Origin of the sequence: Dokdonella sp., from assembly GCF_035703485.1 — a bacterium.
GTDB lineage: Bacteria > Pseudomonadota > Gammaproteobacteria > Xanthomonadales > Rhodanobacteraceae > Dokdonella.
The window spans coordinates 1-57,671 of record NZ_DASSYD010000033.1; the positions used below are offsets into that span (position 1 = coordinate 1).

42 protein-coding genes, 1 pseudogene and 1 riboswitch (1 of these 44 running past the window's edge) are annotated in these 57,671 nt (G+C 60.1%); of the genes and pseudogenes, 23 read left to right on the forward strand and 20 right to left on the reverse strand.

All coding sequences use genetic code 11. The features are described from left to right. On the forward strand, positions 1–734 hold a 734-nt coding region (locus VFN25_RS02625; protein WP_325138519.1), incomplete at its 5' end, for a hypothetical protein. Between the two features lie 342 nt (positions 735–1,076). Further along, on the forward strand, positions 1,077–2,201 hold the full coding sequence (locus VFN25_RS02630; protein ID WP_325138521.1) for a tetratricopeptide repeat protein: 1,125 nt from the start codon (positions 1,077–1,079) through the stop codon (positions 2,199–2,201). An 86-nt stretch (positions 2,202–2,287) separates the two neighbouring features. On the opposite strand, the gene VFN25_RS02635 is transcribed toward VFN25_RS02630, so the two are convergent. After that, complete coding sequence (locus tag VFN25_RS02635; protein ID WP_325138523.1) at positions 2,288–3,673, reverse strand: chloride channel protein; 1,386 nt, start codon at positions 3,671–3,673, stop codon at positions 2,288–2,290. Between the two features lie 382 nt (positions 3,674–4,055). Between VFN25_RS02635 and VFN25_RS02640 the strand changes: the two genes are divergently transcribed. After that, positions 4,056–4,673 (forward strand): c-type heme family protein, encoded by a 618-nt coding sequence (locus VFN25_RS02640; protein WP_325138525.1) that lies wholly within the window; start codon positions 4,056–4,058, stop codon positions 4,671–4,673. Between the two features lie 109 nt (positions 4,674–4,782). Here VFN25_RS02640 and VFN25_RS02645 read toward each other — a convergent pair whose 3' ends face one another. The 3 genes from VFN25_RS02645 to msrB all read right to left on the reverse strand — a co-directional run bounded on the left by VFN25_RS02645 (position 4,783) and on the right by msrB (position 6,775). Next, positions 4,783–5,508, reverse strand: a complete 726-nt coding sequence (locus VFN25_RS02645) for a DUF1499 domain-containing protein (RefSeq protein ID WP_325138527.1) — start codon at positions 5,506–5,508, stop codon at positions 4,783–4,785. An 80-nt stretch (positions 5,509–5,588) separates the two neighbouring features. Beyond that, complete coding sequence (msrA, locus tag VFN25_RS02650; protein ID WP_325138529.1) at positions 5,589–6,245, reverse strand: peptide-methionine (S)-S-oxide reductase MsrA; 657 nt, start codon at positions 6,243–6,245, stop codon at positions 5,589–5,591. 2 nt (positions 6,246–6,247) lie between these two features. Next, complete coding sequence (gene msrB / locus VFN25_RS02655; protein WP_325138531.1) at positions 6,248–6,775, reverse strand: peptide-methionine (R)-S-oxide reductase MsrB; 528 nt, start codon at positions 6,773–6,775, stop codon at positions 6,248–6,250. A gap of 421 nt (positions 6,776–7,196) precedes the next feature. On the opposite strand from msrB, the gene VFN25_RS02660 reads away from it, so the two are divergent. Beyond that, positions 7,197–8,543 (forward strand): M28 family metallopeptidase, encoded by a 1,347-nt coding sequence (locus tag VFN25_RS02660; protein WP_325138533.1) that lies wholly within the window; start codon positions 7,197–7,199, stop codon positions 8,541–8,543. Positions 8,544–8,912: 369 nt separating this feature from the next. Here the strand turns inward: VFN25_RS02660 and VFN25_RS02665 are convergent, their stop codons facing one another. Together VFN25_RS02665 and VFN25_RS02670 are read right to left on the reverse strand one after the other, a co-directional pair. Continuing rightward, positions 8,913–10,379 carry a wax ester/triacylglycerol synthase family O-acyltransferase gene (locus tag VFN25_RS02665; RefSeq protein WP_325138535.1) on the reverse strand — a complete coding sequence of 489 codons (1,467 nt, stop codon included), beginning with the start codon at positions 10,377–10,379 and terminating at the stop codon, positions 8,913–8,915. Between the two features lie 115 nt (positions 10,380–10,494). Continuing rightward, positions 10,495–11,925, reverse strand: coding sequence for a deoxyribodipyrimidine photo-lyase (locus VFN25_RS02670; RefSeq protein WP_325138537.1), 1,431 nt, complete (start codon positions 11,923–11,925; stop codon positions 10,495–10,497). A gap of 229 nt (positions 11,926–12,154) precedes the next feature. Here VFN25_RS02670 and VFN25_RS02675 point away from each other — a divergent pair, with 229 nt between their 5' ends. Further along, positions 12,155–17,137: an alpha-2-macroglobulin gene (locus tag VFN25_RS02675; protein WP_325138540.1), complete on the forward strand. Its 4,983-nt coding sequence runs from the start codon at positions 12,155–12,157 to the stop codon at positions 17,135–17,137. A gap of 205 nt (positions 17,138–17,342) precedes the next feature. Here the strand turns inward: VFN25_RS02675 and VFN25_RS02680 are convergent, their stop codons facing one another. Together VFN25_RS02680 and recQ are read right to left on the reverse strand one after the other, a co-directional pair. After that, entirely contained in the window at positions 17,343–18,938 is a 1,596-nt protein-coding gene (locus tag VFN25_RS02680; protein WP_325138542.1) for an oligopeptide:H+ symporter, read from the reverse strand. Between the two features lie 112 nt (positions 18,939–19,050). Continuing rightward, complete coding sequence (gene recQ, locus VFN25_RS02685; RefSeq protein WP_325138544.1) at positions 19,051–20,865, reverse strand: DNA helicase RecQ; 1,815 nt, start codon at positions 20,863–20,865, stop codon at positions 19,051–19,053. A gap of 133 nt (positions 20,866–20,998) precedes the next feature. Here recQ and VFN25_RS02690 point away from each other — a divergent pair, with 133 nt between their 5' ends. The 9 genes from VFN25_RS02690 (at position 20,999) to VFN25_RS02730 (ending at position 28,920) form a co-directional block, all read left to right on the forward strand. Further along, a complete protein-coding gene (locus tag VFN25_RS02690; protein ID WP_325138546.1) occupies positions 20,999–22,099 on the forward strand; it encodes a hypothetical protein in 1,101 nt (366 codons plus the stop codon). A gap of 69 nt (positions 22,100–22,168) precedes the next feature. Beyond that, positions 22,169–23,059, forward strand: a complete 891-nt coding sequence (locus VFN25_RS02695) for a DUF1684 domain-containing protein (RefSeq protein WP_325138548.1) — start codon at positions 22,169–22,171, stop codon at positions 23,057–23,059. A gap of 142 nt (positions 23,060–23,201) precedes the next feature. Then, positions 23,202–24,023: a molybdate ABC transporter substrate-binding protein gene (gene modA, locus VFN25_RS02700; protein ID WP_325138551.1), complete on the forward strand. Its 822-nt coding sequence runs from the start codon at positions 23,202–23,204 to the stop codon at positions 24,021–24,023. Further along, the gene (gene modB, locus VFN25_RS02705) at positions 24,020–24,712 is read left to right on the forward strand and encodes a molybdate ABC transporter permease subunit (RefSeq protein ID WP_325138554.1); all 693 of its coding nucleotides are present in this window, start codon (positions 24,020–24,022) and stop codon (positions 24,710–24,712) included. The genes modA and modB overlap by 4 nt, the downstream gene beginning before the upstream one ends. Then, on the forward strand, positions 24,705–25,373 hold the full coding sequence (locus VFN25_RS02710; RefSeq protein ID WP_325138556.1) for an ATP-binding cassette domain-containing protein: 669 nt from the start codon (positions 24,705–24,707) through the stop codon (positions 25,371–25,373). The genes modB and VFN25_RS02710 overlap by 8 nt, the downstream gene beginning before the upstream one ends. 66 nt (positions 25,374–25,439) lie before the next feature. Next, entirely contained in the window at positions 25,440–25,883 is a 444-nt protein-coding gene (locus VFN25_RS02715) for a hypothetical protein (RefSeq protein WP_325138559.1), read from the forward strand. A 28-nt stretch (positions 25,884–25,911) separates the two neighbouring features. Further along, positions 25,912–27,702, forward strand: coding sequence for an acyl-CoA dehydrogenase C-terminal domain-containing protein (locus VFN25_RS02720; protein WP_325138561.1), 1,791 nt, complete (start codon positions 25,912–25,914; stop codon positions 27,700–27,702). A 12-nt stretch (positions 27,703–27,714) separates the two neighbouring features. Continuing rightward, positions 27,715–28,200, forward strand: a complete 486-nt coding sequence (locus VFN25_RS02725) for a GNAT family N-acetyltransferase (protein ID WP_325138563.1) — start codon at positions 27,715–27,717, stop codon at positions 28,198–28,200. A 126-nt stretch (positions 28,201–28,326) separates the two neighbouring features. Further along, positions 28,327–28,920, forward strand: coding sequence for an HNH endonuclease (locus VFN25_RS02730; protein WP_325138565.1), 594 nt, complete (start codon positions 28,327–28,329; stop codon positions 28,918–28,920). 1,155 nt (positions 28,921–30,075) lie between these two features. On the opposite strand, the gene VFN25_RS02735 is transcribed toward VFN25_RS02730, so the two are convergent. After that, the gene (locus VFN25_RS02735) at positions 30,076–31,644 is read right to left on the reverse strand and encodes a GNAT family N-acetyltransferase (RefSeq protein ID WP_325138567.1); all 1,569 of its coding nucleotides are present in this window, start codon (positions 31,642–31,644) and stop codon (positions 30,076–30,078) included. A gap of 342 nt (positions 31,645–31,986) precedes the next feature. On the opposite strand from VFN25_RS02735, the gene dxs reads away from it, so the two are divergent. Beyond that, positions 31,987–33,879, forward strand: a complete 1,893-nt coding sequence (gene dxs / locus VFN25_RS02740) for a 1-deoxy-D-xylulose-5-phosphate synthase (protein ID WP_325138569.1) — start codon at positions 31,987–31,989, stop codon at positions 33,877–33,879. 27 nt (positions 33,880–33,906) lie between these two features. Here dxs and prmC read toward each other — a convergent pair whose 3' ends face one another. The 6 genes from prmC to VFN25_RS02770 form a co-directional block, all read right to left on the reverse strand. After that, a complete protein-coding gene (gene prmC / locus VFN25_RS02745; protein WP_325138570.1) occupies positions 33,907–34,758 on the reverse strand; it encodes a peptide chain release factor N(5)-glutamine methyltransferase in 852 nt (283 codons plus the stop codon). Continuing rightward, the gene (locus VFN25_RS02750; RefSeq protein ID WP_325138572.1) at positions 34,755–38,867 is read right to left on the reverse strand and encodes a hypothetical protein; all 4,113 of its coding nucleotides are present in this window, start codon (positions 38,865–38,867) and stop codon (positions 34,755–34,757) included. The genes prmC and VFN25_RS02750 overlap by 4 nt, the downstream gene beginning before the upstream one ends. 92 nt (positions 38,868–38,959) lie before the next feature. Next, positions 38,960–39,511 (reverse strand): Pycsar system effector family protein, encoded by a 552-nt coding sequence (locus VFN25_RS02755; protein ID WP_325138575.1) that lies wholly within the window; start codon positions 39,509–39,511, stop codon positions 38,960–38,962. A gap of 161 nt (positions 39,512–39,672) precedes the next feature. Further along, on the reverse strand, positions 39,673–42,669 hold the full coding sequence (locus VFN25_RS02760; RefSeq protein ID WP_325138577.1) for a VIT domain-containing protein: 2,997 nt from the start codon (positions 42,667–42,669) through the stop codon (positions 39,673–39,675). A 159-nt stretch (positions 42,670–42,828) separates the two neighbouring features. After that, on the reverse strand, positions 42,829–43,368 hold the full coding sequence (locus VFN25_RS02765) for a carboxymuconolactone decarboxylase family protein (protein ID WP_325138579.1): 540 nt from the start codon (positions 43,366–43,368) through the stop codon (positions 42,829–42,831). Positions 43,369–43,654: 286 nt separating this feature from the next. Then, complete coding sequence (locus VFN25_RS02770) at positions 43,655–44,197, reverse strand: peroxiredoxin (protein ID WP_325138581.1); 543 nt, start codon at positions 44,195–44,197, stop codon at positions 43,655–43,657. Between the two features lie 138 nt (positions 44,198–44,335). Between VFN25_RS02770 and VFN25_RS02775 the strand changes: the two genes are divergently transcribed. Both VFN25_RS02775 and rnk read left to right on the forward strand, forming a co-directional pair. Beyond that, positions 44,336–45,262, forward strand: a complete 927-nt coding sequence (locus VFN25_RS02775; protein ID WP_325138583.1) for a LysR substrate-binding domain-containing protein — start codon at positions 44,336–44,338, stop codon at positions 45,260–45,262. 102 nt (positions 45,263–45,364) lie between these two features. Next, positions 45,365–45,781 carry a nucleoside diphosphate kinase regulator gene (rnk, locus tag VFN25_RS02780; RefSeq protein WP_325138585.1) on the forward strand — a complete coding sequence of 139 codons (417 nt, stop codon included), beginning with the start codon at positions 45,365–45,367 and terminating at the stop codon, positions 45,779–45,781. Positions 45,782–45,889: 108 nt separating this feature from the next. Here rnk and metB read toward each other — a convergent pair whose 3' ends face one another. The 4 genes and pseudogenes from metB to VFN25_RS02800 all read right to left on the reverse strand — a co-directional run bounded on the left by metB (position 45,890) and on the right by VFN25_RS02800 (position 49,153). Next, entirely contained in the window at positions 45,890–47,077 is a 1,188-nt protein-coding gene (gene metB, locus VFN25_RS02785; protein ID WP_325138587.1) for a cystathionine gamma-synthase, read from the reverse strand. Then, positions 47,074–48,063: an alpha/beta fold hydrolase gene (locus VFN25_RS02790; protein WP_325138589.1), complete on the reverse strand. Its 990-nt coding sequence runs from the start codon at positions 48,061–48,063 to the stop codon at positions 47,074–47,076. Before VFN25_RS02790 ends, metB begins: the two co-directional genes overlap by 4 nt. Before the next feature lie 55 nt (positions 48,064–48,118). After that, positions 48,119–48,222: riboswitch (SAM riboswitch) on the reverse strand. 110 nt (positions 48,223–48,332) lie between these two features. Next, positions 48,333–48,846, reverse strand: a pseudogene (locus VFN25_RS02795) (adenine phosphoribosyltransferase). A 34-nt stretch (positions 48,847–48,880) separates the two neighbouring features. Then, positions 48,881–49,153: a DUF2007 domain-containing protein gene (locus VFN25_RS02800; RefSeq protein WP_325138591.1), complete on the reverse strand. Its 273-nt coding sequence runs from the start codon at positions 49,151–49,153 to the stop codon at positions 48,881–48,883. A 139-nt stretch (positions 49,154–49,292) separates the two neighbouring features. Here VFN25_RS02800 and VFN25_RS02805 point away from each other — a divergent pair, with 139 nt between their 5' ends. From VFN25_RS02805 to VFN25_RS02830, 6 genes are all read left to right on the forward strand, one after another. After that, positions 49,293–49,622: a DUF3253 domain-containing protein gene (locus tag VFN25_RS02805; RefSeq protein ID WP_325138593.1), complete on the forward strand. Its 330-nt coding sequence runs from the start codon at positions 49,293–49,295 to the stop codon at positions 49,620–49,622. Between the two features lie 292 nt (positions 49,623–49,914). Continuing rightward, entirely contained in the window at positions 49,915–51,642 is a 1,728-nt protein-coding gene (locus VFN25_RS02810; RefSeq protein ID WP_325138596.1) for a glutamine--tRNA ligase/YqeY domain fusion protein, read from the forward strand. After that, entirely contained in the window at positions 51,639–52,202 is a 564-nt protein-coding gene (locus VFN25_RS02815) for a nucleoside deaminase (protein WP_414648836.1), read from the forward strand. The genes VFN25_RS02810 and VFN25_RS02815 overlap by 4 nt, the downstream gene beginning before the upstream one ends. Before the next feature lie 37 nt (positions 52,203–52,239). Then, the gene (gene rlmM / locus VFN25_RS02820; protein ID WP_325138597.1) at positions 52,240–53,307 is read left to right on the forward strand and encodes a 23S rRNA (cytidine(2498)-2'-O)-methyltransferase RlmM; all 1,068 of its coding nucleotides are present in this window, start codon (positions 52,240–52,242) and stop codon (positions 53,305–53,307) included. Positions 53,308–53,415: 108 nt separating this feature from the next. Next, positions 53,416–56,202 (forward strand): lamin tail domain-containing protein, encoded by a 2,787-nt coding sequence (locus VFN25_RS02825; protein WP_325138599.1) that lies wholly within the window; start codon positions 53,416–53,418, stop codon positions 56,200–56,202. 118 nt (positions 56,203–56,320) lie between these two features. Continuing rightward, positions 56,321–57,391, forward strand: coding sequence for a tellurite resistance/C4-dicarboxylate transporter family protein (locus tag VFN25_RS02830; RefSeq protein WP_325138601.1), 1,071 nt, complete (start codon positions 56,321–56,323; stop codon positions 57,389–57,391). A 19-nt stretch (positions 57,392–57,410) separates the two neighbouring features. On the opposite strand, the gene rsmI is transcribed toward VFN25_RS02830, so the two are convergent. After that, a protein-coding gene (gene rsmI / locus VFN25_RS02835) for a 16S rRNA (cytidine(1402)-2'-O)-methyltransferase (RefSeq protein ID WP_325138603.1) crosses the window boundary here: on the reverse strand, positions 57,411–57,671 show its end. 576 nt of this gene lie beyond the right edge of the window; 261 of the gene's 837 nt are visible here — the last part of the coding sequence; the start codon falls outside the window, past its right edge; the stop codon is at positions 57,411–57,413.

The following is a 57,671-nucleotide window of genomic DNA, read 5'->3' on the forward strand; positions in this document are numbered from 1 at the left end:
ACTGGCACGTGTATGAGCCCAATGGCAATCAAGCCTGGGTAACCGCAATCGGACCGGTGGAAGGCAACGGAACCGGTGAACTCGACGCATTCATCACATCCAACGGAGCATTTCCACCTCTGTTCGGAGCCGGACAACCCACTCGGCAACCTTGGGGCAAGCTCAAGTTCAATTTCTCGAGTTGTGCTCAAGGCACTATGAACTACAACGCGTCTGCAGCAGGTTGGGGTTCTGGAACGATACCTTTGACCCGCCTGACCGCGATTGAAGGCGCCGACTGCCGTCTTTTGTCAGCTGGCCAGATCGACCGTATGGGACGTCCGGGCATCAATACCGTCCTCATCAATCTACTGCCGCCGCACAATGATGCATTGAAGGATCAGTACAACCAGGCTGAGTCGATTGCGTCGTGGACACAGTTCAGCAACGAGATCGAAGCCAATCTCACCGCCATCGACACGCTCGACGGAGTAACCGGAAACACGGTATTGCCGCCGGCCAGTCTGGCACCGGTGCTGGCTGATGATCGCCTGATTGTCGATGTCTCCAAGCCGATGTGCGATGCCTATCTCGCCGTGGAACTCGGAGTCACCAATCAATGCGGCGGACGAACGCTGTCACGTGATGTGATCGATGACACGCTCGGCGCAATCGTTGGACCTGGCGTAAGTGACAACGTCTCCTCCAACAACACGTTGCGCACTGATTTCCCGTTCATCGGTGTTGCGAACTGACGGAAGCGTCATTGGCACCAGGCGCGACTCCCTCGGAGTCGTGCCTGGTTCATTCGCAAACTCCAACGACTTTCCGCCCGCGCGCCGGACACTTCTGCGCGGCCCATTGGCATACGGGGATCCATCACAATGCACTCTTTCCGTTTGACTGCAGCAACGCTGCTTCTATTTCTCGTCGCATGCTCCACGAATCCACATCAGGATCAAGCAGCGAGTGTGTCTGCACAGGCTGACACTCGCATCTCCCACCCTGCGCTCGCAGCATCCGCACCAGCGGCGGACCTTGCCGCAACTGCCGACCCGGAGCTGGATGCGGTTGCACTTGGGATTTATCCCAGATCCATGACTCAGTATCGAACCACATCCGGTTCGATCTATATCCAAAACCTCAATGCGACAATCAACTCACTGCTGCAAGTGGGGGCGGACAAGCCAGGCTCGGCGCGCGCCGGCGCCCTTGCTGGAAGTCTTTATCATCGCTTCCAGATTCTTGGCAGGATCAGTGATGGCGAGCAGGCACTGGCACTCCTGGATCGTATTCCCGATGATGTAATCGACATCCGCACTCAACGTCAGCGTGCCATCCTTCGAACCGGATACCACCGCTTCGACGAAGCACTTACGGATCTCAACGCTGCGAGTTCCAAAGGTCGACCACTGAATTCGGATGATCCCTCATTGCGCGGTATCGCGCTGGCAAGGGGCGACTACGCAAGCATCCGTGACGATTTCGCCAAGGCTGGCGAGCCGTCGGAAAAGTTCGCCGAGCTCGTGCTGCGCGGCAACCTGGCTGCCTTGGAAGGGGACCTCAGCATCGCGAGTCTACAGTTCTACCGCGCTCAGTCGGTTTATTCGGATAGTAGTCCCTACCAACTCGCCTGGCTCTATGCCCAGCAAGGTATTGCGCTCGAACGCTTCGGCTTTTGCGACAAAGCCCGCGTATTCTTTGATGCTGCAATTGAACGGCTACCGGGATATGCACTGGCACTGGATCATCTCGGCGAATGCCTGCTCTGGGAAGGACAGCTCGACGCGGCACGGCCCATCTATGCACAGCTCATCGAACAAACCGGAAATCCGGAATACCTCGGTGCCATGGCTGTACTCGAAGTTGAAGCCGGGAATGCAGGGCGTGGCGAGGACTACCGGAAGCGCGCGATCGCTGGCTACCAGCACATTCTTGATCTCGAGTCGGTAACCTGGTCGCAACATGCTGCGGAGTTTTACCTTGCCATTGACGATCCGAAGCAGGCCCTGGTTCAGGCACGCAACAATCTCGATAATCGCAATGACGTGTTGAGCCTGATGCTGTTTGCGCGCGTAGCGCATGCAAACGATATGGATCGGGAAGCATGTGATGCCTTGCGCAAGATTCAGGCGAGTGGCTTGAGACCACCAGAAATTGAACGCTGGAAGGGCCAATTACCGCGCTCCTGTGCGAGCACCCTGCCCGCCACCTCAGGATAATTGCTGCGCTTTTGCAATCCTGCTGACAGGTTCCTGAGACTCTACTTGGGCGGCACAATACGGCGGCAACAAGTACCTCAAAATGCTCATTTACCGGGTGGGACTTCCCGGCGCGAGCCCTTGCCGCGGGCCTTCGCGCGTCTGTGTCGACTCCACCAGCGCAGCAAGCCATAGGACAGTCGCACTTTCTCCTGGCCAACCGGGAGATCAGCACGCGCGAAAATCCATGAGGATTTACTGAAGGCAATCTGCTGCGACGGATACACGCTGCGATGGCCGATGATGAGAAATGCCGCCACACAGGCGCCGGCCACGTAAAGTGTCGAGTCGGCGCCGAACAACTCCACGCCCATGAAAATGGCCGCGATGGGTGCGTTGGAGGCGGAGGCGACCACGGCCGCCATACCAACCGCCGCACCCATTGCAGGATCGAGCCCAAGCAGATGTGCGAAGGCGCTGCCAAGCACTGCCCCGATCACGAATTGAGGTGTCACGATGCCGCCATAAAATCCGGATCCGAGGGTAATCGCAACCAGCAGGATCTTCCATGCAAAGCCAAGATACGGAACTGTTTCCCCGTGCAGGGCACCCTCCATCACCGGCAGGCTCAAGCCGATGTAGTCGGTTGGGATGAACAGGAGCAGCAAGGCCATCACCAGACCACCCAACACCGGCATCAACGGTGGCCAAAGCGAAAGCGCATCGCGCAATTTCGCGAACAGCCGGGTCATCAGTTGCAGCAACTCGACGAAGCACCATGCGCAAGCACCACACAGAATCCCGATCAACACGGTCTTCAGGAACAGCAATTCAGTGAAATTGCTGGCAAAGACAATGTGGTACTCCGGATACGGCACGCCCAGATACCTGGAAACCTGTAATGCGGTGACACCGGCGACAATGCCGGGGAACAGGAAGTCATGCCGGATGCGCCCGATCGCCAGCATCTCCACACCATAGATCGCTCCGGCAATTGGCGTGCCAAACACACTTGCGAAGCCGGCGCTGACTCCGCAGGCGAGAAGACGTTTGCGCAATTCCGGATTGAGATGGAGGATCCGACCGATACCAGCAGCGAAGCTTGCGCCGATGTGCGAGCAAGGCCCTTCCTTGCCGGCCGATCCGCCACAGCCGAGCGTAAACAGCGCCGCCAGCGGCTTGATCCACAAGGTGCGAAACGGCATCCGACCGTGCTGCTCGTTGACCGCGACGATCGGTGAATCCTTGTAGCCGCTGCGACTGATTCGGTAGCCGTAGTGCAACAGAAGACCGTTGGCAAAACCGCCGGCGATCAAGAGACCCGCCAGCAGCCCCCACGAGGCGCCATACAAATGTCCTTCACTGGCGAACAGCGCGCGCAGGAAAATCGTGCAACCCACGCCAACCACTGCACCGGTAAACGTCGCCAGCACCAGCCATTGCACCACCGTTGCCAGCATGACAAGGGGTTCGGCAAGACGGGAACGCGGCATGCAGGAAACCAGAGGGCCTGAGACAAGCGCCCAGTATGAACTGCGCAAGAGATCTCCGGTAGAGCGCTAGCCCGATTTGCCTGCGACTCTTTCAAATGGCAACAAGGCTGTTGCGGGAAGGCTACTTTTTCTTTGCCAACAAAAAGCGCTGCGTGCTGGCGAGATCGCAGACCGTCGAAGTCAGGCGCCAGTCCGGGCCAGATCAAAAATTCAAGTTCCGCCCCTCAAGCTCGGTTCTCAGGTGCCCACGACCAGCGCGAACAAAAGTTGAAAGAGGTCAAACATGCCCACGATGACTGCCATCACGAATACCGCTGAACCGAGCGCGGACTAGCTCCTGCTACCATGATCCAAGCAAATTCTCTTGCCATGGAGAAGACCAATGAAAACCATCTTCTGTTTCATCATCGCGTTGTTCGGTTGCGCAGCCACGAATGCAATTGCCTCGTCATCGGAGCAAACCGAACCAGCGCCTCGGGCAGTCGAATGGACACAACTGCAGGCGCTTGGCGACAACCATCAGAGTCAGCGACGCATTGCCGACAAGGCCCGAACCGAGCTGGCAACGCGACTGATGAAACGGCTTGGCGACAGCATCGCCGTCGGCGGACCTGCAGCGGGTATCGAGGTGTGCTCCAACGAGGCCGCCGGCATTGCCGCGACGGTTGCCGAGGCCAACAACGTGCGCATCGGGCGGACGTCACACAAGTTGCGCAACCCCGACAATGGCGGGCCTGCCTGGATTGCTCAAGTCGTCAGCGACAGGTCGACGACGACGCGCTATTTCAGCAGGCCTGACGGTGCCCTGGCTGTCGCCACGCCGATTCCACTCGGCCAGATGTGCAGCCAATGCCACGGCCCTGTCGCCGACATCGTGCCCGAGATAAAGAAGGCGCTGGTCAGTCGCTATCCGCAGGACATGGCGACCGGCTTCGAAGTCGGCGAAATACGCGGTTGGTTCTGGGTCGAAGTTCCGGCGCAAGCCAATACGGATAGCTGATTTCGGTTGGCATCGGCGCGAACGGTTGCGCGATCCGATCGAGACGAGCGATCGTTAGCATCAAGACAGGGAGCTGTCTTCAGCTTTTGAAACCTGGCCCCGCTGTGACTCAACTCTGGATCGGGTGACTGCCGAGCGCTTTGACGAACGCACGGATGCGCGACGCATTCTTGCCAACATCGCTTTTGCCAACACGCGAGACGGAGCGGATATCGATGCGACTGGCCTCGCCTTCGGCTTCGATGCGGATGACGATATCGTCCTTGAAGCCAAACCAGAATGTGGTGTCGGTTGCTTCGATGCGACCCGCCTCGGGAACGGCAGCGACGATCTCCCAACCCATGTCGCGCGCGACTTTTTCCGCGTGAGCGAATGCGTCAGCGGGGGCCTGATCGAGAATCTGGGTGGCGAGGTCCGGATAGCCCGCCTTCTGTGCCGCAGCGACTTCCGCGCCGCCATAAGTTGCCGGGTTAGGGGCATCGTCGCGGAGCGGCAGAATTGCCACGAACTCGGGCGGACGCATCGTGTCGGTCGAGATGTCGTGGATGAATGGAACGGTCTTGGCCGTGTAGTAGCCGAGAAGCGGCATCACCGTTGCCGCGAATCCCATCAGCATTCCGAAAACCAGAGTCTTCGCATGGCCGCGACGGGCTCGCGGAATCAGTAGCAACAGGATCGCCAATGCAGCCGCAGCGAGTCCGAGATACGTGGCCCAGGTCATCAGCGAGAAACCGGTTCGGAAGGTCCAGAGATCCATTCGCGTTCCGGGACCAGAAACCAGCAAAAGTACGAGCGCCAGGATCGCAACAAGAACGGGAAGTCGAGCAAGTCTCATTTCTGAAAATCCTGTTGCCGAAGTGGCTCAATATTACCTGCAAGTTTGATTCTGCGGACAGAGCGTGAGCCGGCTCGCTCTCAGTGACCCGAACTGCCCCAGATCTGCTCCAGTCTCGCGTCACGTCCACAGTTGTACCGGTAGAACTTGTAGCGCACCGGGTTTTTCTTGTAGTAGTCCTGGTGATAGTCCTCGGCGGGGTAGAAGGTCGAGGCGGGGACGATCTGGGTGGCAATTGGCTTGTTGAATTTTCCGGGGCCTTCCAGTGCCTTTTTGCTCTCTTCAGCGAGACGCATCTGCTCGGCGCCCTGAGTGAAGATGGCCGTACGGTATTGATCGCCGTGATCGCAGAACTGCTGGTCGATGGCGAACGGGTCGACGTTGTGCCAGAAGACATCAAGCAACTTCTGGTAGCTGACCCTGGCCGGATCGTAGATCACCTTGACCGCTTCGGCATGTCCGCTGCGCCCCGCCGAGACCTGTTCGTAGCTGGGATTGGGCAGCTTGCCGCCGGTGTATCCCGAGGTCGTCGAAATCACGCCATCCAGTTTGTCGAATGGGGGCTCCATGCACCAGAAGCAGCCACCGGCGAAGATCGCCGATTGCGTGCCTGCGCTGGCAGCCACCGGCGCGCTCGTATCCTCAGCCGGGCCCGCGCAGGCATTCATCGCAAACAGCGACAGCAGCAGGCCCATCGAAGCCGCATGACGCAGCAACCGAATTCTCGAAAACATCATCCTCAACTCCTGAGCTCGGGCAGCGGCTGGTCGACTGGAATGAATTCCAGGGCCAGCCCGTTGTTGCACCAGCGCTCGCCGCGCGGTTTCGGGCCGTCGTCGAAAACGTGACCTTGATGCCCTCCACAACGGGCGCAGTGATATTCGGTCCGTGGCCAGATCAACTTGAAATCGCGCTTTTTCCTGATATGGCCGGCGATTGGCTGGGTGAAGCTCGGCCAGCCGGTTCCACTCTCGAACTTGTCGGCGCTGTTGAAGATCGGCAGGCGGCAAGCCGCGCATACGAAAGTACCCTCGCGGTGCTCGTTGTTCAACGGGCTGCTTCCCGACGGCTCGGTATCTTCCTCGAACAGAACCGCATAGGCTGCGGCACTGACCACGCCACGCCACTCCGCGTGCGGCTTGTCGAGGGCGATCACCGCGTCTCCCTTTGCTTCTGCTTGCGAATCGGTGGCGCGAGAAAGCGCCGGCAGCAACGGTAATACCGCCAGCGCTCCCAAGTGTTGCAACATCTTTCGACGGTTCATCATTTGATTTCCTGCCTCTGTGGCGTTTCCTGTCTCATCGCGAAGAATCGCGGTTCACGAGCAATGCAGTCTCCGATAACTACGAAAATCGGACGGGAATGGATGCAGCTTGCGATTGGTGAGGGAACCACATCATCTCGACGCCCGCGATATCGTCTCCAGATGCAGACCGGCAATTGACCGGATCCCTTTCATGTGGTCGATTCTGAAGCTGCGTTTACAATGTCTGCGGAGCAGACGCCGACAACACTGTTGAAATTCCATTCAAGCGGCATGATCAGGAAAAAAGCGGACTTCAAACCACTTGTTTGCCGCACCTCAGCTGCTCTTTTTCGATCCGTTTCGTTTTGTCTCGTACCCGCTTGAGCAGATTTCAACCGCCCGCCAAGCCGCCATGACGTCCGATTTGTCGACAGGATTCGCCGTGCCCATCATCGATTCTCCGCCTACGCCTCCAATTCTTGCCCAGCAAAGCGCCATCGTCATCGATATTGGCGATGCTGACACGGCGCAGATATCCGCGCGCAAGCAGGATGCGCACGTGCGCTGGTGGCTTGAACTCGGCGACCAGTTGCTCCTGGTTGGTGATCGCGGCGAAGTCCGCAAAGCTGCTCCGGATCGGGAAGTGCTGGGCGAAATGGTCGATTTCGACCGTGATCGCTTGCGCCTGCACGCACTCGGATGCGTGCGTGAATCGGGCGCGCCGGGGCGCTTGATCGCGCAGGGCGGTCGTTGGGAATTGCGCGAATTGTCCGCAAGTGAACTCGCGAAGCCGCTGCCCAGCACTCACGACGGGCACTCCGATGAGTGGCGTGAAGTTCAGCCAGATACCGTCATCGCCGAACGCTACCGACCTGAATCCGCGCCGGCCGCCGCCGATCCGGCAATTCAGTCCGTCGTCGATTCAATCGACACGGTGCGCTGGTTTGCCGACCTGACCACGCTGACCGGCTGGGATCGCTCAAGTTACGGCTCGGAACTGGCTCTCTCACGTGCCTGGATCGAAACGCAATTCAATGGTCTGGGTCTCACCGTCAGCGCTCCGGCGTTCACCATGCCCGGAAACAGCGGAGGCCAGATCAGCGTCAACAACGTGATTGGCAAGTGGACTGGCACGGAATTCCCGGACGAATGGATCATCGTCGGTGGCCACTACGATTCACGCAATGGAAACATCCATTCCACGGTGAACGCACCCGGCGCAGAAGACAATGCCTCAGGCTGCGCGAGTGTCATCGAACTCGCACGCGTACTGGTCGACTTTGAGCCGAAACGCAGCATTCTTTTCATGTGCTATGCCGGCGAGGAGCAAGGACTGTATGGCAGCTATGCGCATGTCAGTTCATTGCAGAATTCGGGTGATCTCGGCAAGGTGCAGGCCGTGGTCACGATGGACATGATCGGCTACAGCGCCGACTCGACGCTTGATGTCCTGTTTGAAAGCAGCTCGACGTGGAGCACCTACCTCAACCAGTTCGCCACCGCAGCAGCGACCTATGTTCCGCAACTCCGCGTAACCTTGAGCAGCAACCCGTTCGGATCCGATCATGTCCCCTACCTGCAGGCCGGCAAGAAGACCCTGCTCGCGATCGAGAATGACTGGGACGCCTATCCCGACTATCACAGCAGCAACGACACCCCGGATCGCATCGGGCCGAATGCCCAGGCCATGGGCGGTGCGATCCTCAAAACCAGCGTTGCGGTGATTGCCGATATCGCCGGTATCCGGGACCGGATCTTCGTCAAGGGCTTCGAAGCAACAGCGCCGTAGGCGCTTCAGGCAAACAACAACCTCGCAATCGCTGATTTGCTCATTCGCGCAGACGGCAACCGGGCATGTCGTGATCACGGTGAAGCTCTCGAAAATCGCGACCTCTTCGCAATCCACAGAGGCACCTGTCGCGACTACAAGATGTGCGTACCGATATGGCTTCCGATTCTTACGAGCAAGCATCTGCCGGCTGCAATCCATGTTGCCGAGAAGCATCGCGACCAACGGAAGTCCCTTTTTCGCGACCGCTGAAGGGAGCTCGTGCAGATTTGCGGGAAACCGCTTTTCCCGCTAACCGCTAACGGCTCACCGCTCTCGGCCAATTGTTTCCACAGATCCTGCCGAAGCGAACAAACAACCGAACTATTATTATTTCATATATCTTTTAAGCGTGGCGTCGGCATCGGCGGCGACGATTTCCTCTTCCCAGTCTTCCATCAGCGCGATCAGCATGAGCTTTTCAAACTCTTCGGCGAAGCGCCTGGTCACGGCGTCGGGATCGCGTACGCGCTTGGCATCGCCGATCAGGCCGAAATGGACGCTTCCGTTGTAGCTGAGAATCGACAGGCCGACACCGATCGATCCGGATTGCGGCACCCAGAACATCAGCTCGGTGGCTTCGACGCCGGTCATGTAGAGCGGTTGCTGCGGGCCGGGCACGTTGGTCGCGACCATCGTCGCCTTGCGACTGAACAATTCGAGTGCGGGTGCCTGCAAGGCCTGCGGACCCATACCGAGTGCGCCGAGCAGACCCAGCGTGATGATGGCCTGACGTGAGCGCTTGAGTTCGCGCATGCAGGCGGCGACGCGTTCCAGTCGGCGCAGCGGATTGGCCTCTCCGACCGGGAGTTCGAGAAACACCAATCCGAAATGATTGCCGAGTTTCTTTGCGTGCTCGAGCGGGCGCAGATTGACCGGCACGGTGGCACGAATGGTCAGGCCATCGACCTCGCCGCCTTCATCGAGCAGATAGCCGCGCAGAGCACCACTGGCGCAGGCAAGCAGGACATCGTTGACCGTGCAGCCGAGCGCCTTGCCCAGAGTTTTCACTTCTTCCAACGGCAGCGGATCGGCCCAGGCAACGCGCTTGACGACGCCGAGCGGGCCCTTGAGCAAGGTCGGCGGATCATCGGAAAGCAGCAGGGCGTTGGCCAATTCACGGGTAATCTCGCCGCCCTCTCTGGCAACATCGGCAGCGACCGAGGGGTCGTTGATCATCTCGGTCATCTTGCCGTAGACCTTGTTGCCCACCTTGAGCGCCTTGCCGAGCCCGGCCTGGGCCGGTTCGAGCATGCGTTGCCAGACATTCGCGCCATCACGCTTGAGCCAGGTCTTGGTCAACTCGGCGCGCTGTTCGGGATCCGGCGCGGTGTCGGTCAGCGACAACATGACCTGGACCAGGGCCAGGCCATCGGCGTAGCAATGGTGGATGCGCGCAACCAGTACGCTGCCACCGCGATAGTTCTCGACGACATGGAATTGCCAGAGCGGCTTGGAATGATCGAGTGGCGTCGAGGCCAGCTCGCCGACAAAGTTCTCCAGCTCGATCTTGTCCGCCGCGCCGGGCAAGGCGGCAACTCGGACATGCCAATCGAGGTTGAAATCAGCATCAACCTCCCAGTACGCGCCCGATGGCGTATTCACCGCCTTCTGCCGGAAGCGTCGATAGGCCAGGAATCGTTCGCCAAGCAGTTGCTTGATGTCGGCGTGATCCAGCGGCCCGGCAAACATCAGCACGCCGGTGATCATCATCAGGTTGGTCGGCCGTTCCATGCGCAACCAGGCCGTATCGACCTTGGACATCGCTTCACGCTTGTCGCCTGTTGACTCGAACATACCTGCCCTCTCCGGATTCGCGCGCCGAGCAGGATCGATCAGAACCCGACACTCGGCTAGCATCCGGGTAGATTCGCGAAAACGCAACGATTGTGGCCGGTTTTGGCCCTCAATCTCAGGTCTCGTCGGCCTTGGGCAGATCCTGATACGCCTGCAGCGCGGTCGTACGCGAGGCGGACAGATCGACCATCGGTGCCGGGTAGCCGGTTGCCTGGAGCACATCCGGATCCGTCCACGGATGATGGATCAGCGCCGTCGAAACGGTATCAAGCTCAGCCACCCAGCGGCGCACATAGTTGCCAAGCGGATCAAATTTCTCGCCCTGAGTAACCGGATTGAAAATGCGAAAGTACGGTGATGCATCGACCCCGCAACCGGCCGTCCACTGCCAGCCTTGCGCGTTGTTGGCGAGATCCGCATCAACCAGGGTGTCCCAGAACCAGCGTTGACCATGATGCCAGTGCTGGCGCAGGTTCTTGGTCAGAAACGAAGCGGCGAGCATGCGTACGCGATTGTGCAGGGTGCCGGTGGCCCAGAGTTCACGCATGCCGGCATCGATGATTGGTATGCCCGTGCGTCCTTGCTGCCAGCGACGGATCGCAGCTCGGTCTTCAGCAGCCCAATGAAACTCGTCGAAGCGCGGATTGAGGTTCCGTTCGGGCATGTGCGGAAAATTGAACAGCAGATGCTGCGAGAACTCGCGCCAGCCGATCTCGCGCAGGAAGCTCTCGGCGCCGGCAGTCCGTGCCGAATCACCGGCCTGTTGCACGCGCTCCTCCAGCGCCCAGGCGATCTGCATCGGCGAGATTTCGCCGAAATGCAGATGCGCTGACAACCGCGAGGTACCCTGACGATCAGGACGGTCACGATCACTGGCGTATTCGGGCAATCCCGATTCGATGAAATCCTCGAACGCCTCGCTGGCGCCACCCTCACCCGGTTTCCAGACGTCGTGGAACTGGCTGTCCCAGCCAATGCTCGGCAGCAGTTCAAGGTCATCGACGCTGAGCCCCTGGTCATTGCCGGGCGAATCCAGCGTGTCAGGAGCTGGCAATGGTGGGCGAACCTGCAACTGCGAACGCGCCTTGCGCCAGAACGGTGTGAACACGCGATACGGCCGCTCCTGCCCGCTGCGAATTTCCCACGGCTCGAACAGCAGGTTTGCCTTGAAGCTTCGTGCGTCGATGCCCGTGTCGATCAGGGATTGCTTGATTTGCTTGTCGCGCGCGGTGATCGTCGGTTCGTAGAGGCGATTCCAGTAGACCGCGGTGGCAGCCGATTCCTTGACCAGTCGTTGCAGGGTCTGCAACGTCGGCCCACACGCAATGCGCAGTTGCGATCCGCGTTTGCACAGATCGGCATCGAGCGCCTTCAGTGAATGATGCAACCACCAACGGCTCGCCGCGCCAGGTACCCACGGCGATTCCTCGTCGGCAGCATGAATGTAAACCGGCACGACGCGATCATGCGACTCAAGTGCCGCTGTGAGTGCGGGGTTGTCGGCAAGGCGAAGATCGCGACGGAACCAGATTAGGGCGGATGTCATCTGCAAAGCTTAGCAATCAATGCAGCAGCCGGGCGGACCTTGGCCGTCCGCGCTGCCAGGCACTTCTTTCTCCCGAGGAGAGAAGGCAGTGTCCAGCCGAATTCTCTCCTCTATTGGCAAAGCCCGATAGCCGGCAAGGCATTGAGCTGGCAATCGCCCGAGGTTTGCCCGAAATTCGCCACAACAGCGCAGCTATACTGCCTGCGCAAACCATTCCAGGGAGTTGAAGATGTCGACGTTGCCGACCGTATCGAAGTTGCGCGCCTTTGCAGGTGCCGTACTAGGTCTCAGCCTTCTTGTGCTGACAGCCTGCGGACAGCGGCCGTCCTCGGTTCCGGAGGTTCAGGGCGAAAAGCCGATCGCCGCCGAGCCCGCCAAAGACACCAGGAGCGATGCGTTCACGGTGATTTCGGCACGCGCCGAGCAGTTCGAAGGTCAGCTTGCCGTCGTCCTCGAGTTTCCGCAGCAGCTGACTGGCACGCAGGATTTCGACAGCCTGATCGTTGTCACCGACAGCAAGGGCGCGACGATCAGCGGCAGTTGGGCGCTGGATGAAAACGGCAAGATTCTGCGCTTCCCCTACGTGCAGGCCAACGCCAGCTATTCGGTTCGCATCAAGGGCGAGTTGTCGGCCGCCGACGGCAAGACTCTCGGCAGTGAGATCAGCAAGGATGTCTTCACCGGCCCGCTGCAGCCGGCGGTCGGCTTTGCCGCGCAGGGCAGCGTGCTGCCGGCGCGCGAGACGCGTGGTTTGCCGGTAGTTTCGGTCAACGTCAGGGAAGTCGATGTCGAGTTCCTGCGTGTGCGTGATTCCGAGGTCGCCAACTTCTTCGCTGCCTACCAGAAGAACGGCAAACGGGGATCGTGGGATCTCGATCCGCAGTATGGCTGGTACGGGCGCAAGGGCAAGCCGGTCGCGCAGATTGCCGAATCGGTCTATGCCAATCGCTTCGTTCTTTCCGGCGAGGAAAACGAGCGCACGCTGAACTACCTGCCGATCCAGAACATCCCCGAACTGGAGAAGCCCGGTCTCTATTTTGCCGTGATGAAGCAGCCTGGCAGCTTCCGCGACGAGATGGATACGAGTTTCTATTTCGTCAGCGACGTTGGCGTGCACACGCGCATGTACAAGGACAAGATGTTCGTGCACACGGCATCGCTGAAAACTGGTGATCCGATCGGAGGCGTAGAAATCAATGTGCTCGACAACGCCGGCAACACCGTAGTCAGTGGCGTCGCTGACGGCAGCGGCAATGCGATGCTGGCTTACCAGCTCAAGGCCGATCAGGTGCTGGTGGCGCGCTCCGGGCGCAACGTATCGATGGTGCCGTTCAACCAGCCCGCGCTGGATCTGTCCGACTTTGCCGTCTCGGGTCGGCATGAAGCATGGTTCGATGTGTTTGCCTGGAGTGGTCGCGATCTCTACCGCCCCGGTGAGACCGTGCGCCTGTCCGCGCTGCTGCGCGACAACGATGGCAAATCAATCAAGCCGCAACCATTGTTCATTTCGCTCAAGCAACCCGATGGACGTCTTTACGCCCAGGCCCAGCTGGAGCCGAAGGAGCTTGGCTATTTCGAGTGGTCGCGCGAGATTCCGACCGATGCGCCAACTGGTCGCTGGCAGGTCGAGTTTCGTCTTGATCCGGCCAGCAAGGTAGCCACCCAGAGCATGACCTTGCGCATCGAGGAATTCCTGCCCGAGCGCATGAAACTCGACCTGAGTACCACCCAAGATCAACTCAAGCCTGACGAGCTGCTCAAACTTGATGTCCAGGGTGACTATTTGTATGGCGCGCCGGCGGCCGACAACCGCTTCACCGCGAGACTGACCCTGAGCCCCGACGTGCACCCGGTTGAGACGCGCAAGGATTACTACTTCGGCGATCCATTGATCGAATTGCCGAGGGAAGCGAAGGATGTTGTCGACGCCAAGCTCGATGCAAAAGGCCATCTGAGCGAAGAAATCAAATTGCTTGATGAGAAAAAGCAGGCGCCCGTTTCAGCGGTGCTTTCCGGCAGTCTCTACGAATCCGGCGGACGCACGGTCACGCGTACGCTCAAGCGCACGATCTGGCCCGCCGATGCGCTGGTCGGCATCCGCCCGCTGTTCGATGTCGACGATGGTGCCAGTGCCAACGGCAACGCCAGCTTCGAAGTGATTCGCAGCAATGCCGCTGGCGACATGCTGGCCGCAGCGGATCTCAAGCTGACCCTGGTTCGCGAACTCCGCGACTATCACTGGATCTGGGACAAGGAGAGCGGTTGGCATTTCAACTACACCGAGCGCTTCGAGAACGCCGAGAGTCGTGACATCACGATCGAAGCTGGCAAGGCGACCAAGATTGATGTGCCGGTCGAATGGGGCGGCTATCGCATCGAAGTGCTGGACCCGGCAACCGGCCTGACGATGCGCTTTCCATTTACCGCCGGCTGGAGCTGGAACGATGACAACCGCGGCGGCGAAGCGCGCCCGGACAAGGTCAAGCTGTCGCTCGACAAAGAAAGCTACAAGGCTGGTGACACGCTCAAGGTCACCCTGACCGCGCCGCATTTCGGACCGGGCGTGCTTATCGTCGAATCCGACCACATGCTCTACACGCGCAATATCGAGGCGCGTGCCGGCAGCACCTTCGAGATCCCGGTCACCGAGGATTGGGAGCGTCATGATGTCTATCTGACCGCCCTGGTTTTCCGTGGCGGATCCGCGGTCGAACGCATCACCCCGGCACGCGCTGTCGGCGAAGCGTTCATTCCGATGGATCGCAGCGCACGCAAGGTCGCCGTGCAACTCGAAGCGACCAAGCTGATGAAGCCGGAGAACGATCTGGCGGTGACGGTCAAGGTGCCGGCGCTGGCCGGCAAGAAGGCGCAGGTGACAATTTCCGCGGTCGATGTCGGCATTCTCAACATCACCCGCTTTGGCGTGCCCGATGCCAACGACTGGTTCTTTGCCCAGCGTCGACTCGGTGTCGATGCCTACGATCTGTACGGTCGCGTCATCGAAAGCTTCAACGGCGGTACGGCCAAGTTGCGCTACGGCGGCGACATGGGCCTCGCTGCCCTGCCCCAGGCAAAACGACCTACGGCCAAGGTGCAGACCGTCGATCTGTTCGCCGGCCCGGTCAGTCTCGATGCGCAAGGCAATGCCACGGTCAAACTCAACGTGCCCGACTTCAACGGAACCTTGCGCGTCAGTGCGCTGGTCTTCAGCGATGAGCAATATGGCAACAGCGATGCCGAAACGGTCGTGCGCGCCGATCTGGTTGCCGAAATCAGCACACCGCGGGTCATGGCCCCGGGCGACCAGGCCAAGGTGTCACTCGATCTGCAGAACTTCTCGGGTGCCGAGCGGGCATTCAATATCAAGGTCGAAGCTGACAAGCCACTCGCGATCAGCAAGGGCGAGCGCAAAGTCACCCTGGCCGACAAGGCCAAGACCACGCTTGAATTCAATCTCGATGCACTCGAAGGTTACGGCGTCGGCAAGATTCGTGTCAGTGCCGAATCGTCCGACAAGGCGGGTGATCCGATCCGGATACAGCGCGAGTTCGAGATGGTTGTGCGTGCGGCCTGGCCTAGCGTGCTGCGCTCGACGCCGCAATCGCTCGATACGCTGGACCCGATCAATCTCGGCGCGAGTTCTCTCAGCGGCCTGATCGACGATTCGGTAACCGCCAGGCTGACCTTGAGCAGCCTGCCGCCACTGCCGTTCTCGGCCGCTCTCGCCGACCTGCTTAAATATCCCTACGGCTGCGTCGAGCAAACCACGAGCAAGGGCTTTGCCGCCTTGCTGCTCGATCAGAAAACTGCCGACACCTTGCATGTCGAAGGTCTCGATGCCGCGGCACGCAAGCAGCGCGTCGAGAGCGCCATTGGCCGCGTCGCTTCGATGCAGGTCGGCTCCGGGCACTTCTCGATGTGGGGTGGCGAGAGCAGCGTCAACACCTTCATCACGCCGTACGTGGTCGAGTTCCTGCTCGATGCACGCGAGGAAGGTTTCGTGGTTCCCGATGCGGTGTTGCAGAAGGCATTGCAGCGCCTCAGTGATGATCTGCTTTCAGGTGGCCATCCCTACTACAGCTACGAACATTCCGATCATCTGCGTTTCGCCGATGAAGCCTGGTCGGCCTTCGTGCTCGCTCGGGTCAACCGGGCTCCGCTCGGTACCTTGCGCGCGCTGTTCGACAACGAGCGCACGAAATCAATCACCGCGCTGCCGCTGGTTCATCTTGGCATTGCACTGAAACTCATGGGCGATGAGCCGCGCGCCGAAAAAGCGCTGGCCGAAGCCTTCGCGATGAAGGTCAAACGGCCGAGCTGGCTCGGTGACTACGGCTCCGATCTGCGCGATACCGCGCTGATGGTTTCGCTGGCCCAGCGTTTCGGCATGGGCAAACCCGAGTACGGCGCACGCGTGTTTGAACTGGCGCGTTCGCTGAAAGTTGATCAGCGTCAGGCCGAGCAATCGCAATCACGCTGGGGTGGCAGCGGGCGCATCTATCTGAGCACCCAGGAGCAGGTCGCGATCGGTCGACTCGGCAAGAATCTGATCAAGGATGGTGATGCGGTGGTCTCCGGCACGCTGGCCATCGGCGACAAGACGACCACGCTGTCACCGGATCGCCTGTGGAGCCGCAGTTTCGACGCCAGCGAGCTGCACGCCGGTGTGCGCCTGACGCCAAAGGGCAATCCGCCCTTGTACCTGAGCACCGACATCGCGGGCATTCCAACTAGCGCACCGCCGGTCGATGACAGCAAGGTTTTCATCCAGCGCACTTACTACACGCTCGATGGCAAACCCTGGGCGGTGGCACCACTCAAGGAAGGCGATGCGTTGATTGTCGGCCTGCGGATCGAAGCGCGCGAGGCGATGCCCGATGCACTGCTCGTCGACCTGCTCCCTGGTGGCCTCGAAATCGAGAACTTCAATCTGACCGATTCCAAACAATGGGCTGATGTCGTCGTCGGCGGCATCACCCTGAGCGATCGCAGCAGCGCTGCCGATGTGCAACACGAGGAATTCCGCGACGACCGTTACGTCGCCGCGCTCAAGCTCGACAAGGGCCAGCAGGCAAATGTGTTCTATCTGGTTCGCGCGGTCTCGCCAGGCACCTACCTCGTACCAGCAACCACGGTCGAAGACATGTACCGCCCCGAAATCCGCGGCATCGGTCGCAATCCGGTCAAGACGATTGAGGTGGTGCAGCCTTGAGGGGCGGGAGTGGGGAGTGGGGAGTAGGAAATGGGAAGAGCTTCCCGGTCGCTAATCGTTCTTGGCATTGGCCGCGTTGTTCGCGCACCGCTACTTGCGGAACTTCCCTCTCTGCATGATCGCGCCTGAAGGCGCTCCTGCGGGTATGCGGCGAAACTGCGTTTCGCTTTTTCCCATTTCCCATTCCCAACTTCCCACTCCCGCTTCACCGCACCCCATGCATCAAGCGCTTGATAAACGGCGTCAGAATCAACACGAGGATACCGCTACCGATGCCGATCTTGGCTGAGAACAGGAACATGTCCTCGTATTTGGACAATGCCTCGGCGACATTGAGTACGGCACCTTCCGGAATATCCAGGGACGAGAGTTTGCCGAGTTCGGCGGCGAGGATTTCCGAGTACGAGGTGCCGAGGAACCAGCCGCCCATCATCAGGCCGACGACGCGCGGTACCGACAATTGGGTGACCGCGGAAAGTCCGATTGGCGACAACAGCATCTCGCCGATTTCGAGGACGAAATAGGCCAGTACGAACCACCAGATATTGGTCAGACCATTGGCCTGCGGGTTGCGTGCGCTCCATACCAGCACAAGAAACGAGACACCGGCGAAAATCAGGCCGTACGCCGATTTGGCCGGTTTGCTTGGATTCCAGCCGCGCTGTTCGAGGCGTGGCCACAGCCAGGCAAAGATCGGAGCCAGCACGAGAATGAAGAACGCACCGAGGAAGGTCAGCTGGCTGGCCGACCATTCGATGCCGAGTGCCTGATGGTTCATGGCGCGATCCGAGAACAACACCCACGAGCCATAGGTCTGCTCGTACAGGGTGAAGAACACGAGACAAAAGCCAATGAAGGCGAGCACGGCAAACATCTGATCGCGCTCGATCTTGCTGCAATGCTTGAACATGAACCAGAAGATGCCGCCGAACAGGCAGATCGAAACCAGATGCATCGACAACACCACCGGAGTCGGCTCGAAGAAACCCGGGATGATCGAAAGAATCAGCGAATGCGCCTGGATCAGCAGCCAGACCACAAACAAGCCGCCAATTGCGCAGAGATAGATCAGATGTTCGCGCGACAACGGACCCAGCAGACGCTCACGCAGTTTTTCCGGATCACGCGGCTCGGCATAACCCATCAAGTGCTTCTGGCCATAAAGGAAATTGGCCAGACCAGCGAGCATGCCGATACCGGCCGCACCAAAGCCCCAACCCCAGCCATAGGTCTCGCCGAGCCAGCCGCAAAGCAGCGCTGATACGGTCGCGCCGATATTGATACCGGCATAGAAAATGCTGAAACCCGAGTCACGCCGCGGATCGTTCGGCGGATAGAGCTTGCCGACAATGGTCGAGATGTTCGGCTTGAGGAAACCGACACCCATAATGATCAGCGCCAGCGAAAAATAGAAAATCTGCAAGGCGCCGGTATCGCGCACGACAACGCCATCGACTACGGTTGCCTGATTGCCCTCAAAGGCCATGCCGAGATGACCGAGCACGAGCAGGATGCCGCCGAAAACAACCGCCTTGCGCATACCGAGCCAGCGGTCGGCAACCAGGCCGCCGATCACCGGCATCGCATAAACCAGTCCACCATAGGCACCGATCAGGTTGTAGCCGAAGTCGTCCGTGAACAAGTGGTACTTGACCAGATACAGCAGCAACAGGGCCTTCATTCCATAGAATGAAAATCGCTCCCACATCTCGGTGAAAAAGCAGATGTAGAGGCCCTTGGGATGACCGAGGAATTGCTCTGGCTGTGGCAGGATTTGATCGGCGGACAACTCGGACGACATTCGATTTCCCGGTTAAGAGCGAGGGCGGAGTATAACGAGCTGCCCATCAGGCGCAGTTCCGGCGTAGCAGCGACCTGCGCCTGGAACCGCTCCGGCGACGAAGTTGCCGACCTCAGAATGCGGTCAACACGCCAAGAAATTCCTCGCCGTAACGGGTCAGCTTCATCTCGCCGACGCCGCTGATCGAGGCGAACTCGCTGAGCGATTGCGGCTGTTCGCGCAGCATCTGCAACAGGGTCGCATCGCTGAAGATCCGGTAAGCAGGAACGCCCTGTTCCTTGGCCAGTGCCGCGCGCTTGTTGCGCAGGGATTCCCACAACACTGATTCGTGTGGCGCGATATCGATCGTCTGTCTTGCCCGTTCGCTACGCGAGGACTTCTGCTTGGCCTTGCGTTCGACCTTGTCAGCGACATGGCGCATGTGCACTTCGGATTCGCCACGCAACACCGCGCGGCTGGCATCGACGAGGCGCAAGGTGCCATAGCCCTCGTCATCCGGGACCAGCAGGCCCGCAGCAACCAGTTGGCGGAAGATCGCGCTCCATTGGCGATCATCGAACTCCGCACCAATACCGAATGTGCTGAGCTTGTCGTGACCAAACTTGTTTACTTTCTCGCCATCGATGCCACGCAACACATCGTTCAGGTGCTTGACGCCAAAGCGCTGACCGGTTCGGTAGACACACGAAAGTGCCTTCTGCGCGGCGACCGTCGCATCCCAGGTGCGTGGCGGATCCAGACAGTTGTCGCAGTTGCCGCAGCTCGCCGATGGCGTCTCCCCGAAGTAGCTCAACAGCTGACGGCGGCGACAACCGGTGCTTTCGGCGAAACCGATCAAGGCATTGAGCTTGGCTCGCTCAACACGTTTGCGCTCCTCGCCGGCATCGGATTTCGAAATGAACTGGGACAAGGTGACGACATCGGCAAGGCCATAGGTCATCCATGCCTCCGAAGGCAGACCATCGCGACCGGCACGACCGGTTTCCTGGTAATAGCCTTCGAGGCTTTTCGGCAGATCGAGGTGGGCGACGAAACGCACATCGGGCTTGTCGATGCCCATGCCGAAGGCGATCGTCGCCACCATGATGATGCCGTCTTCGCGCAGAAATCGCTTCTGGTTGGCTGCGCGCATCTCAGCGCTCATACCTGCGTGGTAGGGCAACGCGTGGAAGCCGTCGTCAACCAGGGCCGCAGCGGTGGTATCGACCTTGTTGCGTGACAGGCAATAGACGATGCCCGATTCATCGCGATGTCTGGCGAGGAAATCCTTTAGCTGGCGCCGCGGATTGTCCTTCTCGACCACGCTGTAGCGGATATTCGGCCGATCGAAGCTGGCGACAAAACTCTGCGCCGATTCGAGGCTGAGGCGTTCAATGATCTCGCGTCGCGTGGGTGCATCGGCGGTCGCGGTCAGGGCAATGCGCGGAATCTGCGGGAAACGCTCATGCAGAATCGTCAACTGCCGGTACTCGGGGCGGAAATCATGGCCCCACTGCGACACACAATGCGCCTCGTCGATTGCGAACAGACTGACTTCGACCTGATCAAGCAGGTCGAGAAAGCGCCCGGTCAGCAGGCGTTCGGGCGCGACATAGAGCATCTTCAGCTCACCATTGCGCAAGCGTTGCTCGACCTCGCGCTGGGCGCTCGGGTCAAGGCTGGAGTTGAGAAAGGCCGCCTCGATGCCAAGCTGGTGCAAGGCCTCGACCTGATCCTGCATCAAGGCGATCAAGGGCGAGATGACGATGGCCGTGCCGGTGCGGATCAGGGCAGGAATCTGGTAGCACAGCGACTTGCCGCCACCCGTGGGCATCAGTACCAGCGCATCACCGCCCGAGATGACGCGTTCGATGATGGCCTGTTGATCGCCACGAAACGCGACATAGCCGAAGACGGTGTTGAGGATCTGCAGGGAAGATTCGGACATGCTTTCAATGCTATCAGCTGGAGGAGTCCATTCCGGGCTCGATGCTTGGTCTGAGTGGGAAATAGACAATTCACCCGCAGTTTTGACCGATGATTCCATGCAAGATCGGGACGTTCTGTTCTGGAGGGATCCCATGAAAGCCGTTCCTGTATTTCTGACGATCGCATTGTGCATGGCCATGCTTCCCGTGGCCGCCGCTCCGCCGCCGAGATTTCCTGCGGGCGCCATCTGGCACCAGAACATCGCATCGGCACCGTTGCATCCGAACTCGACCTCGATGATCAATGCCCTGGCTGGTCTCGGCGGTTGGGGCAATGGCAACAAGTTCCAGATTGACTTCTCGCTGCAAACCTTTCCTGATGCCCCGGTCGGATCGCCGATGGTTGCGGTCGTTCCGCACCATGATGGCAACGAGTACTACACGCCTGATTGCGAGGAACTTCCGGCCAGCATGCCGGTGCCAACCGGCGCCGCCTTCGAGGGCCAGAGCGGCCTCAGTTGCGACAATGACAATGAGGACTGCCACCTGCTCGTGCGCCAGGGCAATCTTCTTTACGAACTGTATTCGGGCAACTATTCAAACGGCATGCTTGATGCACGTTGTCTGGTTGTCTGGCAGCTCAATGCGGTGTATCCGCCGGAAGGCCGTGGCGAGCATTGCACGAGCGCCGATGCGGCCGGGTTTCCGATTGCGCCCTTGCTGGTCAATGCCGATGAAGTGGCCGCCAACGCAGGTATCGCCAATTCCGATCTGGGCCATGCGATCCGCTTTGTCCTGCCAAACGCGCGCATGGCCACCGATAACTCGCTTGGCGGTATTGGTGGTCGACTCTATGTGCGTCCGGCCTCACATGCCGGCGGGCCAAGCGGACCGAGCAGCTCCGTACCCTATGGCGTGCGCATGCGCCTGAAATCAAACTTCAACATGAGTGGTTACAGCAGCGCCGCCCAGGTCATCCTGCGTACCATGCAACGCTATGGAATTGTTCTCGCCGACGGCGGCAACATCGCCCTGACCTTCGAGACCGACCGTTACACGACGGCAAAATGGAACACGCTCGGAATCACCGCACACACATTCTGGAACGGCGCCAATGGCTCGACACCGGTTCTGGTCAATCATTTTGAAATCATCGACAGCGGACCACGCATCGGCGAAACCTGGAACTGTGTGCGCAGCACGGTGATCGTTTCCGACCTGATCTTCACTGACGGCTTTGAATTGGCGCCATAGAACACCGAATTCATCGATATTCTCCGGTGCTTCTATACTGGCCCCTGATTTTAAACTCAGGCTTTGCCCATGCGCTTCATTACATTGCTGCTCGTTTCACTGTTTGCATTCACCCCCGGCGCTCATGCGCAAGACGACTACAGTGCATCAATCGAGGAGTGGCATGCGCATCGCATTGAATCATTGAAGAAGGCGGATGGCTGGCTCAGCTATGCCGGTTCGGGTATCGCCAATCTCGGTCGCAATACGATCGGAACGTCCGACGACAACGCAATCATCCTGCCCAAGGGCCCTGCCCATCTCGGCACACTGACCATCAACAAGGCGGGCGTGGGGAAATTCCGCGCGGCCAAAGGCAGCAACGCGCAAATCGATGGCAAGCCGATCAAGGGCCGGGTCACCTTGAATGACAATAGTGGCGATGCCAAGCCAACCCGTATCGAAATCGGCGATGCCTGGTTCTATCTGGTACGCATGGGCGATGTGATCGGCTGGCGTTTCCGCGATCCGAATTCACCGCGACTGAAATCGTTCACCGGTATCGACACGTTTCCGATCGATCCGAATTGGCGCATCGAAGCCGAATGGCAGCCATTCACGCCCGCTCACGAAATCGAGTTGGTGACCATCATCAATACCCTCTACACGGCGCCGGTGCCCGGCAAGGCGATTTTCGAGCGCGAGGGCAAGCGTTTTGAACTGCAGCCGGTGCTTGAGGATGATGGCCAGTTGTTCTTCATCTTCACCGACAAGACCAGCGGCAAGGAAACCTATCCGGCGGCTCGCTACCTGTATGCCGATCCGCCCAAGGATGGCAAGGTCGTGATTGACTTCAACAAGGCCTTCAATCCGCCCTGCGCGTTGTCGCCGCATGTTGTATGCCCGACCGCTCCGCGGGAAAATCGCCTGAAACTGCGCGTGGATGCTGGCGAGAAAAAAGTTCGCGACCTCAGCCGTTGATCTTTGCGCGCATCGCCGAAACGGCTTGACACCTCATTCTTCGTCAAACGCCATGCCGCCAGCGACGATTGATTGACGGTCAAACCCGGATGATGATCTTGTCCGGGATACAGGCCAGTAGACAGCCCAGGTGAACGCAACCGTGAGAAGCCACATTGCACATCGAAAGCCACTGCCGGCATGGCGGTGGCCGGCGGCCTGGCGCCGGCTGTTCCTGCTCGGCGGAATTTGCCTGGCCCTGCTTGCGCCAGCAGCCCAGGCAGCGGAATTGCTGGTCTTCGCTGCCGCCAGTCTCAAGCCTGCACTCGACACAATCATCGCTTCGCCCGAAGCGCGCGCCATTGCCGACATCAAGGTCAGTTACGCAGCCTCATCGCAACTGGCTCGGCAGATTGAACACGACGCACCGGTAGCGCTTTTTGTTTCAGCCGATCCGGACTGGATGGACCATGTCGAGAAGCGCGGCAAGCTCGTCGCCGGCAGTCGCAGCAAGCTGCTTGGCAATGGCCTGGTCCTGATTGCCGCGAAGGACAGTTCCATTTCACTGCACATCGCCCCCGGCTTCGACCTTGTTGGCGCGCTTGGGCCACAAGGCCGACTGGCCATCGGTGAGCCGAACAGCGTGCCAGCAGGCCGATATGCGAAAGCGGCGCTGATCTCACTCGGCGTCTGGACATCGGTCGAATCACGTCTGGTTCCGTCCACGCACGTGCGCGCAGCCCTGAGCTTTGTTGCACGGGGCGAGACACCGCTCGGCGTCGTCTACCGCTCCGATGCGGTTTCCGAAAGCCGGGTCCGCGTCGTCGATACGTTTCCGCCATCAACCCATCCTCCGATCATCTACCCGATCGCCTTGCTTGAGGCGGGCGACAACGCCGCCGGTCGTCAACTCCTTGAACTGCTGCGCTCACCGCAAGCCGGGGCCATTTTCATGCGGTTCGGCTTCGACGATCTGCGCAAATGACGGCCATGTCACCCGACGAATGGCAGGCGCTTTCACTCAGCCTGCGTGTCGCCACGCTCAGCGTGATCGTTTCATTGCCGTTTGCCCTTGGCCTGGCCTGGCTGCTTTCGCGGCGACGATTTCCCGGGCGCTTGCTGCTCGAAGCCCTGATGTTTCTTCCGCTGACTCTGCCGCCGGTGGTTACCGGCTATGCCCTGCTCGTCCTTTTCGGTCGCCACGGCTGGATCGGCGAATGGCTGGCCGAGATCGGCATCGTTTTTGCGTTTCGCTGGACCGGGGCGGTACTGGCTGCCGCGGTGATGGGCTTTCCACTGCTGGTGCTGTCGATTCGAGTTGCCTTCGACAATCTTGATCGACGCCTCGAGCGCGCCGCCGAAACGCTGGGCGCTTCGCCCTGGCGACGATTTGTCACCATTGTTCTGCCCTTGTCGATGCGCGGCATCATCGCCGGCAGCGTGCTCGCATTTGCGCGTGCGTTTGGCGAATTCGGCGCAACCATCACCTTCGTTTCGAGCATTCCGGGCGAAACCCGCACCTTGCCGATAGCTATCTACGAATTGATGAGTCTTTCCGGTGACGATGGCGGCGTGCAACGCCTGACCCTGGTCGCCCTGGCAGTCGCCTTCGCCGCGACCATTGGCGCAGCGATCCTCGGCGGCTCGTTGTGGGGACGGCGACGCGATGATTGAACTGTCGATCAAGCATTCGCTGGCGGATCTGGATATTGATGTCCATTTCGTCTCGGAGGCCCGCTGTCTCGCCCTGTTTGGCGATTCCGGCGCCGGCAAGACGACAATCCTCAATGCCATCGCCGGTCTGCTTGCGCCGCAGCGCGGTCGTATCGTTCTCGATGATCAGACCCTGTTCGATACCAACGCCTCCATCAATATGCCGGCGGCGTCCCGTGAGATCGGCTATGTGTTCCAGGATGGCCGCCTGTTTCCGCATTTGAGTGTGCGCGCCAACCTGCTCTACGGCGCGCAGGCGCGGCGGCGCACGACGACCCGCTTCGATCTTCTCGTCGAGCTGCTTGAACTTGGGCCTCTGCTCGATCGCCGCCCGCAAAATCTCTCGGGCGGCGAGCGCCAGCGCGTGGCGATCGGGCGGGCGCTGGCTTCGGAGCCACGCATCCTGTTGCTTGACGAACCGCTGACCGGCTTGCATCGCGAGGCCCGGGTCCAGGTGCTCGATCATCTGCGCGCACTCAAGCAGGAGTTGCGCATTGCCAGTCTGCTTGTATCGCATCAAGCCGATGAAGTGATCGCACTGGCTGACGAAGTCATTGGCCTGCGTGCAGGCGCGATGACGGCCCGATGGGACATCGCCGCCTTTTCTGCACAACGCGCCTGATCTGCTTTCCTGTCTGCTGTCGACGCGTTAGGCTATGCGATTGAAACGATCGTTTGAGGATGAATCATGTCTCTGCGCAATGTCCTGGCCCTCATGGTTGTCAGTTTCTTTTTGGCCTCCTGCGGGAGTGGCCCGGTCAAACGCGTCAGCCCGCCAACGGCCAGCATCCAGGAGCTATCCGTTCGCCCTGACGGCAGTTGGCATCTGCGAATTCGCGTGCAGAACTTCAGCAACGTCTCGATGACCTTCAGCGCCATCGATGCCAAGCTCGAAATCGCTGATAGCGAAGTCGGTTCGATCACGCTTCCACTCAAGCTCGATATCCCCGGCGAGAGTGCCGACGTTTTTGAAACCGACATGATTCCGCTATCCAGCACGCGACCGCAAGCCGGCGACTTCGCCTATCGGTTGCATGGGAAGATTTCCAGCAGCGAGCCAAAAGGCAATTTCAACTTCGAGCGCAAGAGTCGTCTGAGCCCGGCCCCCGGCCTCGTCGACACCTGGCGCTAACACCTACCAGACACTTCCAGGAACTGAAATGACTGACTACAAGGCACCCATCCAGGACATCCGTTTTGCCCTCAACGAGGTGCTCGGCGCCGAGGCCCTGTTCCAGCGCCTGCCCGGCTTCGAGTCGGCCACGCCCGACATTGTCGACGCGGTGATCGACGAAGCCGCACGATTTGCCGAGCAGGTGCTTGCCCCGCTGAACGCCAGCGCCGATCAGGAAGGCTGCACGCTGGACAAGGCCACGGCCAGCGTCCGCACACCGAAAGGCTTCAAGGAAGCCTATGCAACCTATGTCGAAGGTGGCTGGCCCGCGCTGACCACACCGACGGCATTTGGCGGCCAGGAATTGCCCGAGTCGATCGGCGTCATCGTCAAGGAGATGATCGACGCGGCGAACATGTCGTGGAGCAATTTTCCGATGCTTTCGCACGGTGCCAGCGAGGCGCTCAAGGTTCACGGTGAAAAGTGGCAGCAAGATGCCTTTTTGACCCCGATCACCGAGGGTCGCTGGACCGGCACGATGTGCCTGACCGAACCGCAATGCGGCACCGATCTGGGATTGCTGAAGACCAGGGCCGAACCGAATGCCGACGGCAGCTACCGGATCAGCGGCACCAAGATCTTCATCACCGCCGGCGAGCACGATCTGACCGACAACATCATCCATCTCGTGCTTGCGCGCCTGCCCGATGCGCCTCCTGGCGTGAAAGGCATCTCCTTGTTCATCGTGCCCAAGTTCAAAGTCGACAAGCAGGGCAAGGTCGGCGAGCGCAATTCGGCGACAGTCGGCTCGATCGAGCACAAGATGGGCATCCACGCCTCGGTTACCTGCGTGATGAATTTCGACGAAGCCGAAGGCTGGCTGATCGGCGGCCCGAACAAGGGCCTGGCGGCGATGTTCACGATGATGAATACCGCGCGCATGGCGGTCGGTGTGCAGGGCCTCGGCCAGATCGAGCGTGGCTACCAGGCCTCGCTAGAATACGCACGCAACCGGCTGCAGATGCGCGCCGCCACCGGGCCGAAATATCCGGACAAGCCGGCCGATCCGCTGATCGTCCATGCCGATGTGCGGCGCATGCTGCTGACCCAGAAATCGTTTGCCGAAGGCTGTCGCGTGCTCGCCTTGTATGCCTACATGCAGCACGATATCTCCACCCACGCCGTGGATGAGAATGAACGCAAACGTGGCGAGGAGCTGGTCTCGTTCCTGACTCCGATCGTCAAGGGCCTGCTCACCGAACTGGCCCAGGAATCGACCTACGATGCCGTGCAAATCTTTGGCGGTCACGGCTTCATCGTTGAAACCGGCGTCGAACAGTTTTCTCGCGATGCGCGCATCACCACCCTGTATGAAGGCACAACCCAGATCCAGGCCAATGATCTGCTCGGCCGCAAGATCCTGCATCTGCAAGGCGCCGGGCTCAAGCATTTCCTCGGCGAGATCTCGACCTTCTGCCAGGAAAATGCCAACAAGACCGGACTCGGCGAGTTCATTGCGCCACTGGCCATCGTGACCAAGGAGTGGAGCGATCTGACCCAGGAGATCGCCGTAAAGGCCAAGGCGAACCCCGAAGAAGTCGGAGCATCAGCGGTTGATTATCTGTTCTATTCCGGCTATGTCGCCCTCGCCTACTGCTGGGCGCGCAGCGTCGCCGCGCTTGACAGCTCGCCGCAACCCGACGCATTCAAGGAAGCCAAGCGGCATACCGCACGATTCTATTTCACCCGTATCCTGCCGCGAATCCACACCCATGGTGCTGCAATTCGCGCCGGTGCAGATACACTGATGGCCATGCCTGATTCACAATTTGGATAAACTCAGGGACACATGATGGATTCTGTAGCCAATATCCATATCCGCCTTGCCGAGGCCGATGATGACGAATTCATCCTCGACCTCGTGCCCCGATTCGTCGAAGGTTTCGACCTGCCGCCCTGGCGACGACCGCGTGAATGCGCCGAGCACATCAAACTGGATATCGGCCGACACCTGTTCGAGCAATCCGCAGGTACGCATGTTTTCGTTGCCGAAAATGATGACGGCGAGCGGGTCGGCTTTATCCATCTGCAAACCGTCAAGGACACCTTCAGCGATACCCAGAACTGTCATATCTCCGATCTCGCCGTCGACAAGAAGCATGACGGCGAAGGCATCGGCCGGGCTTTGCTTGCCTACGCTGAACGCTGGGCCCGCGAGCGCCGCTATCGCCACCTGCAGCTCGCCGTATTTCCGGGCAACAAGCGCGCCATCGAGATCTACGAGAAACTCGGCTTTGCTATCGAACTGGTACGCATGACCAAGCCGTTGCGTTGATTTCACCTTGTTTCCAGCGGGACCGGAATCAAGCCGAACTGCACATCGGCCGGTAACTTGGTCTATTCTTCCGCTCGCGCAACGCAGAATGCCGATGTTGGATTCGGCGCTGAACAGGAGTCAGGAATGCTGGCGGAAGTGCGAACAATTGGAACCATCCATGGCACCCGCGTCCTTTCGCTGGACGCAACGGGCCGCATCATGGACTGGATTTCCTGGCAGGATGCAACCTGCCTCTACGTACGTGGCGCAATTTCCTGGACGCTCGGCGACCCCTGCCTGACGATTCGCGGCGGCACCAATCGGCATAGCGGCGAGCAAAGCACGCTCGAACTGCATCCGATCATCGCCACTACTGGCCAGGCACGCGGCAATGCCATCGCTCCCGCACCGGCGTTGACCAATGTCGCCTTGTTCGCCCGTGATCGGATGATCTGTCTGTACTGCGGAATGCACTACTCGCGCGGCGAGCTGACCCGCGACCATGTGATTCCCATTTCCAAGGGTGGCCGCGACCACTGGCAGAACGTCGTCACCGCCTGCCTGCACTGCAACGTCAAGAAAGGCTCGCGTACGCCACAGCAAGCGCACATGCCGCTGCTCGCCGTGCCCTACAAGCCGAGTTGGGTCGAGCATCTGATTCTGTCGAATCGCAACATCCTCGCCGATCAAATGGAATTCCTCGTCAACCACCTGCCGAAGAAGCGTCGACCTCAGTAGGCTCGAACTCCGCTGATTGCCCCTGCGCGGGGAACTGCCTTTTGATCGCAACTTTTAAATAAAGTGAGCCTTCAGGGGCATACGAATTCGAGTGATTTCAGCTTGCGCTCGTCGCCCTTGCGCAGGCAAGAGGCGCTTCATTGCAGGCGAATGACTGGTTTCCCCCCTGTCTTTGCACCTTTAAAGCACGCTTCTTCGTCGCGCGGCATCCATGCCTTTTTTCACTCGCTTCCAGCGAGCGAGTTACTTTCTCTTGCGTGGCCAAGAGAAGAGTAACCAAAGAGAAGGCCACCCCGATGCAGCGGTCTGCGGGCTCCTGCCCTCCGACTTCGCGAAGCGGCTCCGGGGGTTGGCTGACAGTCCATCCATGGACTGGCAGCCAACTGGCTCGCATCCCTGCGAGCCACCCTCCGGGCCTTTCCTGCGCCACTCCGCCGCTACATAGGGGGCCCATTTACTGCGCATCCTGCGCAGCCAAGACGAAGCAGAATCCCGCGAGAACGTGCTTTGGCTTTGGCTTTGGCTTTGGCTTTGGCTTTGGCTTTGGCGCGCAGGATGCGCGCTCAACGGGGTCCCCTCGATCGCGGCGAGGCTGCGGAGGAATTGTCCGAAGGATGGCCCACAGGAAGTGGGCCAGTTCGACGCCAGTCCATGGATGGACTGTCGGCGAACCCCGGAGCGGCCTCGCGCACCTGGAGCACAGGGACTGTGCGTAAGGCGCGAGTGTGGGGTGGCCTTTCTCTTGGTTACTTCTCTTTGGCCACTCAGAGAGAAGTGACTCGCTCGCCCGGAGGCGAGTGAAAAAAGGCAGGGATGCCGCGCGACGAAGGAGCGTGCTTCACAAGAGCAAAGTCACTCGGCCCGTGCCTGACCAGCCATTCGGCTGTTGAAAACCGTAGGGGCGACGAGAGGTCGGGACGCGAGTGAAAACCCGGCATGGATGCCGTGCCGCGAAGCGGCATAAAGATCAACATGAATCCAGGAATTGGAGCCTTGCCTCTGCGCAACCGAAACTGTCCTGCGCTTGCCGAAACGTCGGCAAAACGAGCTTGTCCCTGCTGCACCAGCGAATCGATCACCAAGCTTTGCGAAACCGTCAATCAATGACGAAACTTGTGATCAGGCGACCGCTGCAGAGACAAGGTCAGTCGACACTTACTCCTTCTTCATCCAGCGCTGCTGGTAAAGATCATGGCGACGATCCTTGAGGTTCTGCACGGTGCCGTTGTTGCGCGCGCGGGCCAGGTCCTCAAGACGCAGGTCGGCAAACAGGACCATCTCGGTATTCGGCGTTGAATCGGCGGCCACGCCATCGCGCGCGAATGGGAAATCGCAGGGCGTGAGGATGCAGCTTTGTGCGTACTGGATGTCGAAGTTGTTGACGCCGGGCAGGTTGCCGACGTTGCCCGACATGACCACGTAACACTGGTTCTCGACCGCACGCGCCTGCGCGCAGTAGCGCACGCGCAGGTAGCTCTGACGTTCATCGGTACAGAAAGGTACGAACAGGATCAGCGCGCCCTGATCGACGAGGTGACGGGCGAGTTCCGGGAACTCCGAGTCGTAGCAGATCATCACCCCGATCGGGCCGCAGTCGGTCTGCACTGTCGACGCCTGGTGACCACCCTTGATGCCCCACCAGCTGCGCTCGTTCGGGGTCGGATGGATCTTTTCCTGCTGATGCACCGAGCCATCCCGCAGGCAGATATAGCAGATGTTGCGCATTGCACCCTGTGCATTTTCTGTCGGGTGCGAGCCGCCGATGATGTTGATGTTGTAGCGCACCGCCAAGCCGCTGAAGAGGTCCTTTACTTGCCCCGTGTATTCGGTGAGGCGACGCACGGCCTCGACTGAGGGCAATGGAGAGTTTTCGATCGAGAGGAGTTGCAGGGTCATCAACTCGGGGAAGACGACGAAGTCCGAGTCGTAAGAGGCCGCGATATCGACGAAGTATTCGACCTGCTGGGCGAACTTCTCGAAACTGTCGATACGTCGCTGCTGATACTGGATCGTGGCCACGCGCACGCGATCCGGAAATCCCATCGAGTTCAATGGCGTTGGCGTTTTCGGCTGGTCGTGGCGATCCGGATTGCGCCAGGCGAGATGCGCCGCATAACCCATCGATTCGCGATCATCGGGCACATAGCGTTCGAGAATGCCGAGCAATTCAAAACCATTGCGTAACTGGAAACTCATGGTCGGATCGCGATGACGACCTTCTCGCACGGCTTTTACGTAGGCTTCGACCGATCCTACGGCCTTGATGCGCTTTTCCAGACCCGGCAAACGGCCGCCAAAAACGATGCCGCGCAAACCGAGATCCCGGCACAATTTCTTGCGCGCGGCATACATGCGTCGGCCGATGCGCAAACCACGGAACGCTTCATCGACACAGACATCCATTCCGTACAACCAGTCGCCTTCCGGGTCATGGCGCGATGCGTAGCCGCTGCCAGTGATCTCGTTCCAGGTATGCGGCGCCATCGCGGTTTCTTCATCGATGCGAAACGTCGCGCAGAATCCGACGATATTGCCTTCATATTCGGCAACAAACTGTCCGGCCGGGAATCGTGCCTGCTGTCCGCGAAGCATATCCGCCGAATGACCGAGATTCTTGCCGTAAACCTTGGCCGTCAAAGCGGCAAGTTGCGGAATATCACTCAACTGGGCATTGCGCAGGATCAACTTGGCTTTCTTGTCGGTCGGCATCGGCTTCGGCTCCATCGTTCTGATTCACTAGTTTGACACCAAATATCAAGACATCTTGTCGCAGCCACGGATTTTCCCGTGCTGGTCTTGCTGTAGGCGCCAGCGCATAGTGCCTGCCGAAAAATCGGTTCATCGCGGTGCGAACGCAATGAAACAAGCCGTATCCACGGCATTTCCGGCACCAATCACTGCCCATCGGCAGGCCAATATCCCGGTCAGACTGGCTGTTATCGGGCAATTCCGACGGGCGTTCTACCGCATTGGGCCCTTTTTCGCCCGCGTCCGTTCAGAACACGTTCCTTGCCCCGCCCTCCCGGGTAGCCGAAAATAGGCATCTGTCCGCTTTCGTGGCACCTGATGATCGACTCCACCCGCTATCCGCGCCTTTCGCGCATCGACAACCCAGCGCAGTTGCGCGAATTTCCCGAGCACGAGCTTGGCGAAATCGCCGACGAGGTTCGCGATTACCTGATTCAATCTGTTGCCAGCTCGGGAGGGCATTTCGGTGCGGGCCTGGGCGTGGTCGAGTTGACCGTTGCCCTGCACTATCTGTTCGATACGCCGAATGATCGTCTGGTCTGGGATGTCGGCCACCAATGCTATCCACACAAAATCCTGACCGGTCGGCGTGACCGCATCACCACGGTCAAGAAGAAAGATGGCCTGGCGCCGTTCCCGCGTCGCGAAGAGAGCGAATACGACACGTTTGGCGTCGGCCACTCCTCAACCTCGATCAGCGCCGCACTCGGCATGGCCATTGCCGCCCAGCGCAGGGGCGATCCGCGCAAAGTCGTCGCCGTCATCGGTGATGGTGCGATGACCGCCGGTCTCGCCTACGAAGCGCTCAACCACGGTGGCGATGTCAAACCCGACATGCTCGTGATCCTCAATGACAACCAGATGTCGATCAGCGAGAACGTCGGCGCATTGACCCAGATGCTGGCACGCCTGATGTCGAGTCGCACGCTCAATCGGATTCGCGAGGGCGGCAAGAAGATGATGAAGCACGAGGGCATTGCCTGGCGCTTCGCCAAACGCTGGGAAGAACACGCCAAGGGCATGTTCATGCCGAGCACGCTGTTCGAAGAACTCGGCTTTCACTACACCGGCCCGATCGATGGCCACGACATTCCGCAACTCGTGCAGGCCTTGCGCACGTTGAAAGAGCTCGACGGGCCGCGGCTTCTGCACGTGATCACGACCAAGGGCAAGGGCTACGCGCCGGCCGAGCGCGAACAGATCAACTATCACGCGGTTGGCCCATTCGATCCGGAAAAGGGCTTGACCAAGAAGGCTGCCGCGAAGCCGACGTACACGGAAATCTTCAGTGACTGGCTATGCGCCCAGGCCGCCGCCGATCCGCTCCTGTATGCGATTACCCCGGCCATGCGCGAAGGCTCGGGACTGGTACGATTCTCGAAGGAGTACCCAGAGCGCTACTTCGATGTCGGCATTGCCGAGCAGCACGCCGTGACCCTGGCCGCCGGTATGGCCTGCGAGGGCACCAAACCGGTTGTCGCTATCTATTCGACATTCCTGCAGCGTGCCTATGACCAGCTGATCCACGACGTCGCCTTGCAGAATCTCGATGTGTTGTTCGCGATCGATCGTGGCGGACTGGTCGGGCCCGATGGCGCGACTCATTCCGGAAGCTTCGATCTCTCCTATCTGCGCTGCATTCCGAACATGGTTGTCATGGCTCCGGCCGATGAAAACGAGTGCCATCAGCTGTTGAGCACGGGCTTCGCACACAATGGGCCCGCCGCCGTTCGCTACCCCCGCGGCACTGGCACCGGCGTCGCTGTCGATGAAAACCTGTCGACCCTGCCAATTGGCAAAGCCGATCTGCGCCGTCATGGCCAGCGGATCGCCCTGCTTGCCTTCGGTGCGCTGGTCGCGCCAGCCGCGCGCGTTGCCGAAACCCTCGATGCAACCCTGGTCAACATGCGTTTCGTCAAACCGCTGGATCAGGCCCTGATTCTGGAATTGGCTGGCAACCACGATGCGTTCGTGACCCTCGAAGACAACGCGATTGCCGGTGGTGCCGGTGCCGGGATTGCCGAGTTGCTCGCCGCGCATGGAATCACCCTGCCCATCCTCCATCTCGGCCTCGCTGACAGCTATCTCGAACATGCCAGCCGTGAGGAATTGCTCGCCGAATCCGGCCTCGACGATGGCGGAATTGAAGCATCGATTCGCGCTCGCTTTGCCGAGTTGATTCCAATTGCTGCGATGCGCAGCGCGGGTTGAGTCAGACTCTCAATCCGAACGGGAATCTCACCCCTGATCGGGCTCTTGCAGAATTCGCCCACCGCTTGTGCGATCGTGACCGGAAACGTCTGACCACGTTTGTACTTTTTCCAACCCGTATTGTTGAAGAAGACTGCGGACCGCCTGACCTTGCTCGTAACCATGTTCGAGCAACAACCAGCCCTGATTGACGAGGTGGCGCGGCGCCGCATCGACGATGCTGCGGATGGCATCGAGACCATCGGCTCCCGAAGCCAGCGCCGAGGCCGGTTCATGGCGCAGATCGCCTTGCCCCAGATGGACATCATCGGCGGCAATATAGGGTGGATTGGAAACGATCAGGTCGAAGCGGCGTGAGCCCAGTGCCTCGCACCAATTGCCTTCGGCGAACTCGACATTGCTGATGCCGAGGCGTTCGGCATTGGCCCGCGCAACCGCCAGGGCCGAAGCGCTGGCGTCAGTCGCGAGGATGCGCGCACGCGGTCGCTCGCTGGCGATTGCAAGCGCAATCGCGCCCGAACCGGTGCCGAGATCGGCGACGCGGAATTCGCCATCAAGCGGAATGCGCTCAAGGGCGAGCTCGACCAGCAGTTCGGTTTCAGGGCGTGGTATCAGCACGTCCGGTGTCACCTCAAGATCAAGCGTCCAGAAACCGCGACGTCCGATCAGATAGGCGACTGGTTCGCCACGCAGGCGCGCTTCAAGCAGATCCTGAAACCGCTTCGCCTGCTCCGAATCAGGAACGAAATCTGCGTGCGTGAACAACCACGCGCGATCCCGCTGCAAGACATGGCCGAGCAGGATCTCGGCCTCGTGACGCCATTCGACGTCACCGGGCCGACTTGCCGCGGCCAGGATTTCGCTGATCGACGCCATCATTCGACCGCTGGCGGCACAGCTTCCGGCAGATCGATGTCCGCATTGGCCGGCTTGCGCCACGGCCGCCAGTAGCCTCCGCTCATCCACGCCGCAAAGCCGTTGCGAAACCAGCCGACCACGGCCCAGGCCAACCAGAGCGCCCAGAACAGCATGACCACGTTGTAGACCGAAAGCGGCAACGAAATCACGCTGGCGTCTGGCAGCGCGTCAATGCTGCGATCGGCAAACCACTGCAACTGGTTGGCATAGGAGCCATTGCCGCGCACGACCATGTCGGGCGAACCGAGCAGGCCATTGCGGATACTCTCGAACAGGCAGACCAGCGCAATCAGGCTCAGTACGACCAATCCGAGCTGGGCCAGATTGAATTTCCAGTTGGCCTCAGGTGCCGTGCGCGCACGCCAGTCGAGTGCGAACAGCCAGCCGACAACCACCAGCAAGGCCAGCCAGGAAAAGGTTGAAAATCCGAGCACAAGCAGCAGCCAGTGATGGAAGCGCAGCGGCCCCTTGCGCCAGCGCGAAAGCAACCAGGCAAGCAGGATGGCGACCAGCAATTCGCCCCAGAACAATACCGCCGGCCCGACGGGCGGCCCGAATGCGGCAAGCAACCAGCGGTCGTTCGGCAGCTTGATAGCCAGCGAGACATTCGCCGCGGGCAAGCCAAGCGAAACCTCGGGCGTCACGATGCGCGAGCTCATCTCGGCGTTTTCGCGGAAGCGCACATCGTATTTCTGCGCGCCGGGGTTGATCGGCAGGCTGAGTTTGCCGTCGAGCATTCGCGCACCAATGTTCACGCCATCGCGGGTCACCGTCAGCAGCTCGGCATCCTTCGGCAGGCTGATGACTTGTTCGCCACCCTGGCTGGCACGCATGTCGAATTTCAGCGCATGCGTCCGCGCGCGCAGCCCGAAATCGCTGCTCAGGTTCAACGAATCGATGGCTCGGGTCGCACCGTCGACGGCTGCAGGCTTGCTCACGCGCAATGTCAGCGTTTCACCGGGCAAGGGGTGGAACTCGAACTCATGATAGTCGCCGCTTGCACCGGCAGCACTCGATCCACTTTCGGGCACGCCGCTGAATTCGACATGCCAGGTCGGGCTGACGAGAATCTTCCAGACCTCGGCATGGCTGCCAAGATCGGGGGCGCTCAAGGCCAGGCTTTCAGTTTGCTCCAGGGTACTTTGCCAGGTTGCCTGCACCTCACCGTCGCCGAGTCCGATGGTGACCTTGCCATCGCGCACCTTGAGCCCGGGCGTCGACACATGCTCACCGGCAATGAGCGGCAGATTGACGGCAAATCCGCCATCGCGCGGCGCCAGGCGCTCGACCGTATTCTGCACGCGCCAATCGAGATCAAGACTCAATGAGCGATGGACGCGCACGTAAGGCGGAAAGCGCTGCGCCGTAATCGCCAACTCCTCGCCCTTGTCGGCACGCGCACGCACCAGGGTCAGGGTTTCGGTCAACAGGCGCTCATCAGCGAGTCCGCTGGCCTGCCAGGCGTCACCGGCAACGCGCACGCGCTCCGGAGTCATCGGAAATGCCAGAGCAATGCGATCGCCGCTGATCGCAAAGTTCAATACGACGCGATGCACGCCACGATCGATGGCGATCCAGGATTTTCCGGAATGGCTGAGCACGACCTCGTTGCTGCCAGCGTCGATCGTGATCGAACGCACCGACAGCGACTTGTCATCCGCAGGGATTGGCACCGCGACGCGAGCGAGCGCGTGAATTTCCAGTGCCACGCGCAGTTGATCGCCGCTGATGGATATCTCGGCATTGGCAAGATTGGCACATTGCGGCGCACATTGTGGCGCTTCAGTCAAACGCGCTTGCAACTGCTGCAGCAGGGCCTCCGACGGATAATCCTGAGCCTGGGCCAGCGGAATGCAGAGCAGCGAAACTCCAAGCATCAGCACACCGGCCACGGTATTGACCCGGCTTGCTCGCCAGCGCCAGGATGTGCCGCGCACGATGCGCCAGAGCAACCAGGCCAGTGCGCCGACCAGCAGCACTCGCAGCAATCGCACCATCCATGGCGAGGCAATCAGCATGTGCACCTGCTGATCCGCAAGCACGGGTCCGCTCCAGCTCAATCGATAGGTCGAACCCAGGCGCCAACCCGGCTCGCCGGCACCGGTCTGGACCACGGTGGATTGGCTGTATTTGCTGATTGACTCCTGCCTTTGCATGGCCGACAGGGAGGCAACCGTGGAATTCAGCTTTGCCGCCCGTGATTTCGAATACTCGCGACCCGCTGACGGAGCTGGCGGTGGCGGCGCAACCGGCATCGGCGCTTCCATCATCGGCGCGGCTTCCTGGGCCGCAAACCCATCAGCTTGCCCGTCGAATTCGGCGGTTTGCGCAAAATCGACCGCTACTCCCTGCGATTCGAGTTGCGGATACAAGGCCAGGCGCAATTGTCCGGCCGCGAATGGCAGCGCGAACATCAACAACACGACGACCGCGGCGATGCGCACGAGCGCGGTCGCGCTGGCCAGGCGTCCCTGCGGCAAGGCACGCAGGATCAGGCCGAGGGCAAACACGCAGAGCAGGGTCCACAGCGGCGAGCCGCCTTCCTGATAGCCGAGCAGCAAATACAACGCGGTCAACGCGCCACCCATCCAGCCGAACAATCGCGCGCCGAGCAGGATGATGATCGCGGCGAGAAACACATCGAGCAGGGTCCAGCGCGACATCCAGCTTCCACTGGCCTGATCGGTGCCGGGGGCTGCAATCAATCGATAGCCGAACGGCAAATGTACCGTCGTGGCGACCTGGTCGAAGGTCTGCTGCCAGCCGCTGACCGGCATCGAGTGCGCGGCCGAATCGACCCGCAGGCCTGCGCCAAGAGAAACCTGTGCAGTGCGCCACTCGACGCCGCTCAGTCCCGGCTTGTCGCCTTTGGTGATCAGCAAGGCGTCATTGCCGTCACGACTGTTCAAGACTTGCGCGCGCTGCAGTGAAAAGGGCGCAGCCAGATCGAAACGCCAGCCACTTTGCATCATCCCGCCAAGTCGATCCTTGGCAAACCAGCCATTGCCGGAGAAATCCAGCCAGATCTCGCGTTGCAGATTGAGCCGATTGGCGACTTCCTCATCGAGCCCGCGCGACCGTTGCTCAATGCTCAGGTGATCGCCGTCATTCATCGCGTAGGCCGGAAAACCAGCCCACTCATCCGGCACATCAGCCTGGCGCGGATCAACCTGGAGCACGCCACTGATGCTGGTCACACGCAGAGCCGGCACCGATTCGTAACTCCAGATCTCCTGCGCTGCCCACTTGCCGGGAACGCGTGCGGTCAGCTCGGTGACCGGTGCGGCAGCCCGCGCAGTCAGAGTGACCGTGTTGCTGCCAGGCTGCACCTGCACGTGCAGGATGCCCTCGTCATCGAGCCGTGCCGGCCAGGCATCGCTTTGCAGAGCGAGCGGCACAAAACCTTCAGGCAAGGCTGGCCCGAAGGTTTCTTCGCGAGCCTGGCCCGAGGCATCGATGCGGATACGGGTGGTCAGCTCGCCGGGGATGTCATCGCGAAACAGGCGAAATACATGCAGATCGACACGGTCGGCTTCAACGGCGATGGCCGCGCCGCGGCCCAGGGTGAGCTGGTTGCCACTGCGTTGCAGCGGAGCGACGAGCTTGCCATCGACCAGGAGGCTGACCAGGGCGATCGATGCCGGTACCTGCAAGCTTTGTGGGCGATCCGCCCAGCTCATCTGCGCGCGCAGTTCGTGATCACCGGCAGCCAGCCATACACTCGGTCCGGTCCTGTCGACCACGGCCGCCGGTCTGCCATCAACGGTCACCTGTTGCGGCCAATGCTGATGACTGCCTGGCAGCGGCACCCAGCCATCGACCTCGACATGCCAGCGCTGCTGGATCGCCGCGCCGTTGGCACCCGCGTCGATCTTCAAGTCACCCGGCCAACTGCACAGAAATTCGGCCGCTGACGCGCCCCGGCTGCCGGCAATCAAGGGACAATTACGAAACTCCTGATCCTTGAGCACCCAGCCACGCCAGGCATCAAGATTCGCCGGAACCGCCGGTGTCGCTGCCTCAACGACGGCGCTCGTGAACAAAGCCAACAACAAGATGATTGCCCGCATGATCCGCTCCCTGATGTTGTTTCGGTGATTCATGCAACGTGTGCACCCCCATCGCGGGGTCGATTGCGCAAAACTTGCACGACGAATCGGCGTCAGTGCGTCAGCAATTGCCAACCCTGGACCAGACAGGCCAGAACGAATCCAGTCAGAAAGAACAGATAGCTGTAGCGCAGGTAACGATACTTGTGATGCGACAGATAAACGCCGAGCGAGTAAAGATCGACAGCCCAGGTCTTGTACGGCGAGCCGTCAGGCATCAGCACCTTGTTGATCTCGACCAGATAGCGCTCGCGAGGCAGCTCGGCGAAGTGGCCGAAGAAGAGAATGTTGAAATCCGGCGGCAATTGATCGCCCTTGATCCGTATCGGGCGGTACTTTGGCAATACGGCGAGAATGGCCAGGAGCAAGGCGACCAGGGTGAAGCCGGCAAGAATCAGTACGGAAACGCGCAAAACGGGGTCGGCCAAGCGTCCCAACGACAAGGTCAGGACGATGGAGGTCACGGTGATGATGATATTGGCCTTGGTATCGGCCATCGCCGACAGCTGCACATGGTGCTGCTGCGCCGTACGCATGACATTGTCGGCCGTGCTGCGCTCTGGAATCTGCGCGTAAGTCAGTGGCGGTTTCGCTGCGTCACTCATTGGGCGGTTCCGGTTCTGGGGCTGCGCGCATCTTAACCCGGACGTTTCGGTGAGCGGTTAGCCGTGAGCGGTTAGCGAGGGAAGCGTAGCCCTGATCGCGACCGGCAATCCTTTGCGTCTTCGCAGGAGCGCATTCACGCTCCTGCGAAGTCTGCAAGACATCAGTCGCGCTGGCCGACCTCGAACTCGCCGACGAGCACGGTTTCCTGCCTATGCTTGAGACTCAGGATGACCGATTGTTCGTTTGCGTTTGGCGCGCCGAAGCCGGTGATCAGCGCCAGGCGCAGGGTCACGCTGCCAGAAACCAGTTGCTGGCGGTTGCCGAAATAATTCGCCTCAACCTTGTACTTGCCCGGCATCGCCGCTTTCAGCATGAATTCTTCGGGGCCATAGCCGGAGGTCAAATCAGCCGACATGCGCCCGCCCTGGCGGGTCAGGCGGTTGCCGTAATAGGCGCGCTCGCCGTTCGGATCGGAGACCCACAGATCCATGTCGGAGTTGTCGGCATCCCAGTTGAGGACGACGCGCAGATCGACCGGCAGATTGCGCAGCAGGCGCTCGTCGAATCGCTTTGTGTCGATCTCACCCGGATGGGTCGCAATCAAGGCGTTCATCTCGGTCAAGGCGATCAGGCCGACCTCGGCGAAGCGCCCATCCCATTCGCGCCTGGCGACTTCATACAGTGCATCGGCGGCGTTCTGATACTCACCGACTTCGGCATAGGCGAGGCCGAGATCGCGGAAAGACTGCGGCTCGAACGGAGCCAGATCGCGGACCTGCTCGAACAGCGGCACGGCAAGCGCGGGCATGCCCGCTTGCAGCAAGCGATAGCCGAGGATGCGCAGGATCGCGCGGTTCTGCAGATCCATCTCGGCGAGATTCGACAGCACGCGCAAGCCGAGCGCGGCCTGCTTGCGCTCGATCAGCACATCGGCGGCATCCAGATAATAGGCACTGCTGTTGATCCATTCGGCGCGCTGATCGAGATAGATCGCGTAGAGGTCGGCATCGGCGGCATCGTGCAGGCGCGCGAGGTACGGCGCATCCGGCGTCCACTTCCTCAGGCCAATGCGGATGGCGGGCGCCGACTCCGGTGAGCGGTTGTCGCTGCGCTTGTCCGACTTGGACCTGCTTTCACCGCGCATGGCGACCTCCGCCGCAGCCATTCGCATCGGCGCGATATCCGCTGCTGGTGCTGGTGCTGGTGCTGGCGCTGACGGTGCCGGCATCGGCGCCGGGCGGGATTCGAGCATCCTTTCCGATTCAAGCTCCGCCGCGTTCTCCTCCTTGGCCAGCACGTGCACTTCGCTGGTCTTCGGGAAATCACGCTTCCACCACTCGATCTTGTCCTGATACTGGGCGACGATCTGCGCAATATGGGCATTCAGCTGATCGCGCTTGCGACCGAGATTGGCTGCTTGCAACTCGTCATAGCGCGCGCGCAGCGACGGCGGAGGCACGATGTCGTGATTGACGTAATCGGTCACGTCATCGAGCACGATCAGCGAGGTTTCGCGAGTGACCAGTCCATAGCTAAGACCGAGGCGACGAATCTCGGCGCGATTGTTGTGGAAGTCACCATCAAGTCGCCCGATTTTGAGGCGCGCCCACAGACGCGCTGCGAGTGGCGCTTCGGCATTCGATCGCGCATCGGGCGCAGTCTTGCCAATCGGCAGCCGAAGGATACGGACGCTCCCGTCCGGATCGCGTAGCGGAAGTTCGAGTGTCTGCCCGGGTTCGCCGCGAATTTTTCCGGCCAGACGCAGACGACCGTTGGCCAGAGCCTGCTCGTCTACCTGCAGATCGACAACGCCACTGAAGTCGGTCACGGCGAATTGGGTGCGGGACTGCAGCAGGGAATCGATCGCCTTGTCGCGATCACCGAGCAGATCGATCAGGTTGCCAGTACCGGTCTTGCCAACATTGCGCGCCAACTGGCGCAGGCTCGCACGATTTGCCGATGCCGCAGCGAGCACCGGGTAGATGCGCAAACCTGGATGTCTGGCCGGCGTCGCGTCGATGCTGGAACCGTAGTTGCCCAGACCGTCACTGAAGAAAAGCACCTCGTTGATTCCGGCACCGATGTTCCAGCTTTCAAGATTCGAGGCGCCGTCATAAACCGTCGCCTGCAATGCACGTTTTAGCGCACTCCAGTCACCGTTGGCAATCGTGAACATCCGCGCCGGCTCGGCAACGTCGCGCAGGCCAATCAGACTGACCTTGCCGTTGCGCATGGCGTTGAAATAGGCATCGAGCAGAGCGAACTCGGCATCGTGATCTCGGAGCCGACCCGACATCGAACTGTCCCAGACGATGGCGACCCGGATCGGCAATTTGCGCGCGGACCGCTGAATCGTCAGCGGCGCGTCGACCTGCAGATAATTGTCGCCCCGCCATGGCAGTACGCTGACTGTCGCCACAGCCGAGTCCGCGCCGCCATCGGGAATCGCAATCTCGATCCAGCCGCGGGCCTTGAAAGCCTCGCGATGGATTTCGCCGCGATACCAGATCCCACTTGGGCGAAGGGTCAGCGCATTGTCGCCGGGCACTGCGGCACTCGGCGCGCCGGATGCGGAGGCAACCAGCACATCGAGCGAGAACCTCGGCAGGGTTTGCGCGTGGGCGAGAGCCAGTCGATAGCGATAATGGCCTTTCGAAATATCGAGACGTTCGCTGTAGTGCAGAACCACACGGCGCGTGCCGTGCGCCGGCAAGGGATAGACGCGCAAGCGAAAATTTTCGCCGCGGGTGGTTTCGAGCAGAGCCGGATCGACCCGGCGGCGGATGACCTCCTCGAAAACCTCCTTGCCCCTGGCCTTCTCGATCGGCACGGCTTCGCGCAGCTCGCCGTCGATATCGAGGGCGAAACCGTCGATCTCCTGACCGGCCAGCAGCGGAAACTGAAGCTCGCCTTCAAGCACGCGATCATTCGGATTGGCAAACAGCATTTCGACGCGCGTACGCGCCAGACCGCCAACAATCTCGGTGCGCAGATCCAGCGATTTCAGCTCGATCGGTTTGCCCGACTTGCCAATATCGAGGTTGATCGGCGCTGGCAGCGGCTGTGGATCAATCGCGATGGTCTGCGTCTGTGCCTGTGCGGCAAGCGACAAAAATAAGGAAAAAAGGAAAACCCGTAACGATATCGATGCATTCATGGGATTCGCGCCAATGAAGGAATGAGGCAACGCTGGACGTTGCAAGTGATTCCAACGCAAACGTGTCGATATCGGGGTGAATGCGAGTCGAAATCTCCGGCTTGAGGCAACGCTGATCAAGTGGCGCAATCGTCACGCCACCTGACCGCGTGCAGATCGTCAAGCAGCGGCTTCAGCCTGTTCGCTGGTGACAGCAACCGCATGGATCACGGCAGCAATGCGCGCCGCGCTCTGGATCGTCAATACCGGCACTTCATGCTTGCGCAAGGTCTTTTCGTGCGATTCAAGGCACAGGCCACAGCCGTTGATCGCCGAGACGGCCAGCGAAGCAAGTTCGAAATCCACCTTTTCGCAGCCGGGGTTGGCCATCACGTTCATGCGCAGACTGGCGCGCAGCTTGCCGTATTCCTCGTCACCGACCAGGTGATTGAAGCGGTAATAGATATTGTTCATGCCCATGATCGCGGCGGCGGCGCGGGCCGCGTTGGCTTCTGCTTCGCTCAGCGTATCGGCGAATTGCGCGGTGATCGCCGAAGTCAGCGGTGCATGCCGTGAGGCAATCGCACTGGCCATGGCGATGATTCCGATCTGCTTCGGATTCAGGCCGGGCGCACCGGATTCGCTGAGCACCGAATCGAGATTGAGGCGCAGATCCTTGGCGTAGTCGGGCAAGGTCGCCTTGATGTCATTGAGGTTCATGGTTTTCTCCTGCAAGTCGGCAGCCGGAAACGACCGGGCACTGCCGGATCAAGAATCGATGGTCGGAAAAAAAAGGGGGCAGCGAGTTCGGGGAGGAACCCGCTGCCCGGGACGACGTCGTGGGGAGGGGAGGTACGACGCCGTCCTGACAGTCGGGCAATGCGCAGCACTGGCTGCGATGCATTACCCTGGAGAGCGTCCACATGATCTGGGGATGACTTTCCCCGGCTCAAGGGCTGCGACATTCCGCCGCCGGCAAACTGCCGGGACACTCTCCGATGCCGGGTCAGGCAACCTTGAGCACGTCGTCGCCCTTCTTCCAGTTGCACGGGCAGAGCTCGTCGGTTTGCAGGGCATCAAGGACGCGCAGCACTTCCTGCGGATTGCGGCCGACGCTGCCGGCGGTCACGTAGGCAAACTGGATCACACCATTCGGGTCGACCAGGAAGGTCGCGCGCTTGGCCACGCCCTCTTCCTCGTCAAGGATGCCCAGCGCCGTGGTCAGGCGCTTGGCCGTATCGGCGAGCATCGGGAACGGCAGGTCCTTGAGGTCCCTGTGGTCTCTGCGCCAGGCCAGATGGACAAACTCGCTGTCCGTACTGGCGGCCAGCACCTGGGTGTCGCGATCGGCAAACTGGCTGTTCAGGTCGCCGAAACCCTTGATTTCGGTCGGGCAGACAAAGGTGAAGTCCTTGGGATAGAAGAACACCAGCAGCCACTTGCCTGCATACGTATTGTTGTCGATATTCATGAACGCCTTTTCGACACTTTCGATCGAAACGGTGGCTTTCAGATTGAATTCGGGAAACTTGTCTCCGACGGTCAGCATGGAAATCTCCTTGGGTTGGATGAGTAAACGATCGGCTTTTGCCAAACCACGACGACAATCATATCGATCTTGTTTCAATCAATCCAATTGATTGTTAGGATTGTATCGATAGCTTTGATCAATGATCAGGACGCCGCGATGAACCTGCGTGATTTGCAATATCTGGTCGCTCTCGCCGAGTACAAGCACTTCGGCCGAGCGGCCGAAGCAACGTTTGTCAGCCAGCCGACCTTGTCCACCCAGATCATGAAGCTGGAAGATGAGCTTGGCGTGACTTTGGTCGAGCGCACGCCGCGGAAGGTGTTGTTGACCGAAGTCGGGCGCGAAATCGTGCAACGTGCATGCGACGTCCTCAATGAGGTTGAACAGATCAGGGTGATTGCCCGGCGCACCCTGGATCCGGAATCAGGCGCGCTGCGACTCGGCATCTTTCCCACGCTGGGGCCGTACCTGTTGCCGCATGTCGTACCGGCGATCCGCGATCGCTATCCGCGCCTGGAGCTGCTTCTGGTCGAGGAGAAGACCGAAGTTATCCTCGGCCAGTTGCGCGAAGGGCGGCTCGATGCGGTGATTCTGGCGTTGCCGATCCACGATCAGCAATTACACATCGAAAAGCTGTTCGACGAGCCGTTCGTGCTGGCCGTACCCGAGAGCAACCCGTTGGCCAGGCAGAAATCGATCGTGCTTGATGACCTGACCAACCAGAACCTGCTCCTGCTCGAAGAAGGACATTGCCTGCGCGATCAGGCACTCGAGGTCTGTCAATTGGCCGGAGCTGGCGAGCGCAGCGGCTTCCGCGCCACCAGCCTTGAAACATTGCGCCAGATGGTCGCAGCGAATGTCGGCATCACCCTGCTGCCCACGTTGGCGGTAAAGCCACCGGTGCCTCAGGTTGACCATGTGCGTCTGATCGAATTTCGTGGGCGTCCGCCAAGTCGCCATATCGCCATGCTCTGGCGAAAAAGCTCGGCAATGCACCACTTTCTGCAGAGTTTTGCCACCCTCTTTCAACAATTGCCGGAATCATTGTTTGATCCTTACCGCCAACCGCAGCCTCCAGATTGACCAATGCGCATGGATCCGCCGGCGAACTGCATTGAGTATGTCTTCGGTATAGGCTAGCTTTATCTACCGGGCAACATTTCCCCTACCCATTCTGGAATCATCGTGAACACCAATGCGCCACCCATCGTCGTCTCGAGTCTTGACCTTGAGCGCATCGAAAAGCTCTTTGAGCTTCAGCAGCACCGCGATTCGGCGGGAGCGAAACTCCTGAGTGCCGAATTGGCCCGGGCGAACGTGCTCGATCCCAAGGAAATGCCTGACGATGTAATCACCATGAACTCGACAGCGAGCGTTGTTGACGAAAACAATGGCGAATCGCGTGAGCTCAGTCTGGTTTATCCACGCGATGCTGACAGCAGCGCCAACAAGATTTCGGTTTTTGCTCCGGTCGGCAGTGCCATGCTCGGTCTGCGCGTCGGCCAATCGATCGCCTGGAAGGTTCCGAATGGACGTGATTTGCGTTTGCGCATCACAGCCATTTCCTACCAACCTGAAGCCAGCGGTGAATTTCACCGCTGATTGAAAACCATGCGTCATCGCGCGCATGCAAACAAACACTTCTCAGTGAGAAACCGCGTACCAGCCCGACTTGTCAAGCCGGGCTGGTCACGGACGCCCGTGCCTGGCTCAGGCCGCCGAAGTCGCAGCTGAGCGAGTCGATGCAGCAACGCGATCGAGTGCGGCCCCGAAGTCCTGCAGCAGATCCGCTTCATCTTCGATGCCAACCGATACCCGCAACAATCCGTCAGCGATACCTGCACGATGACGCGCCTCGGCTGTCATCGCCGCATGGGTCATGCCGGCCGGGTGGCAGATCAGGCTCTCGACGCCGCCCAGCGACTCGGCGAGCGTGAATAACTTGAGACCCTCGACAAGAATTCGCGCCGCCGTCTCGCCACCTTTCAGTTCAAAACTGAGCATGGCGCCGAAACCCGCCTGCTGGCGTTTGGCCAGGGCGTGGCCAGGATGCGTGGCTAATCCGGGATAGTGCACCGCGCTTACGGACGGGTGCTGATCGAGCAGTGTCGCCAGCGCCCGCGCATTCGTCTCATGCACGGCAAGTCGCGCCTTCAGCGTGCGCAGGCCGCGCAAGGTCAGATAGCTGTCGAACGGGGCGCCGGAAATTCCCAGACAATTGCACCACCAGGCAATTTTTTCGCCAATCCCGGAATCACGCCAAAGCACGGCACCACCGACGACATCGGAATGGCCATTGATGTACTTGGTGGTTGAATGAACCACGATATCGGCGTTGAACTCGAAAGGGCGTTGCAGCACCGCAGAGAGAAACGTGTTGTCAACCACGGTCAAGGCACCCACGGCGTGTGCCGACTCGACCACATGGCGGATATCGGTGATCCGCAACAATGGATTCGATGGCGTTTCGATCCAGACCAGTTTCGGCCTTTCAGCCAGTGCAGCGGCTAGCGCCAGAGGATCGTGGAAATCAACAAAGGCCACGCGATACTGACCTCTGGCGGACTGCGCGTTGAACAAGCGCCAGGTGCCGCCATAGCAATCATGCGGCACGACGAGCAGGTCACCCGGATCAAGCAAGGCAGCAACGAGAGTGACCGCTGCCATTCCGGATGCCGTGACAACACACCCTGCTCCACCTTCCAGCTCGGTCAGTGCGCCGGCCAGAGTGTCACGAGTTGGGTTTCCGGATCGCGAATAATCATACTGACGCTTCTCGCCAAACCCGGCAAAACTGAAGTTGCTGGAGAGATAGAGTGGCGGAATCACCGCACCGAACGCGGGATCGCGATCAATGCCGGCGCGAACGGCCTGGGTGGCTGGGCAAGTGGTGCTCATGCGGCTATCTCCACGTCAAGACTGGATTGGATGATCGATGAAATCCGGGCTTCTTCCTTGATGAAGGCATCGTGCCCATAGGGAGAGGAAATCGTCGCCAATCCGGCATCACGGCCAATTCGACGAACCAGTTCGTTGGCCAACGACAGCGGCACCAGCAGATCCTCGGCAATCGCAACCACCGTGGTGGTCGCACGAATCGTCTCGGGTTCGCTCTGATGATGATCCAGCGAGCGTGAAAGACACAGAAAACTCGCCGCGCTGAAGCGCGAGACAAAACGATCGCCATGCGCAGCCAGCCATCCGAGCACGCCGATGGTCGGATCGCATTCACCGAAACGGTCTTCAAGCTCGGCCGGCGTTCGATAACCGAGTACGGCGAGCTGGCGGGCGCGGGCCAATGCGCAGCGGCGATCCTCGGGCGTACGTGCCGACTCGACTCCGGCGCGCTGCAAGGTGCGCAGAGCCAATGCCCACGGGCTGGCCCGATGCGCGGCTCCGATCACGATCAGGCGTCCGAGTCGATTGCCCAGCAGGCTGGCCAGATGCTGACCGACGCAACCACCATAGGAGGCGCCAATCACCGCATCGATCTGCGCAAGGCCAAGATGATTCAGCAACTGCAGGATCGCGTGGGCCTGATCGAGACTGTCGATTGGCACGAAATCTTCATCGTTGCGCGGCCCGCTCGAAGCATCCGAGCCACCGATCCAGTCGATCGATACAAGGCGCTGTCTGCGCGGATCGAGTGCTCGGCCCGGCCCGCATTGCGCCGACCACCAGTCTCCGATGTCGCGGTCGGCAGAAATACCGCCAAGAACGATTACCACAGGTGCCAGATGCGGCCCCCATGACTGCCAGGCCAGCGCAGCATTGCCGAGCTTCAGCCCGCAGGCGAGATTGAACTCGCGCAGGCGCAGGACCTCGCGTTGAGGAGAAGGACAATCGCCCTCGCTTTGTGCTTGATTGATCTGTGTAACTGCCATGACACCCTCTGCCGTTGCGTACAGGAAGAGGCGGCAGTCCGCGAATGCGGAACGCTGCTCATCTCCCGGGACAATCCCGCTGGAGTTGGCACCGTCAGCGCAGTCGCTGTGGTTGCCTCGGCATCAAAGGGCCAGTCCCTCCGCCGATCTCGATGAACGGGATGGACTGTAGCGGCATGAATACGAGACGTCAAGACGTTTAGACGTCTATTTATAATTCGACAAAGCCTTTCGCGCATTGCACAAAGCCTGACCGACAACTCCGCGGATCAATCAAGGACAATGACCGAATGCAAGGATGCAGCTCGCTGCCAGCGTGCGCGGCCATCGAGTGCTGCAATTTCAATGACCAGTGCTGCACCGACAATCTCGCCGCCAACCAGCTCGATCAGCCGCCGCAGCCAGGGTGCCGCCCGTCGCCAGCACATCATCGACCAGCAAGACGCACTCACCAGGCCTCAATGCATCTGTGTGCATTTCAAGGCGATCACTGCCGTATTCGAGCGCATAGTCAACACCAGTTGTTGCAGCCGGCAACTTGCCGGGCTTGCGCAACGGCACGAATCCACATTCCAGCGCGTACGCGGCCGCGGCGCCAAAAATGAAACCACGCGCTTCGATGCCACAAACTCGGGTGATTGCCTGATTGCGAAAAGGCGCGACCAGCTGCGTGATCGATTCGGCAAACGCGGCGGCATCGCCAAGCAGCGGTGTCAGATCCTTGAAGTCGATGCCCGGCCTGGGAAAGTCGGGCACCTCACGGACGAATCGGGACAGATTCATCGACTCTCCTGGCTGGCAGCGGCAACCTCGGCGCTCAGGTCGTGGCCGCTCCCGGAATATCAAAGAAACGCTCGTCGGCGGGGTCAACCTCGGCTCGCAAGCCCTGATCGACCGCTTCAACAACAGGCAGCGCTCGCTCGATATCGATATCGGCAACCATTACGTTGACCAGGCCACTTACCGGCAATTCACCGGCAGCACCGGTGAGATAGGCGCCGTTGACAAAGGCCAGGACACCCGCACTTTCGAGCGCGTTCTTGACCAAATTGGCGTCGATGATGGAATCTGCGCGATAAACAATTTTCATGTGTTTCAGTCTAATACATAAAATGCGCGCTATGATCGGTTCGAACTTGCCATAGCGATACGCGAAATCAGTCTGAAAATCAGGGGAAACACGCAGTCAGGAAGCCTGCGATTCAAGCAAAGGGATCAACGTTTGGATGATGCGCAGGACTTTCCCATTGACTAAAAACGGCTTCCTTGGTGACGCGTTCGTGGAGCGTATCCGCGGGTGCGTCATTGAGCTACTGATCGCACGCGGTCCGGGTCGAACCATCTGCATGAGTGAGGCAGCCCAAGCCCTCGCCACCCGAAGCGGCTATCACTGGCACGACCTCATGCGCCCGGTTCGCGTCGTATCCGCATCGTTGGTCGACGGCGGAGCCATCGAAGCCATCCAGCACGAAGAGGTTGTCGACATTCGCAGCGCCCGCGGCCCAATCCGTCTGCGTCTGCGCGCCTTGCCCGGACAACGCAGCGCGCAAGTGGGTTAAGAGCGGGGAGTGGGGAGTGGATAAAGCCTTTTCCGCAATCCCATTGAAGAACGCTGATAGCTGACCTGATTTTCCTGGCGAGCGCTACGATGCTCCTGCCCCACCTTTGATTTGCAGACACTCTGTTCCGCGTCAAACGGTCATTCCGCATCGCCAAGAGCATCGCCTCTGAAGGGGGCACCAACAAGTTTGCGGCGAATCCGCGTTTCCCATTTCCTACTCCCCACTCCCGGCTCCTCGCGGGTTAAACTTCCCGATTGACCAACGCCCGCCAGACAGCGGATCAATCGGCATGACAGAAGCGACCACTCCGACCAATTTCATCCGCCAGATCGTCATTGCCGACCAAGCCAGCGGCAAGCACGCCGGTGTGGTGAAAACACGGTTTCCGCCAGAGCCAAATGGTTATCTGCATCTCGGCCACGCCAAGAGCATTTGCCTCAATTTCGGCATCGCACGTGATTTCTCGGGCACCTGCAATCTGCGTTTCGATGACACCAATCCTTCGCGGGAGGACATCGAGTTCGTCGAGGCGATTCGCGACGATGTGCAGTGGCTGGGCTTCGAGTGGGCCGAGCAACGCCACGCATCGGATTACTTCGAGGTTTTCTATCGCTGCGGACTGAAGTTGATCGAGGATGGCAAGGCCTTTGTCTGCGACCTCAGCGCCGAGGACGTTCGCACTTATCGTGGCACCTTGACCGAGCCGGGACGAAATTCACCATTTCGCGAGCGCAGCGTCGAAGAAAATCTCGACCTCTTCAAGCGCATGCGTGCCGGCGAATTCGCCGATGGTGCACGGACCTTGCGGGCAAAAATTGACATGGCCTCGGGCAACATCAACATGCGTGATCCGGCGATTTTCCGCATCCGCAAGTTGTCTCATCAGAATACCGGTGACGCCTGGCCGATCTACCCGATGTACGACTACGCACACTGCATCTCGGATTCCATCGAGGGCATCACCCACTCCTTGTGTACCCTGGAGTTCGAGGATCACCGTCCGCTCTACGACTGGTGCCTCGACCAGATCGATTTGCTGGCCAATCCGCAGCTGGCCGAATCCATCGTCGCCGCTGGTTTGAGCTATGCGCCACGTCGTCCGCAGCAGATCGAATTTGCCCGTGGCAACCTTGACTTTACGGTGATGAGCAAACGCAAGCTCCTGGCCCTGGTCCAGGACGGCCTGGTTGATGGCTGGGACGATCCGCGCATGCCGACCCTTATCGGTGCGCGTCGACGCGGCTTCCCGGCTGCTGCAATCCGCACGTTCTGGGAGCGCGCTGGCATCAGCAAGCAGAACTCGGTCATCGAGTACGGCGTGCTCGAGGGCTGTGTGCGCGAAGTGCTCGATGGTACTGCCGCACGACGCATGGGCGTGATCAATCCGCTCAAACTCGTGCTGACCAATCTGGCCGATGATCACAGCGAAATTCTGGACTTCCCGAATCACCCGAAAAACGACGACTTCGGTCGTCGCAACGTCAGCTTTTCGCGCGAACTCTGGATCGAGCGCGACGACTTCCTCGAAGAGCCGGTCAAGGGCTTCCATCGTCTCGTTCCCGGCGGCGAAGTGCGCTTGCGCGGTGCCGGCATCATCCGTTGCGAGGAGCTGATCAAGGATGCCGATGGAGAAGTCATCGAATTGCGCTGCACGCTTGATCCGGACACGCGCCCTGGTGGCGACACCGCCAACCGCAAGATCAAGGGCACGATCCACTGGGTCGACGCACGCACGGCGGTCGCCGCTGAAGTCCGACTCTACGATCGTCTGTTCGATGTCGCCGATCCGGACGACGACAGCGATGGCAAAACCTATCGTGACCATCTGAATCCGCAATCGCGCCGCGCCGTAGAGGCCTGGCTCGAACGCGGGCTTGAAGACGCCGCCACAGAGTCGGTCTGGCAGTTCGAGCGGCTCGGTTATTTTGTTGCCGATCGTCATGATCACAGCGCTGCGCAGCCGGTTTTCAACCGTGTCGTCACCTTGCGCGACACCTGGGCCAGGGCGGTCAAATGATCGCGCACGAGCGGATCGAGTTGAGCCTGCCCGAATGGATCGGCAGGGAAGTCGATTTCGAGCGCTGCTACACCGATGACGACGCGCGCATGCAAGTGGCGATCGGTCTGGCCCGGCGCAACGTCGAACTCGACAGCGGCGGCCCGTTTGGTGCGGCGATCTTTCGCGCTGATGGCACATTGATCGCCGCAGGCGTCAATCGCGTCGTGCCGCAGCAGTGCTCGGTGGCCCATGCGGAAATGATGGCCTTCATGAGCGCTCAGAAGCGCCTGCAACGTTTTCGCCTGAACGAGGACGGCGAGCGCTACATTCTCGCCACCAGCGCCCAACCTTGCTCGATGTGCTACGGCGCGAGCATCTGGGCTGGTATCGACGAGCTGATCATCGGCGCACGCTCCGAGGATGTCATGGCTTTGAGCGAATTCGATGAAGGCCCGCTGCCAGCCGATTGGGTCGGTGAACTGGAAAAGCGCGGCATCCGCGTGCGCCGGGATATACAACGCGAAGCAGCGTGCGCGGTTTTCGAGCTCTACCGTCATCAGTCCGGCACACGCTATTGAAGCCCCTGGTCTCTCCGCCATCGCGGACTGAGCAGCCATGACCGCATCCGGCCGCAGCTTTCTGGCCTATTGCCGCCCGGGCTTCGAAGGGGAGTGCGCGCAGGAACTGGCTGCGGCCGACGCCGAACTCGCCAGCGGCGGTTTCGCGCGCAGTCAACGCAATAGCGGTCATGTCGAGTTTGTTCTGCCGGATGCACAAGCGGCGACGCGATTCGCCAGGTCTGTCTCATGGCGCGACCTGGTTTTTGCCCGTCAGCTGCTGCGCGTCATCGCGAAGGTCGAAGGCTTGCCGCGCGAGGACAGGCTCGCATCCTTGCTGCCACCCATTCAGAGCAGCGCACGGCGCTACAAGGATGCCTGGATCGAGTCGCCGGACAGCGATGCGGCGCGTGAACTGGCAGGCCTGTGCCGCTCACTCAACAACGCGCTGATTGCGCGCATGAAGCGCGAGCAGATGATCGATCCGACGTCTGCGTTTCGTTTGCATATCTGCCTGACCGATGCGCAGACCGCTTTCGTCGCCGAAGCTGAAATTGCCGAGTCTTCGCCCTGGCCGGGCGGTATTCCGCGCCTGCGATTCCCTTCCGCTGCGCCGAGCCGATCGACGCTCAAACTCGAAGAAGCCTTGCTCACTCTGCTCGATGCCGATGAGCGCGAACGTTGGCTCAAGCCGGGCATGACCGGAGTCGATCTCGGCGCGGCACCTGGCGGCTGGACCTGGCAACTCGCGCGCCGTTCGATCAGCGTCACCGCGGTCGACAATGGGCCGATGGACCAGGGCCTTCTCGATTCCGGCCTGGTCACCCATCTGCGCGCCGACGGTTTTCGCTACCAGCCACAGAATCCGGTCGACTGGATGGTCTGCGACATGGTCGAACAACCGATCAAGGTCGCCGCACGCATGGCCGAATGGCTGGCCAACGGCTGGTGTCGGCACACCATTTTCAACCTCAAGTTGCCGATGAAGAAACGCTTCGATGAAGTTGTGCTTTGCCGTCGCCTTGTCGAAGAACGAGTCGATGCGGTCGGAAAGCGCATGCAGTGGCGAGCCCGGCAGCTTTACCATGATCGAGAGGAAATCACGGTCTTTGCCCGAATCCGCTGACGGCCGGAAACCGGATTACCCGATCGCCGAAACGGGAACCGTGCAACACAAGTGTCAAATCGTATCGCTACTATTCCAGAGTCGTTTCAATTGCCAATGGGGATCCTCATGTTCCGAATGACAAAGACCCTGATCGCGTGCGTTCTTTTCGCCGCGACAGCGAGCAGTGCCAGTGCCCAGATAGTCATCAGCCAGGTTTATGGTGGCGGTGGCAACAGTGGCTCAACCTACACCCACGATTTCATCGAGCTGTTCAATGCCGGCAGCTCTCCTCAAGACCTCACCGGCTGGACCGTTCAGTACGCATCATCGTCCGGCACAAGCTGGACCGCTACAGCGCTGACCGCCGTAGTCCTGCAACCGGGTCAGTATTACCTGATACAGGAAAACAACGGCTCCGGTGGAACTACGCCACTGCCGACCCCGGATGCAACCGGAACAATTTCAATGAGTGGGAGCAATGGCAAGGTCCTGCTTGCAAAGAGCACCACTGAGCCGGATGGAACGGCATGCCCGAGTGGAGCGGATATTGCTGATCTGGTTGGTTATGGCAGCGCCAACTGTCCGACGCCGGCGGGCGCCCTTTCCGGTGTCAACGCCGCCATCCGCAAGATGGGCGGCTGTACGAACACCGGCAACAACAGCGCTGACTTCGACGTCGCGCCCGCAGCACCGCGAAATACCGCAACGGCAACGGCACAATGCGCCGGCGGCGGCATTCCATCAATCAGCGTCGCCGACATCTCGCTGGACGAAGGAAATACCGCGACCACCCCATTTGAATTTACCGTGAGCTTGAGTGAAGCCGCTCCGGTTGGCGGCGTCTCGTTCAGCTACGCAACGGCTGATGGTACGGCAATCGCCGGAACCGACTACGATGCCGACAGCGGCAGCGGCTCGATTGCGGAAAGCGAAACCACGACCACCATCACTATCAATGTCATTGGCAATACGACGCCGCAGTCCGACCGCAGTTTCAGCTTGAACCTGACCGGAATCACCGGTGCCTTGCCAACCTCGCTCAGCGCCACCGCGACGATTGAGGATGACGATATCGGCACTTATGCCATCCACGACATCCAGGGTGCCGGAAACAGTTCGCCGCTCGAGGGCCAGCGCGTCAACACACAAGGCAATATCGTCACGGCGATCGGACCGGCGGGCTTCTTCATGCAGGCAGCGGACGCCGACGCCGACGCTTCGGTGATGACTTCGGAAGGTATCTACGTCTATACCTTCTCGGCACCTGCCGTCGCGGTCGGCGACAAAGTCGACCTCACCGCCAACGTAGTCGAATATTTCGGCTTGACCGAGCTCAATGGGGTCAGCAATCTGGTCATCGTCAGTCCCGGCAACAGCCTGCCGACTGCCGTTGTGTTCGATGCCAACACGCCATCGCAGGACCTGCTCACCCTGAGCTGCGGCACGACCAATTTCGAGTGCTTCGAAGGCATGCTGGTGCAGATCGACAACGGCATCGTCGCCCGCGCCAATCCGTCGTTCAACTCGGATCCCTACGCACAGATCTTTGTCTCGGCGTCCGGTACACGCTCGCTGCGCACGCCTGGCCTGCTGTATCCGCTGGTGCCGGGTGTCGACAACCCGAACGCCGACCTGTTCAACGGCAACCCGCACATCTTCGAAATCGACACCGATGCGCTGGGAACGGTGCCGGCCAATACCGCGATCACCGGTGGCAGCCGCTTCAGTGCGACCGGCGTGGTCGCCTACAACTTCGGCGACTATGAAGTGTGGCCGACCAGCTTCACGGTGACCGAGGCCAACCCGATTCCTCGCCCGGTCAAAGCCGGTCAGCTTGGCGCCGAATTGCGCATCGGCAGCTTCAACATGCTGCGTTTCTGCGACACCCTGGCCAACACCACATTCACCTGCGGCAATGGTGGCGAACCGGATGCTGGTGAACTCGCATTGAAGGTATCGCGCTTGTCCGACTATGTCGGCAACGTGCTCGAACTGCCCGACGTGCTCGGCGTCGTCGAGGTAGAGAACATTGCCGTGTTGCAGATGCTCGCCGATCAGATCAGCACCGATTTCAGTGTTACCTACACCGCTTATCTCGAAGAAGGCAATGACGGCGGTGGCATCGATGTCGGCTACCTGGTTCGTGGCGACCGGGTCAGCAATGTCGCCATCACCCAGCTCGACAAGGATGAAATGTGGACGGATCCACGCGATGGCCAGCCGCACAACCTGCACGATCGACCCGCGCTCAAACTTGAGGCAACGTTCGACGGTCAGGCTTTTGCCACGATCGTTATTCACCCGAAGTCGCGCAGCTGCGTCGATGCGCCGAGCGGGTCCAATTGCACCCAGGCCGATGTTGACCGCAATCGCCTCAAGCGCTTCACCCAAGGCAAGTCGATCGCGATGCGCGTGCAGGAAGAACAGAACGCGCAACCCGGTCGTCCGTTGCTGGTCATCGGCGATTTCAACGACTACCAGTTCAGCGATGGCCTGGTTCATCTCACCGGTCTGATCGAGGGCCGTTATGACGATACGAAAAATGTGCTGCATCTGGATGGCCCGAACATCGTCGATCCACCGCTTTGGGATGCCGTGAATTCATTGCCGGCCAACGAGCAGTACTCGTTCCTGTACACCGAGCAGTTCGGTGAAATTCTTGGCTACACCTCACCCAGCTCGTTCGACAAGGGTCGTGATGTACCCATCATGCAGGTGCTCGATCACGCCCTGCTCAACGATGCCGCACGTGCCTGGTTCGTCGATTTCGAATATGGTCGCGCCGACCTTGATGCGGCTGATGCCGACGCGAATGCCAGTACCACCGCAGTCGGTGTTTCCGACCACGATGGTCTGGTCGTGCGCCTGGCGACCGATCGCATCTTCGCCGACAGCTTTGGGGGCGATCCGTAAGCGCTCCACGGTGAGCAAGGATCGTATCCTCACTTCGGCCAACCCGGGCCTGCCCGGGTTGGCCTCCGCGCCACGTGCGGTGGGATAATCGGGGCCGGATTCCGCAATGTAGGCTGCAATGGCTCCTGGTCGATCCATGCTGGCGTTGGCGCGTACGCTCGACCCGGGCAGTTTCGCCGCGATCATGGCAACCGGAATCGTCTCGGTCGATGCCAGCCAACACGGCATGCCATGGCTGGCGCAAGCGCTGTTCGCGCTCAATCTGGTCATGTTTGCAAGCTTGTGCGCAATCAGCGCACTCCGCTTCGTGCGCTTTCGCGACGCGCTGATCGCAGACTTTGTCGACCCGGGATCCGCAGCCGGATTTCTGACTTTCGTCGCAGGTACCTGTGTGCTTGCCGTGCAATGCCTGATCGTGGTGCATGTGCCGGTTGCCGCACTAGTTCTCGGTGTGGTCGGCGCCATTGCCTGGGTTGTGCTCGTTTACGCGTTCTTTGCCACGATGATCGCGCGCAGGGTCAAGCACGGTCTGGCGCGCAGCATCCATGGTGGCTGGCTGGTGGTAATCGTGGCAACCCAATCCGTGGCGGTCCTGGCCTTTCTGCTGTCCGCGGACAACAGTGAACTATCGTCCGAGACACAACGCGTGCTGCTTTTCAGCGGCCTGTGCCTGCATCTGATCGGTGCTGCGTTATACCTGTTGATCATCACCCTGGTGTTCTATCGCATGGTCTTCCTGCCGATGCGCGCGCGCGATTTCAGACCGACCTACTGGATCAACATGGGCGCACTTGCGATCAGCACGCTCGCCGGCAGCTTGTTCATCCTGCATGTTCCATCGTCGGGGCCACTCGCAGATCTGGTCCCGTTCGTGAAGGGTTTCACCCTGTTCTTCTGGGCCACGGCAAGCTGGTGGATCCCGCTATTGCTGTTGCTCGAACTGTGGCGTCATGCGTGGAAGCGCATCCCGCTGCGCTATGAAGTCGACGATTGGGACATCGTCTTCCCGATCGCCATGTACACGGTCGGCACCTTCGAACTCGCGCATGCGCTGCAACTGGATTTCCTGCTGGCGATCCCCACTGTCGGCGTCTATGTCAGCTTGCTGGTCTGGGCGATCGTCGCATTGGCCTGGCTCGTGCGAAGCTCGCCTCGCCCTGATCAGTCGATCGCTCCTTCCCGGCGTTGACGGGTTTCAAGGAAAAGCTTCAATTGTTCGAAGCTTCGTAAAGCTGTTTGCGTGGCGCACCGGTTATCGCTGCCGCCATGCGCGCCGCGCGCGCGGGAGCCAGCTCTTCACAGAGCAAGGCAAATACACGACGACCTTCGGCCAGCGTCGCGTCCGCCTCCTCGCCACTGGCACCGGCAATCAGCACGACGAATTCGCCACGTTGCTGGTTGGCGTCGCTGGCGACCCGAGCGACCAACTGCTCCAGACTTCCTGACAGCACCGTCTCGAACACCTTGGT

Bases quoted from the DNA above. Each gene is read 5' to 3' on its own strand.
- VFN25_RS02645 (WP_325138527.1), bottom strand. From the start codon at position 5,508: ATGAGACTTGCTCGACTTCCCGTTCTTGTTGCGATCCTGGCGCTCGTA.
- VFN25_RS02765 (WP_325138579.1), bottom strand. From the start codon at position 43,368: ATGAACCTCAATGACATCAAGGCGACCTTGCCCGACTACGCCAAGGAT.
- VFN25_RS02790 (WP_325138589.1), bottom strand. From the start codon at position 48,063: ATGGCAGTTACACAGATCAATCAAGCACAAAGCGAGGGCGATTGTCCT.
- VFN25_RS02770 (WP_325138581.1), bottom strand. From the start codon at position 44,197: ATGCTGACCGTCGGAGACAAGTTTCCCGAATTCAATCTGAAAGCCACC.
- VFN25_RS02715 (WP_325138559.1), top strand. From the start codon at position 25,440: ATGTCTCTGCGCAATGTCCTGGCCCTCATGGTTGTCAGTTTCTTTTTG.
- metB (WP_325138587.1), bottom strand. From the start codon at position 47,077: ATGAGCACCACTTGCCCAGCCACCCAGGCCGTTCGCGCCGGCATTGAT.
- msrB (WP_325138531.1), bottom strand. From the start codon at position 6,775: ATGATGAACCGTCGAAAGATGTTGCAACACTTGGGAGCGCTGGCGGTA.
- prmC (WP_325138570.1), bottom strand. From the start codon at position 34,758: ATGATGGCGTCGATCAGCGAAATCCTGGCCGCGGCAAGTCGGCCCGGT.
- rlmM (WP_325138597.1), top strand. From the start codon at position 52,240: ATGACCGCATCCGGCCGCAGCTTTCTGGCCTATTGCCGCCCGGGCTTC.
- VFN25_RS02630 (WP_325138521.1), top strand. From the start codon at position 1,077: ATGACTCAGTATCGAACCACATCCGGTTCGATCTATATCCAAAACCTC.
- VFN25_RS02640 (WP_325138525.1), top strand. From the start codon at position 4,056: ATGAAAACCATCTTCTGTTTCATCATCGCGTTGTTCGGTTGCGCAGCC.
- modB (WP_325138554.1), top strand. From the start codon at position 24,020: ATGACGGCCATGTCACCCGACGAATGGCAGGCGCTTTCACTCAGCCTG.
- VFN25_RS02735 (WP_325138567.1), bottom strand. From the start codon at position 31,644: ATGGAGCCGAAGCCGATGCCGACCGACAAGAAAGCCAAGTTGATCCTG.
- recQ (WP_325138544.1), bottom strand. From the start codon at position 20,865: ATGTCCGAATCTTCCCTGCAGATCCTCAACACCGTCTTCGGCTATGTC.
- VFN25_RS02710 (WP_325138556.1), top strand. From the start codon at position 24,705: ATGATTGAACTGTCGATCAAGCATTCGCTGGCGGATCTGGATATTGAT.
- VFN25_RS02805 (WP_325138593.1), top strand. From the start codon at position 49,293: ATGCGCAGGACTTTCCCATTGACTAAAAACGGCTTCCTTGGTGACGCG.
- VFN25_RS02695 (WP_325138548.1), top strand. From the start codon at position 22,169: ATGCGCTTCATTACATTGCTGCTCGTTTCACTGTTTGCATTCACCCCC.
- VFN25_RS02730 (WP_325138565.1), top strand. From the start codon at position 28,327: ATGCTGGCGGAAGTGCGAACAATTGGAACCATCCATGGCACCCGCGTC.
- VFN25_RS02755 (WP_325138575.1), bottom strand. From the start codon at position 39,511: ATGAGTGACGCAGCGAAACCGCCACTGACTTACGCGCAGATTCCAGAG.
- VFN25_RS02750 (WP_325138572.1), bottom strand. From the start codon at position 38,867: ATGCGGGCAATCATCTTGTTGTTGGCTTTGTTCACGAGCGCCGTCGTT.
- msrA (WP_325138529.1), bottom strand. From the start codon at position 6,245: ATGATGTTTTCGAGAATTCGGTTGCTGCGTCATGCGGCTTCGATGGGC.
- VFN25_RS02675 (WP_325138540.1), top strand. From the start codon at position 12,155: ATGTCGACGTTGCCGACCGTATCGAAGTTGCGCGCCTTTGCAGGTGCC.
- VFN25_RS02775 (WP_325138583.1), top strand. From the start codon at position 44,336: ATGAACCTGCGTGATTTGCAATATCTGGTCGCTCTCGCCGAGTACAAG.
- VFN25_RS02665 (WP_325138535.1), bottom strand. From the start codon at position 10,379: ATGTTCGAGTCAACAGGCGACAAGCGTGAAGCGATGTCCAAGGTCGAT.
- VFN25_RS02635 (WP_325138523.1), bottom strand. From the start codon at position 3,673: ATGCCGCGTTCCCGTCTTGCCGAACCCCTTGTCATGCTGGCAACGGTG.
- VFN25_RS02825 (WP_325138599.1), top strand. From the start codon at position 53,416: ATGTTCCGAATGACAAAGACCCTGATCGCGTGCGTTCTTTTCGCCGCG.
- VFN25_RS02670 (WP_325138537.1), bottom strand. From the start codon at position 11,925: ATGACATCCGCCCTAATCTGGTTCCGTCGCGATCTTCGCCTTGCCGAC.
- VFN25_RS02830 (WP_325138601.1), top strand. From the start codon at position 56,321: ATGGCTCCTGGTCGATCCATGCTGGCGTTGGCGCGTACGCTCGACCCG.
- VFN25_RS02725 (WP_325138563.1), top strand. From the start codon at position 27,715: ATGATGGATTCTGTAGCCAATATCCATATCCGCCTTGCCGAGGCCGAT.
- VFN25_RS02680 (WP_325138542.1), bottom strand. From the start codon at position 18,938: ATGTCGTCCGAGTTGTCCGCCGATCAAATCCTGCCACAGCCAGAGCAA.
- VFN25_RS02760 (WP_325138577.1), bottom strand. From the start codon at position 42,669: ATGAATGCATCGATATCGTTACGGGTTTTCCTTTTTTCCTTATTTTTG.
- VFN25_RS02720 (WP_325138561.1), top strand. From the start codon at position 25,912: ATGACTGACTACAAGGCACCCATCCAGGACATCCGTTTTGCCCTCAAC.
- VFN25_RS02800 (WP_325138591.1), bottom strand. From the start codon at position 49,153: ATGAAAATTGTTTATCGCGCAGATTCCATCATCGACGCCAATTTGGTC.
- VFN25_RS02690 (WP_325138546.1), top strand. From the start codon at position 20,999: ATGAAAGCCGTTCCTGTATTTCTGACGATCGCATTGTGCATGGCCATG.
- VFN25_RS02815 (WP_414648836.1), top strand. From the start codon at position 51,639: ATGATCGCGCACGAGCGGATCGAGTTGAGCCTGCCCGAATGGATCGGC.
- VFN25_RS02810 (WP_325138596.1), top strand. From the start codon at position 49,915: ATGACAGAAGCGACCACTCCGACCAATTTCATCCGCCAGATCGTCATT.
- dxs (WP_325138569.1), top strand. From the start codon at position 31,987: ATGATCGACTCCACCCGCTATCCGCGCCTTTCGCGCATCGACAACCCA.